This window comes from Streptomyces sp. NPDC006512 (assembly GCF_040611935.1).
Taxonomy (GTDB): domain Bacteria; phylum Actinomycetota; class Actinomycetes; order Streptomycetales; family Streptomycetaceae; genus Streptomyces.
The window spans coordinates 110,221-165,682 of the sequence record NZ_JBEXPG010000007.1 but is presented as its reverse complement, the minus strand read 5'-3'; the positions used below and the strand labels follow the sequence as shown (position 1 = coordinate 165,682).

General features: G+C 74.6%; 54 protein-coding genes (2 of these 54 running past the window's edge). 17 read left to right on the top strand and 37 right to left on the bottom strand.

What is annotated here, in order from left to right:
• Positions 1–496, bottom strand: partial view of an XRE family transcriptional regulator gene (locus ABZZ17_RS07845; RefSeq protein WP_356873177.1) — the 5' portion only. 92 nt of this gene lie to the left of the window's left edge; 496 of the gene's 588 nt are visible here — the first part of the coding sequence; its start codon is at positions 494–496; the stop codon falls past the left edge of the window.
• A 78-nt stretch (positions 497–574) separates the two neighbouring features.
• On the opposite strand from ABZZ17_RS07845, the gene ABZZ17_RS07840 reads away from it, so the two are divergent.
• Positions 575–1,537, top strand: a complete 963-nt coding sequence (locus ABZZ17_RS07840; protein WP_356873175.1) for a methyltransferase — start codon at positions 575–577, stop codon at positions 1,535–1,537.
• Positions 1,538–1,541: 4 nt separating this feature from the next.
• Here ABZZ17_RS07840 and ABZZ17_RS07835 read toward each other — a convergent pair whose 3' ends face one another.
• From ABZZ17_RS07835 to ABZZ17_RS07820, 4 genes are all read right to left on the bottom strand, one after another.
• Positions 1,542–3,626 (bottom strand): SpoIIE family protein phosphatase, encoded by a 2,085-nt coding sequence (locus tag ABZZ17_RS07835; RefSeq protein WP_356873173.1) that lies wholly within the window; start codon positions 3,624–3,626, stop codon positions 1,542–1,544.
• A gap of 169 nt (positions 3,627–3,795) precedes the next feature.
• Positions 3,796–4,353, bottom strand: coding sequence for a YceI family protein (locus tag ABZZ17_RS07830; RefSeq protein ID WP_356873171.1), 558 nt, complete (start codon positions 4,351–4,353; stop codon positions 3,796–3,798).
• A gap of 43 nt (positions 4,354–4,396) precedes the next feature.
• On the bottom strand, positions 4,397–5,461 hold the full coding sequence (locus ABZZ17_RS07825) for an amidohydrolase family protein (protein ID WP_356873169.1): 1,065 nt from the start codon (positions 5,459–5,461) through the stop codon (positions 4,397–4,399).
• A 27-nt stretch (positions 5,462–5,488) separates the two neighbouring features.
• Positions 5,489–6,841 carry a cytochrome P450 gene (locus ABZZ17_RS07820; protein WP_356873167.1) on the bottom strand — a complete coding sequence of 451 codons (1,353 nt, stop codon included), beginning with the start codon at positions 6,839–6,841 and terminating at the stop codon, positions 5,489–5,491.
• Between the two features lie 351 nt (positions 6,842–7,192).
• On the opposite strand from ABZZ17_RS07820, the gene ABZZ17_RS07815 reads away from it, so the two are divergent.
• A complete protein-coding gene (locus tag ABZZ17_RS07815) occupies positions 7,193–7,750 on the top strand; it encodes a hypothetical protein (RefSeq protein ID WP_356873165.1) in 558 nt (185 codons plus the stop codon).
• A 14-nt stretch (positions 7,751–7,764) separates the two neighbouring features.
• Here the strand turns inward: ABZZ17_RS07815 and ABZZ17_RS07810 are convergent, their stop codons facing one another.
• The 4 genes from ABZZ17_RS07810 to ABZZ17_RS07795 form a co-directional block, all read right to left on the bottom strand.
• Positions 7,765–8,004: a hypothetical protein gene (locus tag ABZZ17_RS07810; RefSeq protein ID WP_356873163.1), complete on the bottom strand. Its 240-nt coding sequence runs from the start codon at positions 8,002–8,004 to the stop codon at positions 7,765–7,767.
• On the bottom strand, positions 8,001–8,648 hold the full coding sequence (locus ABZZ17_RS07805; protein ID WP_356873259.1) for a TNT domain-containing protein: 648 nt from the start codon (positions 8,646–8,648) through the stop codon (positions 8,001–8,003). Before ABZZ17_RS07805 ends, ABZZ17_RS07810 begins: the two co-directional genes overlap by 4 nt.
• A gap of 274 nt (positions 8,649–8,922) precedes the next feature.
• Positions 8,923–9,552, bottom strand: coding sequence for a thiol:disulfide interchange protein DsbA/DsbL (locus tag ABZZ17_RS07800; protein WP_356873161.1), 630 nt, complete (start codon positions 9,550–9,552; stop codon positions 8,923–8,925).
• A gap of 304 nt (positions 9,553–9,856) precedes the next feature.
• Entirely contained in the window at positions 9,857–10,600 is a 744-nt protein-coding gene (locus ABZZ17_RS07795; protein ID WP_356873159.1) for a nucleotidyltransferase domain-containing protein, read from the bottom strand.
• Positions 10,601–10,696: 96 nt separating this feature from the next.
• On the opposite strand from ABZZ17_RS07795, the gene ABZZ17_RS07790 reads away from it, so the two are divergent.
• The gene (locus ABZZ17_RS07790; RefSeq protein WP_356873157.1) at positions 10,697–11,662 is read left to right on the top strand and encodes a TAXI family TRAP transporter solute-binding subunit; all 966 of its coding nucleotides are present in this window, start codon (positions 10,697–10,699) and stop codon (positions 11,660–11,662) included.
• Positions 11,663–11,677: 15 nt separating this feature from the next.
• On the opposite strand, the gene ABZZ17_RS07785 is transcribed toward ABZZ17_RS07790, so the two are convergent.
• The 3 genes from ABZZ17_RS07785 to ABZZ17_RS07775 all read right to left on the bottom strand — a co-directional run bounded on the left by ABZZ17_RS07785 (position 11,678) and on the right by ABZZ17_RS07775 (position 15,314).
• A complete protein-coding gene (locus tag ABZZ17_RS07785) occupies positions 11,678–13,060 on the bottom strand; it encodes a HAMP domain-containing sensor histidine kinase (protein WP_356873155.1) in 1,383 nt (460 codons plus the stop codon).
• Entirely contained in the window at positions 13,057–13,824 is a 768-nt protein-coding gene (locus ABZZ17_RS07780) for a response regulator transcription factor (protein WP_356873153.1), read from the bottom strand. Before ABZZ17_RS07780 ends, ABZZ17_RS07785 begins: the two co-directional genes overlap by 4 nt.
• A 77-nt stretch (positions 13,825–13,901) precedes the next feature.
• Positions 13,902–15,314 carry an MFS transporter gene (locus ABZZ17_RS07775; RefSeq protein ID WP_356873151.1) on the bottom strand — a complete coding sequence of 471 codons (1,413 nt, stop codon included), beginning with the start codon at positions 15,312–15,314 and terminating at the stop codon, positions 13,902–13,904.
• Between the two features lie 308 nt (positions 15,315–15,622).
• On the opposite strand from ABZZ17_RS07775, the gene ABZZ17_RS07770 reads away from it, so the two are divergent.
• Positions 15,623–16,567, top strand: coding sequence for a nucleoside hydrolase (locus ABZZ17_RS07770; RefSeq protein ID WP_356873149.1), 945 nt, complete (start codon positions 15,623–15,625; stop codon positions 16,565–16,567).
• Between the two features lie 40 nt (positions 16,568–16,607).
• Here ABZZ17_RS07770 and ABZZ17_RS07765 read toward each other — a convergent pair whose 3' ends face one another.
• Positions 16,608–17,429 (bottom strand): helix-turn-helix transcriptional regulator, encoded by an 822-nt coding sequence (locus ABZZ17_RS07765; RefSeq protein ID WP_356873257.1) that lies wholly within the window; start codon positions 17,427–17,429, stop codon positions 16,608–16,610.
• Between the two features lie 140 nt (positions 17,430–17,569).
• Between ABZZ17_RS07765 and ABZZ17_RS07760 the strand changes: the two genes are divergently transcribed.
• On the top strand, positions 17,570–19,006 hold the full coding sequence (locus tag ABZZ17_RS07760; protein WP_356873147.1) for an MFS transporter: 1,437 nt from the start codon (positions 17,570–17,572) through the stop codon (positions 19,004–19,006).
• 33 nt (positions 19,007–19,039) lie between these two features.
• Here ABZZ17_RS07760 and ABZZ17_RS07755 read toward each other — a convergent pair whose 3' ends face one another.
• From ABZZ17_RS07755 to ABZZ17_RS07745, 3 genes are all read right to left on the bottom strand, one after another.
• Complete coding sequence (locus ABZZ17_RS07755) at positions 19,040–20,548, bottom strand: glutamate synthase subunit beta (protein ID WP_356873145.1); 1,509 nt, start codon at positions 20,546–20,548, stop codon at positions 19,040–19,042.
• Positions 20,549–20,712: 164 nt separating this feature from the next.
• Positions 20,713–21,285 (bottom strand): hydrolase, encoded by a 573-nt coding sequence (locus tag ABZZ17_RS07750; RefSeq protein WP_356873143.1) that lies wholly within the window; start codon positions 21,283–21,285, stop codon positions 20,713–20,715.
• A gap of 60 nt (positions 21,286–21,345) precedes the next feature.
• A complete protein-coding gene (locus ABZZ17_RS07745; protein ID WP_356873141.1) occupies positions 21,346–21,852 on the bottom strand; it encodes a MarR family transcriptional regulator in 507 nt (168 codons plus the stop codon).
• A 165-nt stretch (positions 21,853–22,017) separates the two neighbouring features.
• Here ABZZ17_RS07745 and mraY point away from each other — a divergent pair, with 165 nt between their 5' ends.
• Positions 22,018–23,088, top strand: coding sequence for a phospho-N-acetylmuramoyl-pentapeptide-transferase (mraY, locus tag ABZZ17_RS07740; protein WP_356873139.1), 1,071 nt, complete (start codon positions 22,018–22,020; stop codon positions 23,086–23,088).
• Here the strand turns inward: mraY and ABZZ17_RS07735 are convergent.
• The 10 genes from ABZZ17_RS07735 to ABZZ17_RS07690 form a co-directional block, all read right to left on the bottom strand.
• The gene (locus ABZZ17_RS07735; RefSeq protein WP_356873137.1) at positions 23,085–23,534 is read right to left on the bottom strand and encodes a hydrolase; all 450 of its coding nucleotides are present in this window, start codon (positions 23,532–23,534) and stop codon (positions 23,085–23,087) included. The two genes, mraY and ABZZ17_RS07735, sit on opposite strands and share 4 nt — an antisense overlap.
• A 100-nt stretch (positions 23,535–23,634) precedes the next feature.
• A complete protein-coding gene (locus ABZZ17_RS07730; protein ID WP_356873135.1) occupies positions 23,635–23,889 on the bottom strand; it encodes a hypothetical protein in 255 nt (84 codons plus the stop codon).
• Positions 23,876–24,175: a DUF6400 family protein gene (locus tag ABZZ17_RS07725; RefSeq protein ID WP_356873133.1), complete on the bottom strand. Its 300-nt coding sequence runs from the start codon at positions 24,173–24,175 to the stop codon at positions 23,876–23,878. Before ABZZ17_RS07725 ends, ABZZ17_RS07730 begins: the two co-directional genes overlap by 14 nt.
• Positions 24,176–24,299: 124 nt before the next feature.
• Positions 24,300–25,205 (bottom strand): aminoglycoside phosphotransferase family protein, encoded by a 906-nt coding sequence (locus tag ABZZ17_RS07720; protein WP_356873131.1) that lies wholly within the window; start codon positions 25,203–25,205, stop codon positions 24,300–24,302.
• A 149-nt stretch (positions 25,206–25,354) separates the two neighbouring features.
• Positions 25,355–25,897 (bottom strand): CAP domain-containing protein, encoded by a 543-nt coding sequence (locus ABZZ17_RS07715; RefSeq protein ID WP_356873129.1) that lies wholly within the window; start codon positions 25,895–25,897, stop codon positions 25,355–25,357.
• Between the two features lie 59 nt (positions 25,898–25,956).
• Positions 25,957–26,541: a DUF4232 domain-containing protein gene (locus ABZZ17_RS07710; protein WP_356873127.1), complete on the bottom strand. Its 585-nt coding sequence runs from the start codon at positions 26,539–26,541 to the stop codon at positions 25,957–25,959.
• 138 nt (positions 26,542–26,679) lie between these two features.
• Entirely contained in the window at positions 26,680–27,510 is an 831-nt protein-coding gene (gene nadE, locus ABZZ17_RS07705; RefSeq protein ID WP_356873125.1) for an ammonia-dependent NAD(+) synthetase, read from the bottom strand.
• Positions 27,511–27,634: 124 nt separating this feature from the next.
• Positions 27,635–29,281, bottom strand: a complete 1,647-nt coding sequence (locus tag ABZZ17_RS07700; RefSeq protein WP_356873123.1) for a phospholipase D family protein — start codon at positions 29,279–29,281, stop codon at positions 27,635–27,637.
• A 255-nt stretch (positions 29,282–29,536) separates the two neighbouring features.
• On the bottom strand, positions 29,537–30,211 hold the full coding sequence (locus ABZZ17_RS07695) for a sigma-70 family RNA polymerase sigma factor (RefSeq protein WP_356873121.1): 675 nt from the start codon (positions 30,209–30,211) through the stop codon (positions 29,537–29,539).
• Between the two features lie 146 nt (positions 30,212–30,357).
• Positions 30,358–31,092 (bottom strand): hypothetical protein, encoded by a 735-nt coding sequence (locus ABZZ17_RS07690; protein WP_356873119.1) that lies wholly within the window; start codon positions 31,090–31,092, stop codon positions 30,358–30,360.
• Between the two features lie 282 nt (positions 31,093–31,374).
• On the opposite strand from ABZZ17_RS07690, the gene ABZZ17_RS07685 reads away from it, so the two are divergent.
• Complete coding sequence (locus ABZZ17_RS07685; RefSeq protein ID WP_356873117.1) at positions 31,375–32,517, top strand: MFS transporter; 1,143 nt, start codon at positions 31,375–31,377, stop codon at positions 32,515–32,517.
• Complete coding sequence (locus tag ABZZ17_RS07680; protein ID WP_356873115.1) at positions 32,514–33,941, top strand: sugar ABC transporter permease; 1,428 nt, start codon at positions 32,514–32,516, stop codon at positions 33,939–33,941. Before ABZZ17_RS07685 ends, ABZZ17_RS07680 begins: the two co-directional genes overlap by 4 nt.
• Positions 33,942–34,188: 247 nt before the next feature.
• Here ABZZ17_RS07680 and ABZZ17_RS07675 read toward each other — a convergent pair whose 3' ends face one another.
• Entirely contained in the window at positions 34,189–35,391 is a 1,203-nt protein-coding gene (locus ABZZ17_RS07675; protein WP_356873113.1) for an acyl-CoA dehydrogenase family protein, read from the bottom strand.
• Positions 35,392–35,544: 153 nt separating this feature from the next.
• Here ABZZ17_RS07675 and ABZZ17_RS07670 point away from each other — a divergent pair, with 153 nt between their 5' ends.
• Positions 35,545–37,434, top strand: a complete 1,890-nt coding sequence (locus ABZZ17_RS07670; protein ID WP_356873111.1) for a CoA transferase — start codon at positions 35,545–35,547, stop codon at positions 37,432–37,434.
• Complete coding sequence (locus ABZZ17_RS07665; protein ID WP_356873109.1) at positions 37,431–39,137, top strand: class I adenylate-forming enzyme family protein; 1,707 nt, start codon at positions 37,431–37,433, stop codon at positions 39,135–39,137. The genes ABZZ17_RS07670 and ABZZ17_RS07665 overlap by 4 nt, the downstream gene beginning before the upstream one ends.
• A 56-nt stretch (positions 39,138–39,193) precedes the next feature.
• Here the strand turns inward: ABZZ17_RS07665 and ABZZ17_RS07660 are convergent, their stop codons facing one another.
• From ABZZ17_RS07660 to ABZZ17_RS07650, 3 genes are read right to left on the bottom strand one after another with little or no spacing between them, the layout of a single operon-like run.
• Positions 39,194–40,015: a zinc ABC transporter substrate-binding protein gene (locus ABZZ17_RS07660; protein WP_356873107.1), complete on the bottom strand. Its 822-nt coding sequence runs from the start codon at positions 40,013–40,015 to the stop codon at positions 39,194–39,196.
• Positions 39,973–40,839 (bottom strand): metal ABC transporter permease, encoded by an 867-nt coding sequence (locus tag ABZZ17_RS07655; RefSeq protein ID WP_356873105.1) that lies wholly within the window; start codon positions 40,837–40,839, stop codon positions 39,973–39,975. The genes ABZZ17_RS07660 and ABZZ17_RS07655 overlap by 43 nt, the downstream gene beginning before the upstream one ends.
• Positions 40,836–41,471, bottom strand: a complete 636-nt coding sequence (locus ABZZ17_RS07650) for an ATP-binding cassette domain-containing protein (RefSeq protein ID WP_356873103.1) — start codon at positions 41,469–41,471, stop codon at positions 40,836–40,838. The genes ABZZ17_RS07655 and ABZZ17_RS07650 overlap by 4 nt, the downstream gene beginning before the upstream one ends.
• Before the next feature lie 218 nt (positions 41,472–41,689).
• Here ABZZ17_RS07650 and ABZZ17_RS07645 point away from each other — a divergent pair, with 218 nt between their 5' ends.
• The 3 genes from ABZZ17_RS07645 (at position 41,690) to ABZZ17_RS07635 (ending at position 44,754) form a co-directional block, all read left to right on the top strand.
• The gene (locus ABZZ17_RS07645; protein ID WP_356873101.1) at positions 41,690–42,274 is read left to right on the top strand and encodes a hypothetical protein; all 585 of its coding nucleotides are present in this window, start codon (positions 41,690–41,692) and stop codon (positions 42,272–42,274) included.
• Positions 42,275–42,367: 93 nt separating this feature from the next.
• Positions 42,368–43,021: a hypothetical protein gene (locus ABZZ17_RS07640; RefSeq protein ID WP_356873099.1), complete on the top strand. Its 654-nt coding sequence runs from the start codon at positions 42,368–42,370 to the stop codon at positions 43,019–43,021.
• A gap of 266 nt (positions 43,022–43,287) precedes the next feature.
• Positions 43,288–44,754 (top strand): amidase, encoded by a 1,467-nt coding sequence (locus tag ABZZ17_RS07635; RefSeq protein WP_356873097.1) that lies wholly within the window; start codon positions 43,288–43,290, stop codon positions 44,752–44,754.
• A 63-nt stretch (positions 44,755–44,817) separates the two neighbouring features.
• On the opposite strand, the gene ABZZ17_RS07630 is transcribed toward ABZZ17_RS07635, so the two are convergent.
• From ABZZ17_RS07630 to ABZZ17_RS07615, 4 genes are all read right to left on the bottom strand, one after another.
• Positions 44,818–45,534: a hypothetical protein gene (locus tag ABZZ17_RS07630; protein ID WP_356873095.1), complete on the bottom strand. Its 717-nt coding sequence runs from the start codon at positions 45,532–45,534 to the stop codon at positions 44,818–44,820.
• A 271-nt stretch (positions 45,535–45,805) separates the two neighbouring features.
• Positions 45,806–47,728, bottom strand: coding sequence for a protein kinase (locus ABZZ17_RS07625; RefSeq protein WP_356873093.1), 1,923 nt, complete (start codon positions 47,726–47,728; stop codon positions 45,806–45,808).
• A 106-nt stretch (positions 47,729–47,834) separates the two neighbouring features.
• Complete coding sequence (locus ABZZ17_RS07620; RefSeq protein WP_356873091.1) at positions 47,835–48,254, bottom strand: GNAT family N-acetyltransferase; 420 nt, start codon at positions 48,252–48,254, stop codon at positions 47,835–47,837.
• Between the two features lie 85 nt (positions 48,255–48,339).
• Positions 48,340–50,748, bottom strand: a complete 2,409-nt coding sequence (locus tag ABZZ17_RS07615; RefSeq protein ID WP_356873089.1) for an excinuclease ABC subunit UvrA — start codon at positions 50,746–50,748, stop codon at positions 48,340–48,342.
• Positions 50,749–50,971: 223 nt separating this feature from the next.
• On the opposite strand from ABZZ17_RS07615, the gene ABZZ17_RS07610 reads away from it, so the two are divergent.
• Positions 50,972–51,544, top strand: coding sequence for a GNAT family N-acetyltransferase (locus ABZZ17_RS07610; RefSeq protein ID WP_356873087.1), 573 nt, complete (start codon positions 50,972–50,974; stop codon positions 51,542–51,544).
• A 235-nt stretch (positions 51,545–51,779) separates the two neighbouring features.
• Here the strand turns inward: ABZZ17_RS07610 and ABZZ17_RS07605 are convergent, their stop codons facing one another.
• The 3 genes from ABZZ17_RS07605 to ABZZ17_RS07595 form a co-directional block, all read right to left on the bottom strand.
• The gene (locus ABZZ17_RS07605; protein ID WP_356873085.1) at positions 51,780–52,145 is read right to left on the bottom strand and encodes a PRC-barrel domain-containing protein; all 366 of its coding nucleotides are present in this window, start codon (positions 52,143–52,145) and stop codon (positions 51,780–51,782) included.
• A gap of 127 nt (positions 52,146–52,272) precedes the next feature.
• The gene (locus ABZZ17_RS07600) at positions 52,273–52,596 is read right to left on the bottom strand and encodes a putative quinol monooxygenase (protein WP_356873083.1); all 324 of its coding nucleotides are present in this window, start codon (positions 52,594–52,596) and stop codon (positions 52,273–52,275) included.
• A gap of 22 nt (positions 52,597–52,618) precedes the next feature.
• Positions 52,619–53,302 carry a TetR/AcrR family transcriptional regulator gene (locus ABZZ17_RS07595; protein ID WP_356873081.1) on the bottom strand — a complete coding sequence of 228 codons (684 nt, stop codon included), beginning with the start codon at positions 53,300–53,302 and terminating at the stop codon, positions 52,619–52,621.
• Positions 53,303–53,493: 191 nt separating this feature from the next.
• Between ABZZ17_RS07595 and ABZZ17_RS07590 the strand changes: the two genes are divergently transcribed.
• The 3 genes from ABZZ17_RS07590 to ABZZ17_RS07580 all read left to right on the top strand — a co-directional run.
• The gene (locus ABZZ17_RS07590; RefSeq protein WP_356873079.1) at positions 53,494–54,525 is read left to right on the top strand and encodes a medium chain dehydrogenase/reductase family protein; all 1,032 of its coding nucleotides are present in this window, start codon (positions 53,494–53,496) and stop codon (positions 54,523–54,525) included.
• A gap of 66 nt (positions 54,526–54,591) precedes the next feature.
• Positions 54,592–55,113, top strand: coding sequence for an SRPBCC family protein (locus tag ABZZ17_RS07585; protein ID WP_356873077.1), 522 nt, complete (start codon positions 54,592–54,594; stop codon positions 55,111–55,113).
• A 139-nt stretch (positions 55,114–55,252) separates the two neighbouring features.
• Positions 55,253–55,462, top strand: the start of a protein-coding gene (locus ABZZ17_RS07580) for a hypothetical protein (protein ID WP_356873075.1). 1,023 nt of this gene lie beyond the right edge of the window; the window shows 210 of its 1,233 coding nt (coding positions 1–210); its start codon is at positions 55,253–55,255; the stop codon falls past the right edge of the window.

The following is a 55,462-nucleotide window of genomic DNA, read 5'->3' as shown; positions in this document are numbered from 1 at the left end:
TGAACCAGTGGGGGAGCCGGGTGTCGAACTCCGCTGCCTCACCGGGGCCGAGGACCAGATCGTGCTCGGCGAGGACGAGCCGCAGCCGCCCGTCCAGCACGTACAGCCACTCGTAGCCCTCGTGCGTCCGCAGATCCGGCTCGCTGCCCCGGTCCAGGATGAGCATCTTGTACGCCTGGAGGGGGCCCGGGGTCCGGGTCAGCGGAACGACCGTCCCGCCGTTCGGCATCGTGCGCGGCGTCAGGCGCACCCGGGGGTCACCCACCTCCGGGGCGCCGACCAGGTCGTCCAGCGGCACGTGGTACGCGGCGGCGAGCGGCAGCAGCAACTCCAGACTGGGGCGGCGCTGCCCGGACTCCAGCCGGGACAGGGTGCTCTTGGAGATGCCGGTCTCCTCGGACAGCGCGGCCAGGGTGAGACCGCGCTGGGTGCGCAGCCGTCGCAGCCGGGGGGCGACCTCGTCGAGGACCTTGCGGTGGGGATCTGGTGTGTCCATGAGGGCATTCCACTCCGCCGTCCCGGAAACGGCAACAATATTTGCCGCCGGGATCCGGCCGGGTGCACGCTGCCGTGCATGAGCCCACACAGCGCTTCCGGAAACGGCCACCAGCACGGACACGGTCACGGACAGGCCCCCGGCCACGGCTCCGGCCCCGGCCACGTGCACGGCCACGACCACGGCACCGACATCGACTGGGCGGCCATGACCGCCCAGCTGGAGACCAACGGCGAGCTCCAGCTGCCCCTCCTGCGCCGCACCGCCGCCCGCCTCGGGGAACTGCTCGGCCCGCGGACCCCGGTCCGGCGCGTCCTCGACATCGGCAGCGGGCCCGGCGTGATGACCTGCGTCCTCGCCGAGGCCTTCCCGCAGGCCGAGGTCGTCGCCGTGGACGGCACCCCGGCCCTCCTCGACCACACCCTGGCCCGCGCCGAACGACTCGGCCTCCACGGCCGGATCACCACCTCGCACGCGGAGCTGCCCGAGGGCCTCGCCGGGCTCGGAGCCGCCGACCTGATCTGGAGCAGCAAGGCCGTCCACCACCTCGGCGACCAGCAGGCGGCACTCGACGGACTCGCCGCCCTGCTACGGCCCGGCGGCGTGCTCGCCGTCGCGGAGGCCGGTCTGCCGATGCGCTTCCTGCCCCGCGACATCGGCATCGGCGCCCCGGGCCTCCAGGCCCGCCTCGACGCCACCCTGGAACACTGGTTCGCGGCCATGCGGGCGGAACTCCCCGGCAGCACCTCCGTGACGGAGGACTGGCCCGCGATGCTCGGCCGCGCCGGCCTCGGCCCCGTGGGCGCCTTCACCGACCTCCTCGACCTGCCGGCCCCCCTCGGCGAACCCGCCCGCGCCTTCCTCCACGGCCACCTGACCCGGCTGAGGGACAACACCGACGACGAGTACCTGGACGCCGAGGACCGCAAGACCCTCGACGCCCTGGTCGACCCCGAGTCCGCGGAGGGCATCCTGCGCCGCCCCGACGCCTTCCTCCTGTCCGCCGCCACCGTGTTCACCGGAGTACGCCCCGCCCGCTGACCCCTCAGCCCGGCGTCGACCGCCGGACCGTGCCGATGCGGGCGGCGAGGAGGGCGATGTCGTCGTCCGCGGAGGCCGGGACCAGGTGCGTGATGAGCGTGTCGCACAGGTGGTCCAGCGGCTGCTCCGGCTCGGTGAGCAGCCGCGTGAGCTCGCCCAGCCGCTCGTCGATGTCATGGTTGCGGGCCTCGACCAGGCCGTCGGTGTAGAGCACGAGGAGACTGCCCGGCGGCACGGTGAAGTCGGTGGTGGTGAAGCCGACGCCGCCGACACCCAGGGGGACACCGGGCGGGGTGTCGACCAGGTAGACCGTGCCGTCGGGCTCCGCCACCGCGGGCGGCGGGTGCCCGGCCCGGGTCACGGTGCAGCGGCCGGTGGCCGGATCGCAGACCAGGTACAGGAAGGTGGCCAGCATCGGCTCGGCGAGATCCGCGAGGGTCGCCTCCAACTGGTGCAGCAGCGCCGTCGGCGGCATGTCGAGCCGGGCCAGCGCGCGGACCGTGGCCGACAGCCGCCCCATGACCGCCGCGGCCGCGATGCCGTGCCCCATGACGTCCCCGATGAGGAGGGCGGCCCTGCCGCCGCTCAGCGGAAGGACGTCGTACCAGTCCCCGCCGACCTCGTTGACGTCGCTGGCCGCCAGGTAGCGGTGCGCCGTCTCGATGCCCACCGGCGGGGAGACGTGCTGCGGGAGCATGCTCCGCTGGAGGACCACCGCCGTCTCGTGCTCGTGGCGGTACAGGCGCGCGTTGTCGATGCTGATGGCGGTGCGCGCGGCGAGTTCCCCGGCCAGGGTGACGTCGTCGGAGCCGAACGGCCCGACCGGCCGGGTGCGGTAGAAGGTGGCGACGCCCAGGACCACGTCCCTCGCCGTCAGCGGAACCATCATGAAGGAGTGCACGCCCGCCTTGAACAGCTGCTCCGGCTTGGGCGAGTGGCGGGCCGCCGGGGCGATCGCCTGCTCGTCGAAGCGGGCCACCAGGAACGGCTGCCGCGCCCCGAGGGCCTGGGTGTACGGGGCCGCCGCCGGGAAGGTGAGGGTCCTGCCGAGCGGTGCCAGGACGTCCGTCACCGCCGAGCTGGTCAGCGGTGCCTTGCCCAGACGCCGCAGGGCGACGCCGCCGGCCAGGCCCATGCCCGGCTCGTCGCCCCGCGCCAGCACGTCCAGGACGTCGACGGTGACCGCGTCGGCCAGGTGCGGGACCGCCAGGTCGGCCAGCTCCTGACTGGTGCGCTCCAGGTCCAGGCTCGCCCCGATGCGGGCGCTGGCCTCGCTGAGCAGCGCGAGCCGGCGACGCCCCGCCTCGGCCTCCATGTGGTCGCGCTGCTGCTCGGTGATGTCCAGGAGCGAGGCGATCACCCCGATCGGCCGGCCCCCGGGATCCTCCACGCGCACGTACGAGCACGACCACACGCGGTCGTGCTCCGGGTCGGCCGGGGTGCGCCCCGTGCGGCGCCGGTCCAGTACGGGCTCGCCCGTCGCCAGGACCCGGCGCATCGCCTCCTCCATCTCGCCCGCGTTCACCTCCGGCAGCACCTCGGCCAGGCGCCGGCCCACGTGCGCGGACTCCGCCAGCCCGTTCATCGCCTCCAGGGCCGGGTTGACCTGGAGGAACCGCAGCTGGGTGTCGAGGACGCCGATGCCGACCGGCGAGCGGGCGAACAGCCCGTCCCACACCGCCGACGAGCCCCGGATGCGACGGGCGGCGTGCGCGTCGGCCGCGAACACGAGCACCGCCGAGGCCCCGTCGCGCCGGTCGGGCACGGGACAGGCCCAGATCTCCAGCTCCAGCGGATGACCGTCGCGGTGCCACGCGGTGACCGTCCCCATCACCCCGTGCCCGCCCGCGGCCGTCTCCCACAGGGAACGGCCCAGGCTGCGGTCCGCGCCCGGATGCAGCAAGTCGGCGATGTGCCGCCCCAGCACCTGCGGCGGGGCGTACCCCAGCAGGTGCTGCGCCCCCTGGTTCCAGCGCACGATCGTCCCGTCGCCGCTGGTGGCGAGCAGGGCCACCGGCAGGGCGCCGAGCCACCCGCCCGCGTCCTGCGCGGCGTGGCTGATCAGATCCGCCAGTGGCTCGTCGTACATTCCGTACCCGCCCTCTTGGGCAGCCTCAGCCCCGTGTCGCACCGACCCCCTTCAGGGCGCGCGCTCGCGCACGGCCCGGCCCGCCGGCCCCGTCCCGTCCACACTCCCCATCGTCGCCCTCCCGGCCCGGGAGCGCCCCCCGGCCGCCGGGGGCGCTCCGGACCGCAGGTCAGGGAGTGCGGACGGCGGCCACCTCGAACTCCAGCACCACCTTGTCGCCGACGAGGACGCCGCCGCCCTCCAGCGCCGCGTTCCAGGTGATGCCGTAGTCCTTGCGGCTGATCGGTACGGCGCCCTCCAGGCCGACACGCAGGTTGCCCTGCGGGTCCGTGACACTGCCCTGGAACTCGAAGTCGATGTCGATCGACCGGGTGACGTCCTTGATGGTGAGGTCCCCCGTCACGCGGAAGGTGGCCTCGTCGAGCTGCCTGACCGCGGTGGACACGAAGGTGATGTCCGGATAGGCGGGCGCGTCCAGGAAGTCGTTGGTGCGCAGGTGGCCGTCCCGCTGCTCGTTGCGGGTGTCGACGCTCGCGGTCTTGACGGTGACGGACACCGAGGACTTGGAGGGGTCGGCCCCGTCGAGGTGGGCGGAGCCCTCGAACTCGTCGAAGGAGCCGCGCACCTTGGTGACCATGGCGTGCCGGGCGACGAATCCGATCCGGGTGTGGGCCGGGTCGATCGTGTAGTCGCCCGTCAGCGTGGCGAGCGGGGTGGAGGTGGTCATGAACCTGCTCCGTGGGGATCGGGGGCGGGGTGCGGGCCGGACTTCAGACGGTGGCGAGCTGCGGGATCAGCCGCAGCGCGTTGTCGTGGTAGATCCCCTGGAGCTGCTCCGCAGTGAAGGCCGGATCGGAGTCGAGGGCGGGGAACGCCAGCTCCGTGACCGTGTCGCCCGGGGCGGCCGGCCAGTCGGTGCCGAAGAGGATCCGCTCGGCGGGCACGTGCGCGAGGAGGGTCGCCGCGCTCGCCATGGGTCCCGCGGTGTCGTAGTGGAAACGCCCCAGGTAGTCGCGGACGGCGGCCGGTTCCACCGGCGGATCGCAGAACCGTCCGAGGGCCTGGAGGCGCGTCGCGATGTACGGCAGGAAGCCGCCGGCGTGCGGCAGGATCACCGAGATGTCCGGGAACCGGTCCAGCGTCCGCTTGCTGATCATGTTGACGGCCGCCCTGGTGGTGTCCAGCAGGAAGTCGCACATGAAGTTGGGGATGCCGGGGACCGTGGAGGGTCCGGGTGGGCCGTCGGGCAGGTTGTGCGGGTGGGTGTCGACCACCGCGGAGAACTCGTTCAGCTCGGCGAACACGCCGTCGTAGGACGGGTCCCCGAGGTAGACGCCCCCGTAGTTGGCCGTCACGTTCACGCCGACGGCGCCGAGCTGCCCGAGTCCCCGCCGGATGGCCCAGGAGGACGCGTCGGGGTCGTCGAGGAAGAGGGGGACGTAGAAGGAGAACCGTCCGGGATGGGAGGTCGCCACCTCGATCATCGACTGGAGCGTGATGTTGACGGCCTCGCGCAGTTGCGCCGACGAGTGGTAGCGGGCCGGCAGCATGGGCTTGAGGACGGCCGTCACGATGCCCGCGCGGTCCATGAAGGCGATCGCGGCCTCGATGTCGAGCCGGGTCCACGGGGGCAGCCGCTTCGGGTCGATCAGTTCGTGCCGCACGGCCCACTCGCGCCACTCGGGCGCGCAGTAGTGGTGGTGCATGTCGATCTTCGACCGGGCCGAGTGGGCCGCTCCCGCGGCCGGCGCCGCGGCCGCGTCGGCGAGGCCGCGGAGTGCGTCCGGCTCCGTACCCAGGAGTCCCAGACCGGTGGTGCTCGGAGATTCAGGCATGCCAGTTCACCGTCCGTAGGGGGCTGGTCAGTTACCGGGGCCGACGGGGGCCGCGGAGGCCGGCCCGGCCGGCGACGCGACGGCCCGGGGCGAGGGCTCCGGGGCGAGGTCCGTGCGGGGGAGCACCGGCTCCAGGGTGAGCAGGAGGCGCTCCAGGCCGCGGAACGCCGCCACCGGGCCCTTCAGCCAGGCCCCCTGGCTCTCCCGCGGGTCGGCCAGTTCCATCTCCGGGAACTCCCGCAGCAGACAGGAGAGCGCGATGTCGAGTTCGAGCCGGGCCAGCGGCGCCCCGAGGCAGTAGTGCGTGCCGTGCCCGAAGCCCAGGTGCGTGCTCTGGATGCCCTCGCGCGTCACGTCCAGCACGTCGGGGGAGTCGAACTGGCCGGGGTCCCGGTTCGCCGAGGAGATGGCGATCTGCACGAGCGCGCCCTTCGGGACGACCGTGCCCCGGACCTCCGCGTCCTCGGCCGCGTACCGGAAGGTGGAGGTCTCCACCGAACCCTCGAAGCGTACGAGTTCCTCCACCGCCCGCGGGATCAGCGAGGGGTCCAGCCGGAGCTTCTCCAGCTGGTCGGGGCGGAGCAGCAGGTCGAGGACGGAGTTCCCGATCTGGAAGGCGGTGGTCTTGTGTCCGGCGAAGAACAGCACCCACAGGGAGGAGACCAGTTCCGCGTCGTCCAGGCCCTCTTCCGACCGGATGAGGTCACTGAGGAAACAGTCCGAGGGGTGGGCGCGCGTGTACGCGATGAGCCGGTTCAGCCGGGCCTGCAGCCATTCCTCGGCCGCCCTCAGCTCCGCCTTCATCCGGGGGTCGAACCGGGCCCGCGTCACCACCGAGAACTGTCCGAGGATCTCCGGGCGGTCCTCCTCCGGGATGCCCATCAGCTCGCACAGGACCGTGATGGGGAAGGGGAACGCGAACGCCGACATCAGGTCGACCGGCTCGGTCTTCGGGCAGTCCCGCAGGAGGCCCTCCGCGATCTCGGTGATCCTGGGCCGCATCCCCTCCACCCGCCGCGGGGTGAAGGCGCTGCGCAGGGTGCGGCGCAGCCGCGTGTGCCGGGGCGGGTCCGAGTTGAGGACGTTGTCGTCGAGGGCGTCGAAGAAGCTGCCGTACACGGCGTGGTAGGTGTCGAGCGCGCCGCGCATGTTCTTGCTGAAGCGGGGGTCGGACAGCGCGTCGCGGGCGTCGTCGTACCGGGTGATCAGGTACGTGTCGACCCCGTGCGCGGGCGTCAGCCGGCACACGGGGTCCTGCTCGCGCAGGGCCGCGTAGACGGGGTGCGGGCACGTCCGGAACTCCGGCGCGCCCCTGGACACGGACGACACGATGTCCCGCAGCGCTTCGCCGCCGTTCGGTGCCGCATTCTCCTGCGCCATGTGTGCGTACCCTCCGTGGTGTTCGCGTCCGGCGACTCACGGGTTCCCTGCGGCGCCGGACCGTGAAACGGGCCGCTGCTCGTTCGAGTGAGCCGGACGCCCGCGTGCGCGGGGCCGCAACGACCCGGGCCCGCCCCGGCCGGCGGCGGTGGCAGGGCCGGCCCGGGGGGTACGGAGGCACCCGGAGCGTCCGCCGACCGGCCGTCAGCCGTCCGAACGGACCCGGTGGCGGCGGCCCGGAGCGGGGAAGGGCTGCTGGTGCGGCCGGCCCGCCGCGACGGGGCCCGCGCCGTGCCGTCACGGCCCCCGCCCGGCCGGCTTCCCCCGGACGACGCCCCCCAGGAGCCCCCCATGGCCCGAACCCTGACCTTCACCCTCGCCGCGGCCGCCTCGCTCGCCACCCTGGCGGCCGTCGCCGCCCCCGCCGCCACCGGCGTGGACACCGCCAAGGCCGCCGCCGACCGCGCGGCGGTCTACCGGGCGACCGCGCCGTTCCAGCTGCACGCCGCCGCGGTGAAGGCCGGCTACGTACCGGACAAGTACTGCGTGGAGCGGGCGGGAGCCGGAGCGCTCGGCTACCCGCACTTCAACCACGGCTACGACAACTCCGTCGACCCGGCGAAGCCCGCCGCCCTCTTCTACGAGGACGACGGGCGCGGGGGCAAGCGCCTCACCGGGGTCCAGTGGGTCGTGTACGACCGGGACCAGGACACGGCGACGGCCGACGACCGTCCCACGATGTTCGGCATCCCCTTCAAGGGACCGCAGCGCGGGAACTTCCCCGGCCAGCCGGTGCACTACGCCCTGCACCTGTGGCTGTGGAAGAAGAACCCGGCCGGCGCGTTCGAGACCTTCAACCGGGCGGTCACCTGCCTGCCCGGCACCACCCGCCCCAAGCCCGCCGCCTGACCCGGCGGACCGGCTCAGACACCGAGCAGGCCGCGCAGGTGGGCGCAGGCCCCGGCCTCCGTGGCGTGCTCGGCGACGGGCTCGTACGCACCCCGCTCGTACACCCCGGTCTCCCAGCCCCCGCCCGGCCGCGCGCGCAGGTACGCGAAGTCGGGCGGGGTGGGAGCGGGTTCGTGCACGCCCTCGATCCAGTAGTGCCCGGCGGGCACCCCGGCCTCCGCGAGGGCCCGGCCGAGTGCCCGCCGGTCGCTCACGGGGCGACCCGGACCAGGTAGCCCTGGTCGAGCAGCCACTTGACGTTCAGCCGCTGTCCCGCGCCCGGGTCGAGGAACGCCGGGTCCAGCTTGATCTGCCGTCCCCCGCCCGGCTGCTCGAACCAGGGGGCGATGGAGCCCTCCCAGACGACGAACCGCTTGGTGACCCGGTAGACGTGGTAGTCGCAGGGGAACTCCGCCTCGCGGGTGTTGAGGTTCTGCGGGGGCAGTGCCCGCTTGGCGTACGCGTCCCCGGCCGGGGCGAGGTACGAGCCGAACTCGGAGCCGAAGCGGTCCAGGACCTCCCCCTCCAGCAGCAGCTCGGGGGCCTTGTCGACGTTGCCGTTGACCTCGGCGAAGCCGTCGTTCGGCGGGTACTTCCAGCCGCCGGTGTCGGCCGGGCCCTCCCAGTACTTCTTGAGGAACTCGGAGGAGGAGAGCCGCCCCGTGCGGTGGTAGTGGGACAGCAGCGGACCGACCGGCGGCTGCCACTTGTGCGGCAGGCGCTTGGGGCCGAGCCGCTTGTCGCCCTTGAACTCGCCGGTGCACGGGGCGGCCGCGGCGGAGACGGCCGCCGGGCCGGCGGGCTCGGCCGGGGCCGCCTGGGCGGCGGGGGCGGTCGCGAGGGCGGCGGTGACGCCCATCGCGGCGAGGACGGCACGGATCCTCAGGTCGGTACGGCTGCGCTCCACGCGGGACTCCTTCGGTGCGGGCTGGCGGTCGCCGCACACAGTAATGAATCACCGGCGGAGGGTGACCGAGGTCCGGCGTGAACCGGCCACCCGTGTCGCGGGCCGTACGCACCCGCGCCGCCGGTCCGGGCACGTGCCGCCGCACGGCCTGCCCGGCGCGTCCGCTTGCCCGGGACGCCCGGCCCGGCCGGTGGCCCGGGAGGTACGCCGCCGCCGAACGGCCAGTTCAGAACCCCGCGCGGCGCCCGACCGGGTGAGCCCCCGCCGCCCGCCCGGACAGCACCTCGGCCACCAGCCCGTCGAGGACGGCCAGCGTCCCCGGGAAGCCGGGCGAGGTCTCCCGGACGAGCCCCGGCCCGGTCAGGAACCGCCCGTCGACCACCAGGGCCGGCACCCCCTGGATGCCGTACGCCTGGAGCAGGGCGTCGGCCCGCCGGGCCCCGGCGTCCACCTCGGGCGAGGCGAAGGCGGCGGCGAAGGCGGCCGGGTCCAGGCCCTGTTCGGCGGCCCAGGCGAGGATCGCCCCATCGGTGTTGAGGTACGTGCGGCCCCGGTGGATCGCACTGAAGGCCCGCTCGTGGAAGCCGACGGCTCCCAGGGCCTCCAGCGCGAAGTGCAGCCGCTGCTGCGGCTTGAAGTTCTGGCGGCTCCCCGGCTTGCGGTCGAAGTCGGCGGGGAGCCACCGGAGCGCGACCCGCTCGCCCTGGCCGCTCCGCCACGCGTCCAGGACCGGCTGGAGCTCGAAGGAGTGCGAGTCGGAGTACCAGAAGAAGGCCTCCACCGTGACCGGTCCGGTTCCCGTGTCGGACGGAGCGGAGCCGTTCACGCGGGTGTAGTCCTGGCCTTCGACAGCCATGGGGCGGCTCCTCCGTCTTGTCTGTGCCGGACCCCGGGCCCGCGCGACGTCGGTGTCGCGCGTCCCGCCGGTCCTCGGGAACACACGCCCCGCGGGCTGGTTCCGTACCCGTGCCGGGAGCGCACACGACGGAACGTACGTGTCCGGCAAGCGGTCACGGAACGATGATCCCGGCCACCCCGGGGCCGGAAACCGACCACGGGCCGACGGAGGTTGTGCGGATTCGTCGTAGGCCGTCCCCCCTTGGCGGGGGTCCTGCCGCCGGCGAGGACGCCGCCCCGGGCCCCGGGGCCCGGGGCGGACGTCACCGCCCAGGCGCGGGGAGCGGTCCGGCGACACCCCGCCAGGTCCGGCGGTAGCCCTCGCGCAGGGGCCCGCCGGTCAGGGCGAGGACCTCCGACGCCGCGGCCGCCAGCGGCGCCGGGTCGCCCGACTCGCACATCCGCAGGTGCCCGTCGAGCAGCGCGCCCCCGCGGGACGCGTCCGCCTCCAGGAGACGCCGCGGCAGCCACTTGCCGCCGCCCGTCCACGCCCGGTGGTGGTCGCAGAGCAGCTCGGCCGCGGCGCCCAGCACGTACCCGGCCACGGCCAGCCCCTCGAAGCGGTCCCGGGCGTCGGCGAGGTCGTCCAGCGCGTCCGTCAGCGAGTACCGCCGGGTCTCCACGGTCTGCGGGTCCAGCGCGGGCGGACCCTGCCGCAGGTCCGCCTCGGCCAGGGCGCGGGCCCGGACGGCGTCGCCCCGCGGATCGGCCAGCACCAGACCCGAGGCGTACATGTGCTGGAGGACCGCGCGACGCGAGGCGCGGTCCGCGGCGAAGAGCTCGGCGAGACCCGTGCGGGTGTGCACGAACAGTTCCACGACGCGCCCTTCGGAGCGGACCGTCTCCCGGGCCGTCCCGGCCCCGTCCGCGACGAGTACCGCGATGTCCAGATCGCTGCTCGCCGTGGCCCGCCCGGAGGCCGTGGACCCGGCCAGGATCACGGAGAGGGCATCGGGGAAGCGGTCACGGGCGATGCGGCGTGCCTGCTCGACGGGTTCGTTGCGCATACCCGCCATGATCACGGGAAGCGGGCCCGGCAGCGACGGGTTTTCGGCAGCCGGGGCCCGTACCGGACCCGGCCGGGCAGCCCCTACGCTGGCGGCGTGACCAGAGCAGAGCCCAGCCGCCGACGGGTGATGGGAGCCGGGTTCGGGGCGGTCGCGGCCGCGCTGACCGGGTGCTCCGCCGGCTCCGGACCGGTGCGGCGGCTGCGGCTCGCCACCGGCCCGGAGGGCGGCCCGTACAACGCGTTCGGCCGGGCCCTGGCCCGGGCCGTAGCCGCGAGCGGCCACGGCCTGGAGATCGTCCCGGTCGCCACCGCCGCCAGCGTGGACAACCTGCGGCAGCTGGAGGACGGATCCGTCGACCTGGCCCTGGCCATGGCCGACGCGGCCGAGGACGCGGTCCTGGGGCGGGAACCGTTCGCACGGCCCGCCCCGGTGACGGCCCTGGCCCGGATCTACGTGAACTACACCCACCTCCTCGTCCCGCGCGACGGGCCCGTCCGCGCGGTGGAGCAGCTCGCGGGACGCCCCGTCGCGGCCGGCGCGGCCGGGTCGGGGGTGCGGGTGGTGGCGGGCCGCGTGCTGCGGGCCGCCGGAGTCGACGGCGGCGCCGCCGCGCGGGAGCGGGAACTGGGCCTCGCCGAGTCGGTGTCGGCGCTGCGCGAGGGCGCGGTCGACGCGCTGTTCTGGTCCGGGGGCGTCCCCACCCCCGCCCTGGCCGAGCTGACCGGGCAGCGCCCCGTACGGTTCCTGCCGCTCGACGGCCACGTGAGCGCGCTGCGCGAGCGGTACGGCCCCGTCTACACGGCGGTCACGCTCCCGGCCGGGGTGTACGGGCTGACCGCACCGGTGGCGACCATAGGCGTCGGCAACTACCTCCTGGCCCGCCGGGGCGTACCGGACGGCGCGGTGCGCGACCTGCTCCGGGTGGTCTTCGACCGGTGGCGCGACCTGCTGCGGGAGGTGACCGCCGGGGCCCGGCTGGAGCCCCGCTTCGCCATCTCGACCGGCGCGGTCCCCCTCCACCCCGGCGCGGTCGCGCACTACCGGGAGGTGTACGGCTGAGCGGCCACGGGCCGCTCACGCGGGAGCCGGGGGCGGCAGCCGGAGCTCCACGACCAAACCGTGCGGCACGTTGCCGCTCACACCGAGCCGGCCCCCGCTGACGCGGGCGATCTCCTCGGCGATGGCCAGCCCCAGCCCGCTGCCGTGCACGTTCTGGTGCGCGGGGGAGCGGGCGAAACGCCGCAGCAGCAGATCCCGCTGCCCCTCGGGCACGCCCGGCCCGTCGTCGGCGACCCGTACGACGGCCTCCCCGTCCGCGCCGAGCAGCGCGCTCACCTCCACGCGGCCGCCGGGCGGCACGAACTTGACCGCGTTGTCGAGGACCGCGTCCAGGACCCGGCCCGCCGCGTCGGGCAGGCCGCGCGCACGCAGCCCTTCCGCGGGGCACGCGCACGTCAGTTCCAGCCCGGCCCCGGCGAACACGGGGGTCCACGCCCGCACCCGGGCGCGCACCGCCCCCGACACGTCCTGGTCGTGCAGCTCGGCCGTGCCGGACTCCACGCGGGCCAGGGCCAGCAGGCCGTCGAGCAGTTCCTCCAGGCGCTCCGCCTCGTCCAGGGCCCGGGCGTGCTCGGCCAGGCCGGGCCCGGCGGCGACGTACGGCTCGACGTTCTCCAGTTGCAGGACGAGCGTGGCCAGCGGGTTGCGCAGCTGGTGGGAGGCGTCGGCGACGAAGTCGCGCTGGCGGCCGATGGAGTCGGCCATGGCCTGCGCCATGGCGTTGAAGTGGAGCCGCAGCCGGCGCAGCTCGGGCGGCCCGGTGCCGGACACGGCCCGCGCCCGGAGGCTTCCGGCGGCCAGTTTCTCCACCGCCCGGTCCAGGTCGAGGAGCGGCCGCAGCAGCCAGCGCGCGATGCCCGCGGCGACCAGCGCCGCCGCCGCGAAGGCGGCGACCGCCCCGGCCGCGATGAGCGCCCAGCGCAGCGTCACGTCCCGCCGGGCCGCGTCCGTGGGCAGGGACATCAGGACGGCTCCGCTGACCCGCTCGTCCCGGCCCACCGGCTCCGCGAGCACGACCGTGTCCGGACCCCAGGGGCGCAGGGTCGGCAGCCGGTCGGTGGACCGGCCGGTGAGGGCGCGGCCCCGGGCGTCCGCGGCCGCCCCCTCACCGGAGCGCCACGTTCCGGCCCGTGCGACCGTGGCGCCCCCGGTGTCGACCACGACGACCCCGGCCCCGTACAGCTCGGCGTACCGGCGGATCTCCGAGGACAGCTCGGACCGGTCGGCGTCGGTGCGCATCCGCTCGGCGAGGTCGGCGAACCGTACGGCCTCCGAACGCCGTTGCAGGAGCAGGTGCTCGGTCCGGCCCCGGGCGTAGGCGTCGGCCAGGGGGACGCTGAGCAGCAGCGCGGCGACTCCCATGAGCACCGTCAGGACCGCGAGGAGCCGGCGCCTCACGGCCCGCCGTCCCGCCCGCTCGCCGTGCCGCGCCCGTCGTCCGGCCCGTCCGGCCCGTCGTCCGGTCCGTCCGGGGCGGCCGGCGCACCGAGCTGGTACCCGTAGCCGCGGACGGTGCGCACCAGCCCGGGGCGGCCGGTCTTCGAGCGGATGCCCGCCACGTGCACGTCCAGGGAGCGGGACGCGCCGAGGAAGGCGTCTCCCCAGATCCGGTCCAGGATCTCCTCCCGGGAGTGCACCTCGTGGGGCCGGCCGGCCAGGAAGGCCAGTACGTCGAACTCCCGGCGGGTCAGCCGGACGGGGCGGCCCGCCGCCGTCACGGTCCGCCCGGCCAGGTCCACCTCGACGTCCCCGCTCCGCACCGTCCGCCCGGCGGCCTCCGCCGGCTCGGCGCCCGCGGGACCCGGGCGGGCGCCCGTCCGGCGGCGGACGGTGTCGATGCGGGCCATCAGCTCGGCCATCCGGAACGGTTTGACCACGTAGTCGTCGGCGCCGGCCCGCAGCCCCTGCACGATGTCCCGCTCCCCGCAGCGCGCCGTCACCACGATCAGCGGGGCGTCGCAGACGGTCCGCAGCCGGCGCAGCAGCTCCAGTCCGTCGAGGTCGGGCAGCCCCAGGTCGAGCAGCACGAACTCGGCCTCGTGCACGTGCCGCAGGGCGTCCAGGGCCCGGCCGACCCTGCGGACGCTGTGGCCGCGCTGGGCGAGCGCGGTCGCGAGGGCGTGCGCCATGCGGTCGTCGTCCTCGACGAGCAGCGCGTGCATAGACGGTTCCCTCGTGTGACGCGTGACCTGGGAGGCAGCAGCCTACGGGAGCCGTCGCCCCCGGTCACCGGGGCGGGTCAGCGCGCGGCCTCCGCCGGGGCCGTCGGCTCCGGCCGGGCCGCCCCGCCGTCGGCGGCAGCCGCCCGCGCGGTCGCGTCGGCCTCCTCCTCGGCACGGCTCAGCGCCGCGTTGCGGGTGTCCGGCATCAGCACGTAGGTGACGAGGGAGATCAGCGCGCACCCGGAGACGTACCAGAAGAACATGCTCTCGTGGCCGCTCTTCTTGAACCACAGCGCCACGTACTCCGCCGTCCCGCCGAAGAGGGCGTTGGCGATCGCGTACGGCAGGGCCACGCCCAGGGCCCGCACCCGGGTGGGGAACAGCTCGGCCTTGACCGCCGCGTTGATGGAGGTGTAGCCGGTGACGATCACCAGGGCGAGCAGGGACAGCCCCAGCGCGGACCAGTACGAGGACGCCGAGCCGAGCGCGGTCATGATCGGGTACGTGCCGACCGTGCAGCCCACCGCGAAGGTGATCAGCAGCGGGCGGCGGCCGATCCGGTCGGACAGCATCCCGGCGAAGGGCTGGAGCACCGCGAAGAGCGCCAGCGCGGTGAAGCTGACCAGGGTGGCCGTGGTTTTCGGCAGGCCCGCGCTGCCGACCAGGTACTTGGTCAGGTAGGTGGTGTACGTGTAGTAGGCCACGGTGCCGCCGAGGGTGAGCGCCATGACCAGTCCGGCCTGCCGCCGGTGCTGCCACAGGACCTTCAGCGTGCCGCGCGTGCTGTCGTCGTGGGCGGCGTCGCCCGACGACTGTTCCTTGAACGCGTCGGTCTCCTGGAGCCGTCGCCGCAGCCAGAAGACGACCACCGCGAACAGGGCCCCGAGGACGAACGGGATCCGCCAGCCCCAGCTCTCCAGCTGGGCCGTGGTGAGCGTGTGCTGCATCGTGATGAGGATGCCCAGGCCGAGGAGCTGGCCGCAGGTCATCGACACGTACTGGAACGACGAGCCCAGCCCGCGCCGGTTGCGGGCCGACGCCTCGGTGAGGTAGGTGGCACTGGCCGCGTACTCGCCGCCGATGCTCATCCCCTGGAGCAGCCGCGCGAGCAGCAGCACCAGGGCGCCGAAGTAGCCGGCCTGGCCGTACGTCGGGGCGACGGCGATGAGCAGGGCCGCCACCGACATCATCGTCACGGTGAGCGTGAGCGCGCTCTTGCGGCCGTGCCGGTCGGCCGCCCGGCCGAGGATCCACCCGCCGACGGGGCGCATCAGGAAGCCGACGGCGAAGATCCCCGCCGTGTTCATCAGCTGCGTGGTCGGATTGTCGCCGGGGAAGAACGAGTCCGCGAAGTAGATCGCGAAGCTGGCGTAGACGAACCAGTCGTACCACTCGACGAGATTGCCCAGCGACCCGCCGATCAGGGCGAGGCGGCGCTTCCGGCGTTCGTCCGCGGGTGGCGGCGCGGGCACGGCGACGGACGAGGACATGGCGGCTCCAGAGGGAAGTCCCTGATGGGAGAGGGGAAACGCCCCGGCGGTGGGGGAGTGCCCAGAGCATGCGGGGGGCCGCCGCCACCGGACAAGGTCCGCCGCACAGATCTAACGTTCCGCTAAGAAAGCCGCACCCGAGCGGCCCGCACCGGGCCGCGCCTCCCCGCCGGACCGGGGCGGCGGGCGGGGGCGGGATCCGGACAGGTACCGGGCGACGCGCGCCCCGGCGCGCCGGAACGGGCGGCCCGCACGGCCCGGCGCGGGCACACTGGGCCCGTCCGGCAAACCGACGCGGAGGACCGCCCGTGCCCGTACCGATGATCATCGACTGCGACCCCGGCCACGACGACGCCCTCGCCATCATGCTCGCGGCCGCCGACCCCGCGGTCGACCTCCTGGCCATCACCACCGTCGCGGGCAACCAGACCCTGGACAAGACCACCCTCAACGCCCGCCGCGTGTGCACCCTCGCCGGGATCACCGACGTGCCCCTCGCCGCCGGGTGCGACCGCCCGCTGCTCCAGCCGCTGGCCGTCGCCGCCGACGTGCACGGCGAGTCCGGGCTCGACGGACCCCGCTTCCCGCCCCCCGAGGTCGACGTGGTCCCCGGGCACGCCGTGGACGTCATCCACCGGATCCTGAGCGAACACCCCGAGCCCGTCACGCTCGTGCCGACCGCCCCGCTGACGAACATCGCCCTGCTGCTGACCCGCTATCCCGAATGCGCCTCCCGGATCCGGGAGATCGTGCTGATGGGAGGGTCCACCGAGCGGGGCAACCGCACCCCGGCCGCCGAGTTCAACGTCTACACCGACCCGGAGGCCGCGGCCGTCGTCTTCGGCAGCGGAGTGCCCCTCACCATGTGCGGGCTCAACGTCACCCACCAGGCCCTGGCCACCCCCGACGTCCTGGCCCGCTTCGAAGGCCTCGGCACCGAACTCGGCCGCACCTGCGCCGAACTGCTCGCCTACTTCGCCTCCGCCTACCACCGCCTGTGGGGCATGCCCCACCCGCCGCTGCACGACCCGGTCGCGGTGGCCCGGGTCATCGACCCGACGATCGTGGGCTGCGTGGACGCGCACGTCGCGGTGGAACTGCACGGCACCCACACCCGCGGGGCCACGGTCGTGGACCTCCACCGCTACCTGGGCCGCCCCGTCAACGCGAAGGTCGCCGTGACCCTGGACACCGAACGGTTCTGGGACCGCATGGTCGGCGCCGTCGAGACCCTCGGCTCCCGCCGGGCCTGAACCACGGCCGCCGGCCCAGCCCGTACCGGAAACCGGCGCTTCAGCCGGCGACGGGGTACATCAGCCCGCGCCGCCCCTCCGGGGACGTCAGCCACTCCAGCTTCTCGGCGGTGTCCGTGCCCGGCAGCGGGGTGTGCAGCACGATCGACAGGTCGGGCCGGGCCGGCACCCGCAACTGGGTCGACTCGACGTACAGCGCACCGGCCAGCGGGTGTTCCATCTGCTTCTCCAGCTGCCCGCCGGGACGCACGTCCCGCCGCGACCACAACGCGGCGAACTCCGGGCTCAACTCCCGCGCCTGCGCCACGACCTGCTGGAACCCCTCGTCCTCCGGATGTTCCGAGCAGGCCGCCCGGAACTGGGCCACGACCTCGCCGGCCACCCGCTCCCAATGCGTCGCCCGACTGCGGTAGATGGGGTCGGTGAAGAAGTCGATCAGACAGTTCTGCACGATCTCGGGACGCATCCCGAAGACCAGCGCGGCCGACTCGTTGTACATCACCGTGTTCCAGTACGCGTCCATGATGTGCGCCGGGAACGGCATCCAGGCGTCGATCAGTCGCTTCATGCCGTGGCACATGTCCCGGTCACCCGGGGCGACTTCGAGCGCGGGCGGATTGAGTCCGGCCAGCACGTACAGGTGCCGGCGCTCGGCGCTCGTCAGCTTCAGCACCCGGCTCACCGCGTCCAGGACCTGAGCGGACACCGTGATGTCGCGGCCCTGCTCCAGCCACTGGTACCAGGACACCCCGACCCCGGCCAGCACGGCGACCTCCTCCCGGCGCAGGCCCGGTGTCCGCCGGCGGGCCCCTCCGTCGGGGAGGCCCGCCTCCGCCGGAGTGATCCTCGCGCGCCTGCTCATCAGGAACCCGCGCAGTTCCGTCCGGCGGTGCTGGTCGATCGGTATGGCCACGGAATCCCCCCAGTCGGCTCCCTGGTGGTGCCGCCAACAGGATAAGTTCCCACTCTGCACGGGCATTCCCCGGCCGTGATGGTGTGACCATGGCGATCGACACACCGACCACGACCACCGCACCCGATACGACGTCCCCCGCCGCCACGAGCCCCGAGCAGCCCGGCGGCGACCGGCTCTCCGGCCGGGCCCGGCTCGTCCTCTTCGTGCTCTGCGCCGCCCAGTTCATGGTGGCGCTCGACTTCTCCGTACTGAACGTGGCGCTGCCCGTCCTCGGCAAGGACCTCGGCCTCGGCCAGTCGGCCCTCCAATGGGCCGTCACCGCCTTCGCCCTGCCCTCCGGCGGCTTCCTGCTCCTCTTCGGCCGGATCGCCGATCTGTACGGCCGCAAGCGGCTGTTCCTGACCGGCCTCGCGGTCTTCGGCGCGGCATCGGTCCTCGCCACCCTCGCCTGGGGACCGGCGTCCTTCCTCACCGGCCGCGCCCTCCAGGGCCTCGGCGCGGCGGCCATCGTCCCGACCGGCATGGCCCTGCTCACCACCACCTTCCCCGAAGGCCCCCTGCGCGACCGGGCGCTGGGCATCTCCGGCACCCTGCTGTCCCTCGGCTTCACCGTCGGCATGGTGCTCGGCGGCGTCATGACCGACACCCTCGGCTGGCGCTCCACGATGGGCCTGCTCGCCCTCGCCGCCCTGATCGTGCTGTGCCTGGCACCCCGACTGCTGCCCGAGTCCCGCACCCCGCAGCGGCCCCGGCTGGACGTACCGGGCGCCGTCACCGTCACCGGCGGCCTGCTCGCCCTGATCTACGCCCTGTCGACGGCGGCCCAGCGCGGCTTCGGCGGCCCCGACGTGTGGGGCACCCTGGCCGCCGGGCTCGTCCTGCTCGCCGCCTTCGTGGTGGTCGAGTCGAAGTCCCCGGCGCCGCTGGTCTCGCTGCCCATGCTCAAGCGGCGCACCGTCGCCTGGGGCAACATCGGCGGCCTGGTGACCTTCTCGATGATGTCCACGGTCGTCTTCGTCCTGACCCTCTACCTCCAGGAGACCCTGAGCCTCTCCCCCTTCCGCACGGGACTGGTCTTCGGAGTCCAGGGCATCGCCTCCGTCCTCGCCGGCACGTACGCCCCCCGGATCATCGGCCGCTTCGGCGCCCGCCGCACGCTGGCCGGCGGGCTGCTGGGCCAGGGCCTGTTCACCGCCGCGCTGCTCGGCGTGGGCACGCAGTCCGGCGCACTGCTCGCGACCGTCGCCGTATCGCTGGCCAGCATGTGCCACCTCGGCGCGATCATCTCGTACGGGGTGACCGTCACCAGCGGCGTGCCCGACGATGAGCAGGGCCTGGCCACCGGCCTCGTCACCACCACCCAGCAGGTCGGCATCACCATCGGCATCCCGCTGCTCGGTGTCCTGGCCACCACCGGCGACTCCCTCTTCGGCGGGGTACGGACGGTCCTGGCGGTCGACGCGGCCCTCGTGATCGTCACCGCCCTCCTGGTGGCGGCCGGCCTCGCCCGCCGCAAGGCCTGAGCCCGCCGGGAGGGTCCCGGGCCGCCCGCCGCGCTATTGCGTTCCGTAGCGCATGCGGCCCAGGGCCGTCATCGGCCGGTCGTGGGCGGCTATCGGCGCCGGAAGACAGGTGGAGCCGGTCAGGTAGCGGTCGACCGCGGCCGCCGCCGCCCGGCCCTCCGCGATGGCCCACACCACGAGCGACTGCCCCCGGCCGGCGTCGCCCGCGACGAACACCCCGGGCGCCCGCCCTCCGCAGGCCGCGAAACCGTCGTCGCGGGCCAGGTTCCCGCGGCCGTCGAGCTCCAGCCCCAGCTGCCGGCGCAGCCCGCCCGCCCGCTCCGGGCCGCCGAAGCCCAGCGCCAGCAGGACCAGGCCGGCGGGCAGTACCCGCTCGGTGCCGGTCAGGGGCCTGCGGGCGGCCGGCTCGACGGCGCTCAGGTGCAGCGCCCGCACCCGGCCCGCAGGGTCCCCCTCGAAGCACAGGGTGGCGCTGGAGAACAGCCGGGGGTCGCGGCCCGCGCGGCCGCGGGCCTCGGCGTGCGCGTGGGAGATCCGGTACACCTTCGGGTACACCGGCCAGGGCTCGCCGTCCTCCCGGCCGGGCCCGGGCTCCGGGTTGATGTCCAGCTGGATCACGGAGAGGGCGCCCTGCCGCAGGGCCGTGCCCAGACAGTCCGAGGCGGTGTCACCGCCTCCGACGATCACCACGTGCCGCCCCTCGGCCGTGACAGGCGCCACGGCGAGGTCGCCCTCCCGGACCCGGTTGGCGAAGGTCAGGTAGTCCATCGCCTGATGGATGCCGTCCAGCTCCCGCCCCGGCACCGGCAGCTCCCGGCGCTCCCCGGCTCCGATCGCGACGACGAGCGCCTCGCAGCGGTCCCGCAGGCCGTCGGCGCCGACCGCGCCGCCGATGTCCGAGTCCGTCACGAAGAGCGTGCCCTCGGCCCGCATCTGCTCGATCCGGCGGTCGAGGTGCCGTTTCTCCATCTTGAACTCGGGGATGCCGTAGCGCAGCAGGCCGCCGATCCGGTCGGCCCGTTCGTGGACGACGACCGTGTGCCCGGCCCGCGTCAGCTGCTGCGCGGCGGCCAGTCCGGCCGGCCCGGAGCCGATGACGGCCACCGTCCTGCCGCTGCGCCGCTCCGGCGGCCGCGCCGCCATGTAGCCGCGGAGCAGCCCCTCGTCCGCGATGGCCTGTTCGACGTTCTTGATGGTCACCGGATCCGCGTTGATGGTGAGGACGCAGGCGTCCTCGCACGGCGCCGGGCAGAGCCGGCCGGTGAACTCCGGGAAGTTGTTGGTGGCGTGCAGGCGCTCGTACGCGGCGAGCCAGTCGCCCTGTGCGGCGTACGCGTTCCACTCGGGTATGAGGTTCCCGAGCGGGCAGCCGACGTGGCAGAACGGGATCCCGCAGTCCATGCAGCGGCCGGCCTGCCGGGAGACGAGCGGGAGCAGCGTCTGCCCCGCGTGGACCTCGCGCCAGTCGCGCAGCCGCTCCCCGACGGGGCGGGCCGGGACGGGCTCGCGGGGGATCCTGAGGAAGCCGAACGGATCGGTCACGCGCCGCCTCCCTGGATCGTGCGCGGCGAGCGTGCACCTCATGGGGTACGGGCTGCCCGGCGCGGGCGCCCCGGAGGCGCGAGGTGCGGCGTTCCATCCAGCGTACGCCGCCGGAGGCAGGGCTTCCGGGCGGCCCCGGCCCAGCAAGATCCGGAAGGGACGGCCTAGGCGCCGAGGGCGTCGACGATCTCGTCCGTGGTGCTCACCTTGCCGATCCGGGGGAAGATCCGGCCGAAGCTGTGGGCGTGCGCCTCGGGGTCGGTGTCGGCGGTGGCGTCCTCGGCGAACACCAGCCGGTAGCTGTGTTCCCAGGCCGTGCGGGCGGTGGATTCGACGCCGATGCTGGTGGAGATGCCGGCCAGGACGATGCGGTGGACGCCGCGGCGGCGGAGCTGGAGGTCGAGCTCGGTCCCCGTGAAGGCGCCCCAGTGCCGCTTGGTGACCACGACGTCGCCCAGGGCGGCGAGCTCGGCGGGGATCTCGGAGAACGCGGCGGGCGGTGCGGAGGCGGGGCCGGGGCGGTCGACTTCGAGGGTGGGCAGGTCGCCGCCGTCGGGGGACCAGGCGACCTTGACCAGGACCACGGGGAGCTTGCGGGCGCGGAAGGCCTCCGCGAGCCGGACGCCCCGGCGCAGGACCTCGTCGGCGGGCCGGGTGGTGGGCAGGGCCAGGATGCCGTTCTGCAGGTCGATGAGGACCAGCGCGGTGTCGTCGTCGATGGTCAGGGCGTCGCTCATGGGGGGTGCTTCCTCCGTCGGTGGGACCCGGGCGGAGCGGGATGCCCGCCCGGGTGGGCGTCAGGCTTCGGCGAGCCGTCGCAGGAGCGGGACCGCCTCGGCCACGGTCCGCTGCTCGGCGGGGGTGAGGCGGCGGCCCATCAGGTCGGCCAGCCGGCCGCGGCCCGCCTCCTGGCGCCGGGCCACGAGGCGGCGGCCCCGGTCCGTCACGGCGATGACCTTGCGGCGGCCGTCCGTGGGGTGCGGGGTGCGCTCGACGTAGCCGCCGGCCCGGAGGGCGGCGACCGTGGCGTTGAGGGACTGGGGGCGGATCTTCTCGGCCCGGGCCAGGTCGGTGACCGTCCGGGGACCGTCACGGTCGAGGCGCTTGAGGACCGATACCTGCGAGAGCGTCACCCCGCTCCCGGCGGAGGCCATGCGCATGTGCCGCACCATCAGGCCCACGACCAGCTGGAGCTCCTCGGCGGTCTCCCGGAGCCGCTGCCCCGCGTCGTCGGGGTCCGTCGGTTCCGTCGGCTCCGTCGGCTCCGGAGTGTCCACCGAGTCCACTGGGTCCACCACGTCCATGAAACCGACGATAACGGTCATACAGGATGACTGCAAAGGCGACCTTGGTACTTCCTCCGCGCTTTCACGGCCGGCGCCGTCGTCGCGGCCGGCGCCCCGGCCCCGCACGGGCCTGACGGCCGACCACCCGCCGGGCCCGCGGACCCCGGAAGGGATGATGGGGCGGTGAACCAGATACTTTTCGCAGGGGTCTTGGGCCTTCTCCTCACCCTGACCGGCACCCCGCTGCTGATCAAGGTCCTGGCCCGCAAGGGATACGGACAGTTCATCCGCGACGACGGCCCGCGCGGACACGCGGGGAAGAAGGGCACGCCCACCATGGGCGGCATCTCCTTCATCGCGGCCACGCTCGTGGCGTACGCGCTCACCAAGCTGCTCACCGGCGAGCCCCCCACCTACCCGGGCGTACTGGTCCTGTTCCTGATGGCCGGCATGGGACTCGTCGGGTTCGTCGACGACTACATCAAGATCGTCAAGCGGCGTTCGCTGGGCCTGCGGGCCAAGGCGAAGATGTCCGGACAGCTGACCGTCGGCATCGCCTTCGCCGTCCTGTCCCTCCAGTTCGCCGACGGACGCGGGCAGACGCCGGCCTCCATGCGGATCTCGTTCGTCACGGACTTCGGCTGGTCGCTCGGCCCCGTGCTGTTCGTCGTCTGGGCCCTGTTCATGATCCTTGCGATGTCCAACGGCGTGAACCTCACCGACGGCCTCGACGGACTGGCCACCGGCGCCGCGGTGATGGTCTTCGGCGGGTACACCTTCATCGGCGTCTGGCAGTTCCAGAAGTCGTGCGCCGACGCCCTGGCCCTGGTCGAGCCCTCCGGCTGCTTCGAGGTGCGCGACCCCCTCGACCTGGCCGTCGTCGCCTCGGCCCTGATGGGTGCCTGCTTCGGCTTCCTGTGGTGGAACACCTCACCCGCGAAGATCTTCATGGGCGACACCGGTTCCCTCGCGCTCGGCGGCGCGCTCGCGGGCCTCGCCATCTGCTCGCGGACCGAACTGCTGCTCGCCCTGCTCGGCGGCCTCTTCGTACTCATCACGATGTCGGTCGTCATCCAGGTCGGTTCCTTCAAACTGACCGGGAAGCGCGTCTTCCGCATGGCCCCGCTCCAGCACCACTTCGAACTCAAGGGCTGGTCCGAAGTCCTCGTCGTGGTCCGGTTCTGGATCATCCAGGGCATGTGCGTGATCGTCGGCCTCGGCATCTTCTACGTGGTGGGGGCCGGCGCGTTCTAGTGCCGTGACCGGGTCTCCGGATCGCCGGACGGGCCCGCCCGTTTGGCGCCGAGCAGGACGCGGTATCGGGACCGGGCGGTGAAGTCCGCGAGGCTCCACAGGGCCGGGCGGCCCACTTCCGCGCAGAGGTGGAGGACCGCGTCGTCACCGGCCCACACACCGACGTGCGCGCCGAACGGCTCCGGATCCGCGTTGAAGAAGAGCAGGTCGAGCACCCCGGGCTCCGTGACCCGCGTGGTGTGCCGGGTGTCGTCCCACAGTTCGCTGGAGCGCAGCGGGGGCACGTACCTGCCGAAGTGCCGCAGCACCTCGTAGGCGAAGAGCTGGCAGTTGGCGCCCGGGGCGAGGCCGGGGAGCCGGCTCACCGCGGGCGATCCGGGGTAGCGGGAGGCGGCGTAGCGGACGGTCCGGAACGCGTCGGGCAGGGAGGCGAGCAGGGGTTCCATGCCGTCATCCTGCACCGGGAAGGGCAACGGGGCGCCCGCGGGGCCCGGTTGCCGGGGCGGCCCGGGCGGCGTCGGGTTCCGGCCCCGGCCGCCGGCCGGGTCAGCGGGTCAGGCCGCTGGTGATGCGGCTCCACAGGGAGCGGGTCGCGCCGAAGCCGGTTTCGTGGGACCAGATGTGCGTGCAGCCCGGGCACTGGAGGTGGAGCAGGCTGCCGGAGTTGGAGAGCATGTAGCGCCAGTGCAGGGAGCACGTACGCCCCTCCCCGCACGGCTCGCACGACCGGGTGTCGTCGCAGTTGGGGCAGGCCACCCACGCCCGGCGGCCGATGTCCGCCTGGGGGTCAAGCGGCAGCATGGCCACCCCCGCGCCGGGGGAGGACCCCGGCCGCGACCAGGTCCTCGTACACGCGCTGCTGCTCGTCGTCCAGGCCGGAGTACAACAGGTCGTACGCCGCCTCCTCGCCGCGCAGCACCTCCAGTGGGTCCCAGTCCGAACCGAGGGCGGCCATCACCTGGGTCCTCCGGAGCATTTCCTGGGAGGTGAGGTCGACGGTGAATGCGACCGGCGGGACGCCGTCCGGCCGGTCGGCGGGGCCGTCCTGGCCGGGGGGAGGGGTGGGGTGGTGCGGGCTCATGCCCATGAACTTAGGTAACCCTTCCTTCGTGGGTCAAGTGCGGGTGGGCGGAGTCACAGCGCCCGGGCCGCGACGGACGCCCGGCGACGGGCGGTCCGGGGCGGTGCCCGGGCCGGCGGCCGGGGCCGGCTCAGGCCGCCCGGCGGAAGTCGGCGAGGGCCTCGGACACCGCGCGCCCGCCGATGCCGGCGAGCACCGGGTTCGTCACCCGGTAGTAGCGGTGGGCCGTGAGCCCGAAGCACAGGGCCCAGCCGCGCCCGCGCGCCCAGGTCCCGTCGTCGGCCCCCGCGGCGTCGCGGAACCGGTCGCGGTTGGCGGACGTGAGCAGGGTCCAGGCGGGCAGCATGTCACAGGCGGGGTCGCCGACCCCGACGGTGCCGAAGTCGATGACGGCGCTGATCCTTCCGCCGCGGACCAGCAGGTTTCCCGGCAGCAGGTCGCCGTGCACCCAGACCGGTGCGTCCTCCCACTGGGGGAGTCCCAGGGCCTCCTCCCAGGCGGCGGTGGCGGTGTCGGCGTCCACGGTGCCGTCCGCGCCCAGCTCGCGGATCGCCGCGCGCACGTCGTCGTCACGGCCGGCGAGCGGCCCGCCCCGGAACGACCGGGGCCCACCGGTGGCGTCGACCCGCCGCAGGGCCGCCACGAAGCGGCCCAGACCGGTCGCCGCGTCCGCCGGGTCCGCCGGGGGCTCGTCATGGGCGTCTCCGCCTTCGAGCCAGCGGTACACCGACCAGGGCATGCCGAAGCCCTCGCCCGGCACGCCCTCGCCGAGGGGCACGGGCAGGTCCAGCGGCAGGTGGGGAGCGAGGAGCGGCAGCCACCGCTGCTCCTTGGCCACCTGGCCCGCGGCGCCGGGGACCCTGGGCAGGCGCACGACCATGTCCTCGCCCAGCCGGTACATGGCATTGTCGGTACCCGCGGAGCGCACCGGGGTGACGGGCAGCGCCGCCCACTGGGGGAACTGCGCGGCGACCAGGCGCCCGACCAGTGCCGCGTCGATGTCGACCTCGTCGGCGTGCATCTTCCCGTGGGACACGGATCTCCTTGCTGCGCGGGGGAATAAGGCGGCCGGCTGTGCGGCGGCCCGGGGCGCTGGGGAGCGTAACGGCCCGGTCCGTGGCGTCGCCACGGGTTTTCGACCGGGCAGCGGCAATACCCGTCGGCGGCACGGTGTCTGACGGCAGGTCAGTTGTAGCGGCACACGGTGACCCAGCCCTCGCCGGGGACGGGAACGCCGCTCTTCGCCCCGCAACCCATCTTCGTGTACGAGCCGTCGGTCATGTTGGCGTAGTGCCCCCAGGCGGCGTAGCCGGCGGCGTTGGTCTCCGGGTCGTGGTCGGAGTCGGCGTCGTAGGCGGCCTTCTCGCCGGCCCATTGGGCGGTGGCTCCGCTCGGCGGGGCTCCCGACATGTTCTCGGCGCCGGCGGCGGAGTCGTCGTGCCGGAGCCCGCCGCCCGCGGTGGACCGGGGGTCGTCGGCCCACGCCTGCGAGGCGGAGGCCAGCCCGGTGTCCCACGTCAGGGGCGGCTGACCGGCCTGCCGGCGAACGCCGTTGGTCTCCGCGAGGATGGCCTGCTGATCGGCCGGGCTCACTTCGGCGGGGATCCCCACCGGGGAGACGGCGACGGCCGTTGCGGCGCCCGAGGTCCCCAGCAGGACGCCGCCCGTCATCAGCGCCGCCGCCGCGACGGCGGTGACGCGGTGTCGTATCAGGGGCAGATCCTTCATGTGCGGCTCCCGTCACGGTCGCGGGCGGACCGGCCCCGGCCGGGGCCGGTCGAGGGTCCTCAGCGGAACGCGGTGGCGCGCACCCCGTTGCCGCACAGGGCGAAGTCGCCGCCGTCCTCCGGAGCCACCTGGAGGCCTCCTCCGCCGACGCCCACGACGAGCGAGGGCGCGACGGTCGGCGCGGCGCCGGACTTGCAGTACCCGTCGGCCTCGCCGAGCACCGGCGAGAAGGTGATCTGTGTCGAGGCCCGTCCGCCGACCGGCAGCGTCACCGCCCGTGCCTGGCCTTCGCGGACGACACGGAGCGGCCTGTTCTTGTCCGGTGAACCCTGGCCCGCCAGGGCCACGGTGGGGAAGCCCCGGAGCACGCACGGCTTCGGGCCTTCGTTGATCACGGTGATGCGGACCGCCGACGCCCCCACCCGCTGGGCGCTGTTGACCACGAGCTGGGTGTTCGGGCAGGGCGCGGCCGGAGCCCGTCGCCCATCCGCCGTGGTCGTACCCGGCGCCGTCGTACCCGGCGCGCCCGTATCCGTCGCCGATGCCATCGGACCGGCGCCCGCCAGCACGCCGCCCGCCAGTACGGCGGTCGCGAGCAGCCGGGACGCGACGGTGGCCGCGCGGCTCTTCGTCGTGCCCTTCATCCGGGTTCCTCTCCCCGCCCCGGCGGGCCGCCGCGAAACCGCGGCCGCCCCGTCCCGGGCCGGTTCCGTCCCCCCTGCGCCTCCCCCTCCACCATCCCACGGGGCCCGGCGCGTGTCCCGTGGGACCCCGCGCACGTCCTACGGCGCGATCGGCAGCTGCCGCTTGTGCTCGGTGAGGCGGTAGCGGCGGGCGATCGTCTCGAACGCCTGCTCACCGACCGGCTTGCCCTCCAGGAAGTCGTCGATGTCGTCGTACGTGACACCGAGCGCGTCCTCGTCGGCCTTGCCCGGGTCGAGGGTCTCCAGGTCCGCCGTGGGCGTCTTCCACACCAGCTGCGCGGGGGCACCCAGGGCGTCCGCGACGGCGCGCACCCGACGCTTGGTCAGGCCGGTCAGCGGGACGAGGTCCGCGGCGCCGTCGCCGAACTTGGTGAAGAAGCCGGAGACCGCCTCCGCGGCGTGGTCCGTGCCGACGACCAGGCCGTCGTGCGCACCCGCCACCGTGTACTGGGCGATCATGCGCTGGCGGGCCTTGATGTTGCCCTGGACGAAGTCCTGGTGGCGGGCGTCCCGGAAGACGGTGCCCCCGGCCACGGAGGCCTCCAGGGCGGCGTCGCTCGCGGGCTTGACGTCCACGGTCAGCACCCGGTCGGCGTTGATGAACCCGAGGGCGAGCTGGGCGTCCTTCTCGTCGGCCTGCACGCCGTAGGGCAGCCGCATGGCGAAGAAGGCCGCGTCGTGCCCGGCCGCGCGGGCGCGCTCGACGGCGAGCTGGCACAGCCGGCCGGCGGTGGTGGAGTCCACACCGCCGCTGATCCCGAGCACCAGGGAGCGCAGGCCGGTGGAGGTGAGCCGCTCGGTGAGGAAGGCGACCCGGCGCTCGATCTCCTGCTGGGCGTCGAAGGTCTGCGACACCTGCAGTTCCCGGGCGATCTCCTGCTGCAGGGCGGTGGACGCCGGCTGGCTCACGGCTGCTCCTCGTGGTCGTTCGTCGTACGGTGCGTGGTCCGCTGTCCCGTCGACCCTAGTCGACACGACGGCCCCCGGATCCGCCGGTGGCGCCCCGTTCCGTCACACCGGCCGGCCGGGCTCCTCAGAACGCGTCGCGGTGCCGTACCCGCAGCGGGCGGCCGTCCGGATCCACGAGCAGCCGGTACAGAGGCAGGGACCACGCCCTGGTCGCCCGGGACAGCTCGGGCGGGCGGTACGCGCGCAGCCGGCCCGGCGGCCGCGGCCCCCGTCGGCCCCCGTCGTACCAGGCGTCGAGCGCCGCGGCCGACTCCGCGAACAGGCCGAAGGCGCGCACCGGATCGCAGAGCGGGTCCGGCGGCGGGCCGGACGAGGACGGGACCGGGTCCGGCCCGGGCTCCGGGGGCGGCTCGGCGTCGAGGTGTTCGCGGGAGAGCTCCAGCCGCAGCTCCCTGGCGAAGCGCCGCGCGCCGTCCCCCAGCCCGGCGGGGTCGCGGGGTTCGCGCGGGTCCTCGGCGGAGTCCAGTACGGCACAGTTGAGTTCCGAATCGTGGGTCCAGGACCGCAGGTTGATGTTGTCGGAGCCCACCGACGCCCACACGTCGTCGATCACGCACACCTTGGCGTGGACGTACACGGGTGTGCCCGCGTGGTTCTCCAGCCCGTACACCGCGACCCGGTCCCCGCCGTCGCGGCGCAGCCGCTCCAGGGCGGTGACCCGTCCGACCAGGTTCATCGGCAGGGAGACGGGCCCGTCCTGTTCCGGGACGGTGGGGATGACCGCGATCAGGTGCAGCCCCGGCTGGGCGGCCAGCGCGCGGGCGAAGTGCTCGACGACCTGCGGGGACCAGAGGTACTGGTCCTCCAGGTAGATCAGGGTCCGGGCCCGGTGGACGGCCTTGAGGTAGCTGCGCGCGATGCTGCGCTCGCCGTCTGGGGCGAAGGGGTAACCGCGGAACAGGCGGTTCGGATAGGTGCGCAGCACCTGCACGGTGTGGGTGCCGCAGGGCTCGGGGTCGGGCGCCTGCGGCGGCAGGGTGTCGGCGTGCTCGTCCTCGCCGTGGACGAGCTGTCGCAGCCGGACCAGGGGGCTGCGGGTCAGCGGCGCCGGATCCTCCCACCGCTCGCGGAAGCCGGCCTCCAGGTCGCCGACCGCCGGACCGCGCACCTCCAGCTGTACGTCGTGCCACGGAGGCCGGGGCCCGTAGGCGTCGGCGAACGGCACGGACTGCGGATCGCCGTGGTGCGCGGCGTCGTCGTTGCGGGTGTGGCACAGGTCGATGCCTCCGACGTACGCGACGTCGCGCTCGGGGCGGCCGGGGTGGCGCAGGACCACCAGCTTCTGGTGGTGGGACCCCCCGGGGCGGACCCGCATGTCGAGGAGGTACTCGCCGCCGCCCGCCTCGACCTCTTCGCCGAGGTGGCGGTTCTCCGCCTCGCTGAACTGGAGGCCGTCCAGGTGGGAGCGCCACACCAGCCCCTTGACGATCACACCCCGTGCGGCCGCCTCGCGCAGCACCCCGCCGACCTCCGTCCCCTCGCCGTCGAGGCGTTCGTCGGGGTCGCCCCGCCAGTCGGTGAACAGCAGCAGGTCCCCGCTCCGCTGGGCACGGATGGCGGCGAGCAGCTCCCGGAAGTAGGTGCTGCCGTGGACCAGGGGCCGTACGTGATTGCCGTGCGCCCATGCCGTCCCGCCCGGACGGCGGCGGTCCAGGCGGGTCGCCGGATTGCCGCGGTCGCGGGTGGTCAGCAGCCAGTCGGATAGCTCCAAAGCACGGTCCTCCCTTTCCCCTGCGGCTACCCGCAGGGTGCCCGCGCATGCGACCCCGCGCCGCGCCGGGTTTGCGGCCCGCGCCGGTCGTGTCGTCCGGCCCGCGACGTGCGGTCCCGGTCCGCGCCGGTGCGGGCCCGCGCCGACCGGGATGCCGGGGGCGCGGCTGCGCGCGGCAGGTGGCCGAGCTGGGTGACGACCTCGTCGCGGCGCACGGCCCGCCGCCCCCCCCCCGGGGCGCGGGCCGTCCGGGCGTCAGGCCGCCTTCGGCCGCGCCCCCGCGCGCCCGCCCGGCCCGTGGAGGGCGTGCGGCGGGGCGGCGGGGCCCGGCTGGGGGTCGGTCAGGAGCGCGGTCAGCGCCAGGCGGGCGCGGGCCACGCGGGAGCGGACGGTACCGACCGGGCAGCCGATGGCCGCGGCCGCGTCGGCGTACGGCATCCCGAGGAGCTGGGTGAGGACGAACGCCTCGCGGCGCTCGGCCGGGATGCCGGCCAGCAGCTCCGCCAGGGCTATGCCGTCGTCGAAGCCCGGCACGCCCCTCGGCTGGGCCTGCTCGGCGGCCGCCTGCCAGTCGGCGCGGTCCGCGGTCCGGGGCCGGGCCGCGGCGTGCCGGACGCTGTCCACCACCGTGCGGCGGGCGATCGACAGCAGCCAGGTGCGGGCGGAGGAACGGCCCTCGAACCGGGGGAGGGCGCCGAGGGCCCGCAGGAACACGTCCTGCGTCAGGTCGTCGGCCGCCTGGGAGTCGGAGCTCAGGTAGGCCACGTACCGCCACACGTCACGGTGGAGCGCGCGCACGAACCGGTCCGTCTTGACGGGGTCGCCGTCACGGGCCGCGAGGGCCAGCCGGGTCACCGCCGCGTCGGAATCGGGAGTGTGCCGGGGCCGCGCGCCGACGGGACGGGAAACGGTGTGCAGGGCAGGGGTCATCGCCACGGGTCCTTAGGGCAAGGGCCGGCGCCGCCTGGAGCGGTACCGGTGAAGGGGTGCGGCCGGCCGGACGGCACGGCCGATGCCCGAGGCACGGCGCGGGGGCGCGCGGGGCGGCCGCGGCCGCGTGCTCGGGGAACCGGCTGTCAGAGGACAGCGGTTCCCGCCGGAGGACCCCGCGAGGTGATGACGTGGACGAGGAACAGCCTCCGCGGCGCCCGGAACCGGTGCCGGCGGCGCACGAGGACGGGCGGCCGGTACGAGGGCGCCGCCGTGCGCAGCAGCAGGCGCAGTGGGGTCCGCAGCCACGCGGCGACGCACCGCGCGATGCGGAAGGCGGCCCGCTCGCCGTGGGCTAGCCACAATCCGCACAACACGGCGGCCAGCAGGTGGGCCGTCAGCATCCCGGCGGGCGACATCGCGGCCATCTCGTGCCCCACGGCACCCGCCCGCCCGCCCATGGGGGCGTACACCGGCCCCGCCGCGTCGTGAAGGGCGTGGTGAACGTGGGAGGCGGCGTGCGCGCCGGCGCCGCCCGGGGACGGGGCGGCGGACCCCGCGCCGCAGGTCAGGTACTCCGCCCACTGCCGGGCGAGCGGAGTCCCCGCCGGGAGGACGGGCTGGACGAGGGCCTGTGCCAGCGAGAACACCGCGTGCAGGCCGCCCTGTACGGCCACGGCCGCCACGGTCACCCGGAGCGGCCCGCGCTCCCGGGCGGACAGGAACCAGCCGGCCACCGACGCGGCGGCCGTCGCGGCACACAGCGCCCACCACGGCGCGGCCGCCCCCGACATCAGGAGGTGACCCGTGGCGGCGAGCAGCACGCACAGGGCCGCGAACAACGCGGCCCGGAACGCTCGGTGACAGTGGCCCGGCTTCATGGCGGGCTCATCCTCACACCAGCCTTCCGAGTCACGCAGCGAGCTGCGCACTTCCCGACAAGTTCCCGTGCAAGGCCGCTGCGGCCGTTATGACGCACCGCTGTGGCGCACCGCTGTGGAGCATGGAGCACCGCTCACGCGCCGGGAACCGATCCGCCGCCGCACCCGACTGCCTACCCGGTCGGGCGAGGCGTTCAACATCCGGAGATCGGGGATTTCGTGGCCGTGGAGGAAGCGAAGGGCGGGCCCCCGCCGGTACAAGTAGGGGGAAAGGAGCGGAAGTTGACGGCACTCCTCACCTGTGCCATGGGCTTCTCGATGCTCCAGCTGTTCCTCCTCGGAGCCCTGGGCCCACGTCTGGTGGGGGAGTCGGGCATGTCGCCCGCCGTGCTGGGACTGACGACCACCATCGGCTTCGGGACGGCCGCGGCGCTGTCCCCGGCCGGCGGCCGGATCGTGGACCGGATCGGCCCGCGCCGTTCACTGGCCGCCCTGCTGCTGGTCTCCGCCGCCGCCCTCGCGCTGATCGCCGCCGCCCCCGGCACCGGGCTGCTGCTGGCCGCCGTCGCGCTGGGCGGCGTACCGCAGGCGCTGGCCAACCCGGCCACCAACAAGGCGATCCTGCACGCCGTGCCGCCCGCCCGGCGCGCTGCCGTGACGGGGCTCAAGCAGTCCGGCGTCCAACTGGGCGCCTTCGCCGCCGGGCTGCCGCTGACGCTGCTCGCTGGCGGGATCGGCTGGCGGGGCTCCGTGTGGACCGGCGCCGGCGCGGCCCTGCTCGCCGGCCTGTGGACCCTGCGCACCCTGCCCGCCGATCCGCCGCCGCTTCCCGCGGGCCCGCGTACCGCGCTCGTACCGCGCGCGATGGTGGCCTGGCTGGCGGTCTTCTCACTGTTCCTGGGCGCCGCGATCGCCTCCGTCAACACCTACCTGTCCCTCTTCGGGGCGCAGCGCCTCGGGATGGGCCCGACCGCGGCCGGCGCGCTCGTCGCCGTCCTGGGGGCGGCGGGCATCGCCGGACGGATCGGGTGGTCGAAGGCGGCCCGGCCCGGGCGCGCCGAGTGGCTGCCGGGCTGGCTCGCGTGCGGAGCCCTCGGGGCGGCCGCGCTGCTCGGTGCCGCCCTCGTCGCGGGTCCGCTCGTGTGGGCCGGCGCGGTGGCCGTCGGGGTGTTCGCCGTGTCCGGCAACGCCGTGTCGATGGTGCTCGTGATGCAGCGGGCCGCGCCCGGCCGGGCCGGCCAGGACTCGGCGCTCGTCGCGGCCGGGTTCTTCGCCGGATTCGCGGTGGGGCCGCCCCTGTTCGGGCTGCTCGCGCAGAGCGGCCGCTACGGGGCCGGCTGGCTGCTGGTGGGCGCGGAGTTCGCGGCGGCGGCAGCGGTCGCCTTCGCCTGGGCCCTGCGCGACCGTGCCGGGCGTACGGCGTGAACGCCACGGGAGGCCCGGACTGGGCCTGCCTCGCACTGGAGGCGGTCATGGAGCGGGTGGCGGTCACCGAGGCGGCCGTGGGAGACCGCTTCCCCCTGTACGCCGAGCCGGCGGACGGCCGGTGGAAGACGACCGGCAACGGCTCCTGGGCGGGCGGCTTCTGGGCCGGCCTGCTGTGGCTCCGCGCCAGGTACACCGGCTCCGCGTCCGACCACCGGGCCGCGTCCCTGCGGACCGCCCGGCTCGCACCGTGGGCAGAGGCCGACACCGCGACGCGGGGCCTGATCCTCTGGTACGGGACCAGCCTCGCGCAGGGCGACCCGGACGCCGCCGCGCTCCGGGCCCGAGCCGCCCGGGCCTGCCTGTCCTCGTTCGACCCCGCGCTCGGGATCGTGCCCTGGGGCGCCGCGTTCGGCGGGCCGCGCCTGGTGGCCCGGGCGGACGGGGTACCCGGCACCGTGCCCCTCCTGGCAGGGGCCGGCCCGGCCGGAGCGGCCGCGGCGGCGGCCCACCTCCACCGGCACCTGGACCTCTGCGTCGGCGCGGGTGCCGGTGCCGATGGCATCGGGTCCCGGGCAGGTGCGGGCGGCAGTGCCGTGCACGGGGGGCCGGCCGAGGGCGAAGGCGCCGGGGACGGTGTCGGCGTGGGCACCCCGGGAGGGGGGCGCGCGAGCGGGGGCCGGGGCGCCCGTGCGGCTGCGGCCGGCCCCACCGGCAGGGCGCCGGATCCGCGCTCTCCCGCCTGGAGTTTCGACGGGGCGGCGGGCTGGCGGCCCTGCGCGGATCCCGAGCCCGGGTGGAGCCGGGGCGACGCCTGGCTGCTCCTGGCGGTGGCCGACGCCCTCCTGATCCCGGACGTCGCGGCCCACCACCCCGCCCGCCTCGAAGCAACGGCCACCCTCCTCTCACCGCCCCCACCCAAAGCCCCCACCCCACCCGGCGCCCCCACCCCGCCCTGCCCGCCCGGCCCGGCAGAGCTGCCTGGCGTACCCGGCCTTACCGAGGCGCCCGGCGTGCCGGGGCGGCCAGGATCGACCGGCATGCACGGGCCGCCGGGAGCATCCGGGGTGCCCGGGCCGCTTGCTGTGCTCGGACGGCTCGTACCGCCCGCGCTTGCCGGATGGCCGGGTGGGCCCCTCGACACCTCGGCGGCGGCCATCACCGCGGTCGCCCTCCTGAAGCTGGCCCGGCTGCCCGGGCCCCGGGCGGCCTGGTACGCGTACCGGGCGGAAGAGATCCTGGGCCACCTGGTGCGGGAGCACGTCACCGGCCCGGGACCCGGCCGCCCGGCAGGCATGCTGCTGGACGGCTGCTACGACGCCGGCCGGGACCTGGCCGTGCGGCACGAACTCATCTGGGGCGACTTCTTCCTGGCCCTCGGCCTGGCCGCCCTGTGCGGCCTCGTCGACCTCACCCACGTCTAGGCGTGCCGTCGAAGTCCCGTCTGCCCGGAGGGCTTCGCTCCGCACGGCCGTCGCCGATGCTCCGCATGACCTCCCTCCTCCGCCTACCCCGTCGCCCCGCCCTCCGGGCGAACGGCACGCCTTCGATGACACTCCCCAGCGACCGGCGGGGTCCGGAAGAGACGGCCTTGCCGATCAGGCCGGATCGGAGACCCCGGCCCGTCTCCGGTACCCCGCCCGCACACCGCCCGGGGCCTCGGCGGCACGGCTATGCGGCCGCGTCCGGGCCGTAGTCGCGCAGGACGTGCCGGGCCACGGACGTGACGTGCAGTTCGTCCGGGCCGTCGAGGATGCGGGCGGCCCGCCCGGTGCGGAACAGGGCCGGCAGCGGGGTGTCCGGGCCGAGCCCGGCGGCGCCGTGGACCTGGATCGCGGAGTCCGTCACCTGCTGGAGCATGCGCGCGGCGGCGACCTTGGCCAGCCCCACCTCCGTACGGGCGTCCCGCCCGGCGGCGATCAGCGCCACCGCCTCGTGGGCCAGCAGGCGGGCGCCGCGCAGGGCGAGCAGTGCCTCGAACACGTGCTGCTGCACCAGCTGGTGCCCGGCGAGAGGCCCGCCCGGCCCGCCGCGCGCGGCGGCCCGCGCACACATCAGGTCGAACGCGCGCCCGGCCTGCCCGATCCAGCGCAGGCAGCGCAGCGTACGGCCGAGCTGGAGCCGCTCACCGGCGATGGACAGCGCGTCGCCGCCCTCGCCGAGGAGGTGGTCGGCAGGCACCCGGACCCGGTCGAGGCCGATCTCGTACTGGCCGCCCGCACCGAACACGGGCAGTTCCCGCAGCACCCGGAAGCCGGGGGAGCCGGTGGGCACCAGCAGCAGGGACAGCCCCTCACGGTCCCCGGGCAGGCCCTCGGTGCGGGCCAGGACGGTCACCAGAGCGGCCCGTCCGGCGCCGGAGGTGAACCACTTGCGCCCGCTGACCACCCAGCCGCCGTCCGGCGCGCGTTCGGCCCGGGTGGCGGTCAGCGTCGGGTCGCTGCCCGGTACGTCCGGTTCGGTCATGGCGTAGCAGGCCCGGATCCCTCCCGCGACGAGGGGTTCGAGGTACTCCTCGCGGACCCGCGGCGCTCCGTGCCGGGCCAGCATCGTGACGTCGAGCAGGGGCGCGGAGCCCAGCACGGCGGGGCCGTGGTCGCTGGCGCCCTCCGCCTCGGCCAGTGCGGCGTACTCCCCGAAGGACAGGCCCCCACCGCCGAGTTCCGCCGGCAGCGGCAGGGCCCACAGCCCCTCTTCCCGCGCCCGCGCGCGCAGTTCGTCCCGCGCGGCGTCCGCCGCCGGTCCGCCGGCGTCCAGTACCTCCTCGTACGGGACCACCCGGGTGCCGACGAACCGGGCCACCCTCTCCCTCAACTCGGCCACCCGCACATCGGGTCGCACCGTCTCCCCGGCAGGGGACTCCGGATCCGTCACTGCATTCCTCCTCGATCCCGGGAACCCGTGCGAACGGCTGTCCGACTCTCTGCCCGTGGAACTGGTCGGGCGTACGCGCCCCCGGGTTCCCGCATCCCGCTTCCCGCCAGGACCCGGGCGCCGGCCACCGCCGCGCGCCGGGAGAGGAGAGGCATGGCGTCACCAGCAACCGCGCGGACGGTCAGGCCGCTCGCCGCACTGCGCTTCGACACCTCGGGGCCCCCGCAGCTCATGGGCCCCGTCACCGACCACCTGCGCGCCCTCGGCGCGCGCCCCCGCTCCGCCGGCGAGAACCCGTCCGGGAACCCGTCCGAGGGCCCGGGCCGCTGCTCCCTCGCGGGAGACGGCTTCCCGGAGGTCCGCGCGGTCTCCGCCTGGGCTTCCGCCAACAGCGGTATCGCCAACAGCGGCGTAGCCACCGGGGGCATCGCCAACAGCGGTATCCCCGACAGCGGCATCGTCGACGAGGCCACGGCGCAGGCCGCCACCGGGGTCATGTCCGTCCACGGCCGCCGGGACGGCGGCCCGCGCGGGCTGGCCGCCGACTACGTCGCGACGGCCACCGCCGTCCTCACCGTCCAGGGACTCCTCGCCGGTCTGCTGGGCCGGGCCCGCGGCGGCGGAGCCGCCGAGGTCACCACCACCGCGGACCGGGCCGGTCTCCTCACCGTGTCCCAGTACCTCGCCGCCGCCGGAGCGGACGAGGCCGAGGCCGCCGAACTCGCCCCCGGGGGACCCCCCTTCACCTCCGCCGACGGGATCCTCTTCGAGCTGGAGACCCTCGACCCGGGCGCCTGGGCGGCGTTCTGGCGGGACCTGGACGCGCCCGCCGACGCCCTGCGGGCCGGCTGGCGCCCCTTCCAGTTCCGCTACGCCACGGCCTGCGCCCCCTTCCCGCCCGCCCTCCACGCGGTGACCCGGGCTCACCCGATGCGCCGGATCACCAGCGCGGCCGTCCTCTCCGGCGCCCAGGTGTGCCCCCTGCGCACCCTCGGCGAACGCGCCGCGGAACACGACGGGGCCCCGCCCTGGTCACTGCGTCCCCTGGACACCGCCCGCGCGGAGTTCCCCGACCGGACCCTCCCGGCCGGCCGCAGCACGGGCCCGGGGCCCGCCCCCGGCCGGCCGCTCGCCGGGCTGACGGTCCTGGAGGCGGGCCGCCGCATCCAGGCACCGCTCGCCGCGCACCTGCTGGGACTGCTCGGCGCCGACGTGATCCGCATCGAGCCGCCCGGCGGGGACCCGCTGCGCGGCATGCCCCCCGCCTGCTCGGGCGTTTCCGCGCGCTGGCTCGCCCTCAACCGGGGCAAACGGGCCGTGGAGATCGACATCAAGGCAGCCGCCGGCCGCAGCCGGCTGCGGGAACTGGCCGCCGGAGCCGACGTCTTCCTGCACAACTGGGCGCCGGGCAAGGCCGCCGCCCTCGGCCTGGACTCCGACGACCTCGCACGGGTCAACCCCGCGCTCGTCCACGCCTACACCGGCGGCTGGGCCGGCCGGATCGACGACGCCCCCATGGGCACCGACTTCATGGTCCAGGCCCGCACCGGCGTCGGCGAGGCCGTCCGCCCCGAGGACGAGCCCCCCGCCCCCTCCCTGATGACCCTGCTCGACGTACTCGGCGGGCTGCTCGGCACCGAAGCCGTACTCGCCGGCCTCCTGCTGCGCGAACGCACCGGCTGCGGCGTCCGCGTGGACTCCTCCCTCCTCGGCGCCGCCGACACCCTGACCGCCCCGGCACTGCGGCGAGCCGCCCGTGGCGAGAACCCCCGCCGGCCCGCCGGATTCCGCCGCCCGCTGCGCACCGCCGACGGCTGGATCGCCCCCGCCGACGACAGCGCCCCCGCCGCGGCCGCGTACGCCGCGGACCTGCGCGGCCGCACCACGGCCGACGCCCTCGGCCGCCTGCGCGCCGACGGGCTCGCCGCCACCGCCGTCACCACCGACCTGTCCGCCCTGCACCGCGATGCGCGCCTCAGCGGCCCGATCGGCCGCGACCCGTACGGCGCCCCGACCGTCCCCGACCCCTGGAGCTTCGCGTGACCGCCAACGGACCCGCCCTGCACGACCTGCTGCCCGCCGAACTGCGCCGCTCCTGGGTGGTCGACGGCACCTGCCCCGACCTCGACCTGTACAGCCTCTTCCGGGCCCACCAGATCGCCGATCTGCACCGCACCGCCGTGCTCGACGCCAAGGGGGCCCTGTGCTACACCGCCCTCGACCGCAAGGTGCGATGTCTCGCGGCCGGCCTCAGAGCGCTCGGCATCCGCCCCGGTGAGGTGGTCGCCGTACAGCTCCCGAACGACCGCGGCGCCGTCATCGCCGACCTGGCGCTCGCCGCCCTCGGCGCGATCGCCCTGCCCTTCCCCGTGGGCCGGGGCGTGCTGGAGGCCGAGTGCCTGCTGCGCCGCGCCGAAGCCGTGGCCGTCATCGCCGCCACCGACCACCGCGGCACCCCGCACGCCGCCGAACTGCTCACCCTGTCCGCCGCCCTGCCCGCCCTGCGGCACGTCATCGCCGCCGGTCCCGGAAGCACCCCCGAGGGAGCCGTCCCGCTCAGGGCGCTCCTCCGGTCGGACCCCAGCGGCTTCGCGCCCGCCCGGCCCGACCCCGACAGCGCGGCCCGGATCCTCGTGTCCTCCGGTTCGGAGGCCGAGCCGAAGATGGTCGCGTACTCGCACAACGCGCTGGCCGGTGGCCGCGGCAACTTCCTCGCCTCGCTCATCCCGGACCGGACCCCGCCGCGCTGCCTCTTCCTCGTGCCGCTGGCCTCGGCGTTCGGCTCCAACGGAACCGCCGTCACCCTGGCCCGGCACGGCGGCACCCTCGTCCTGCTCGACCACTTCACGCCGGACGCCGCGATCGAGGCGGTGCGCGCACACGAACCGACGCACGTCCTGGGCGTCCCCACGATGGTCCGCATGATCCTCGAACGCCTCGACGCTCCCGAACGCTCCGACGGGCGCGGGGAGTTGCCCGCTCCCACCGCCCTGGTCCTCGGCGGGGCACCCCTGGACGAGACCACGGCCGCGGCCGCCGCGAAGGCGTTCGGATGTCCCGTGGTGAACCTCTACGGGTCCGCGGACGGGGTCAACTGCCACACGGGGCTCGGACACACCGTTCCGCCCACCGACGGCGAGGGCCTCATCGCGGGCCGCCCCGACCCCCGGGTCGCCGACATCCGCATCGCCGACCCCGTCACCCACGCCCCGCTGCCCGAAGGCCAGTTGGGGGAGATCGTCTCGCGAGGCCCGATGACCCCGCTGTGCTACGTCGCCGCTCCCGAGCTCGACGCCCGCTACCGCACCCCCGACGGCTGGGTCCGCACCGGAGACCTCGGCTTCCTGGACACCGACGGGGCCCTGCACGTCGTGGGCCGGCTCAAGGACATCGTCATCCGCGGCGGTGCCAACATCAGCCCGGCCGAGGTGGAACGCGAGCTGACCTCGCACCCCGACGTCCGGGACGTGGTCTGCGTCGGCGTCCCCGACCCGCTGATGGGCGAGCGGCTGGCCGCCTGCGTGGTGCCACGCGGTACGGGCAGGCCCACCCTCGCCTCGCTCTCCGCCCACCTGTCCGGCCGGGGCCTGGAACGCTGCAAGCACCCCGAGCGGCTCCTGACCGTCGAAGCACTCCCGCTGACCGCGGCCGGCAAACCCGACCGGGCCGCGCTCCGCGAACTCGTGACCCGTGCTCGGGCAGGGGACGACGGCACGGCGGTGGCCCCGCTCGCCCAGGCCGGATGACACGAGGGGGCCCGGCGGCCGATGCGGCCGCCGGGCCCCCTCGTCCCGCCGGCGGTTCAGGAACCGGCCATGGCCTTCTTCAGCCCGGCCGCCGCCTCCCGGTAGACCGGCAGCAGGTCGAGGTCCTCCCCCGGGTAGTTCACGATCTTCACCTGCCGGGCCCCCGAGTCGGGCAGCACCGTACCGGTGGACATGTGCGCGTTGTCCAGGACGAGCGCCGGCTTCTTCGCGGAGAGCTCGGCGAGCTGCGCCGGGGTCACCGCCTCCGGCCCGTAGGTGCCGACCGTCGTGGCCCCCGCCAGCTTCGCCGACCACGCGGTGAACACCTGCGTCACCACCGAGGGGCTCCTGCCCCCGGGCCAGGCCGCCCGCACCTCCGCGTTCAGCTGGGCGTACGTGGTGTCGAACCCGGCCTTCCAGCGCGCGGCCGCGTCCTGCGTGCCGAACAGCCGGCCCAGCTCGGTCACCTCGGCGCGCACCGCGTCCGGGTCGTTGTCGAGGTTGACCTCGATCAGCTTCGCCTTCGACCCCGCCGCCTCCTTGATCTTCGCGGCGTACGGTTCGAACGGCGCATACAGCACGAAATCCGCCCGGGCCACGGCCGCGAGGTCCGAGGGCTTGGGGTCGTAGTCGGGGGCGTGGTGCACCGACTGCGGCACGATCACCTTGATGTCCTCCGCGCCGGCCGCCTTGGCGAAGGCCCCCTCCCAGCTCGTTGTGACGACCACGACCGGCTTCCCGCCGCGCGACGGACCGGCGGCGTCGGAGGCCGCCCCGGGGGAGGCGGTAGGGGAGGCGCCGCTCCCGCAGCCGGCGCAGAGCAGGAGGGCCGAGCTCAGTGCGAGGAGGGAAGGGACTCGGACGAGGTGGGGCGCCATGAGGTGGTTCTCCGTTCGGGGACGAGATGGACGGCGAGGACCACGGCCCCCGCCGTCAGGACGAGGACGGGGCCGGGAGGCCAGTCCAGCCACAGGGCCAGCAGGAACCCGGTCAGGTTCACCACGAGGCCGATGCCGACCGCCCACAGGGTGATCGACGTCAGGGAGCGGCCCAGGCGGCGCGCGGCCAGCGCCGGCAGCAGCGTCAGGGCGTCGACGAGCAGGGCGCCGGTGAGTTTGATCGCCCCCGCCACGGCGACGGCCACCAGGACCAGCAGCGCCGCGGTCAGGGCCCGTACGGCCACACCGGAGCACTCGGCGAGTTCGCGGTCGTACAGCAACAGCCCGATGTCGCGCCGCCGCCACCAGAACAGGCCCGGCACCGCCACGGCCAGCACCCCCAGGACGACGAGGTCGGCGGCACCCACGGACAGGACCGACCCCCACAACAGGGCGAACGCACCGGAGGCGTTGACCCCCGACACGGCCAGGACGAGCAGCGCGGCCGCGATGGCCAGACTCATCAGCAACCCCATCGCACCCGACAGGCCGTCGGGCGTACGGGCCAGCGGGGCCACGCCCGCACCGGCGAGGGCGCAGGCGACCAGCGCGCACAGCATGGGGTCCAGGCCCGTCAGCAGCCCGACCGCGATGCCGAGGAGCGCGACGTGCATCATGGCGAACCGCACGGGCATGATGTCGAGGCCCACGATGACCACACCGATCACCGGCAGCCCGACCGCGGCCAGCAGCAGGGCCAGGCCGGCCCGTTGTACGGCCAACAGCCCCAGCAGGTCACCGAGGTCCGCGGTGGCGAGGGTCACCGGACCTCCCGCAGCCGGCCCGCGGCCATCTCCAGCACCCGGTCGCACCGCTGGGCCATCGCCCGGTCGTGCGTCACCACGATCAGCGTCACCGGCAGCGCGGTGAGCACGTCCGCCGCCCGGGACTGCCCGTCGAAGTCGAGGGCGGCGGTCGGCTCGTCGGCCAGGACCACCTGGGCGCCGGCGGCCACGCAGCCGATCGCCCGGGCGAGGTACATGCGCTGCAACTGGCCGCCGGAGAGCGTGTGCAGGGGCCGCCCGGTGAGGGCGCCCACCCCGAGCCGGTCGGCGGCTTCGGCGGCCTCGGCCGCGGCGGCGCCGGCGGCGAGGAGCTCCGAGCCGAGCAGCGGGAACCGGCCGGCCGCCGGCTTCTGCGGGATCCAGGCGCAGGCCCGCCGCCGCCAGGCCCACTCGGCGGCCGACCCGGTACCCCGGCCGCCGACCAGGATCGATCCCGTCACCTGCCGGTGCAGCCCGAGGACGGCGCGCAGCAGCGTGGTCTTGCCCGAACCGTTCGTCCCGGTGAGCGCCACCCGTTCGCCCGCGGCGATCTCCAGGTCCACGTCGGCGACGGCCTCGACCCGCCCGTGCCGGCAGGCCACTTCCCGCATGCGTACGTCCAGCCCGCCCATCTCACGCCCCTCGATCCTCCGTAGCAGGAGTGGGCCGGGCCGGATGTCCGCCCTCCCACGCCACAGGAGTCGGACGCCGGGCGCTCCGGGTTCCCGACCGACACCACCTACGCTGTGCGGGTGACACCCACCGACCACCGCAGTGATCCCGCCCGGCCCGCAGCCACCAGCCCCGAGGGCTCCGTCCTCTTCCTCCGCGGCTGAGACGGGAACGGCAAGTGACCCCGTACTCCCTCGCGTTCTACACCGACGTCGTCACCACCGGCACCGTGCTCGGACTGCGTCCCACCGACCCTCCCGAGCGCGTCGCCGAAGTCCTGGGGCCGGACTTCGCCGAGAACGTCCTCGGCGCCGGCGCCATGTTCCGCGACTACGGCCTCGCCGAGTTCTCCTGGCACCGGGCCGACGCGGGACGGCCCTGGTCCGGCCACCACTTCACCCTCCAGGTGCACCGGCTCGCCCGCCGCGACCGCACCCTCCCGGGCCCGGAACTCCGCGCCCGCTACGGGCGTTTCACCCCCCGGCTGCGCTTCGCGAAGCTCCGCGGGCTGCTGGAACGGCGCGGCGTCCCCCTGATCGAAGTACCGGAGAGCGCGGGGAACACACCGTACTTCCGGACGTTCTGGCAGCCCGGCTCCCGGGTGTCCGTGTCCGTCATCGGCACCTACGGCGAGTACAGCACCCCGGACAGCCTCCGCGTCGGCGACGTCTACGCCGTCCAGGCACCGCTGACCCGCGAGGAAGTGGAATGGCGCCGGGCGCGCGCGTCCGCGGGGCCGCCGGCCTCCCCGGCGGCGCGGTAGATCGGTTCGCCGGGGGTACCGGAGCCCTGCCGGGGCCCGCGCGGGTGCGGCAGTATGCTCCTGCACGCCCCTACCCGAGACCGGAGCACGGTGATGTTGGCCCACGAGTACGGCTACCAGGTGTTGCCCGGTCCGGCCCTGGAGACGCCCGGAGTCGAGGCGGTACTCCGGCGCCGTGAACGGGGCCTGAAGCGGGGCGCCCTGCTCCTCGCGGCGGAGGCCGTCGCGCTGGTCGCCGTCCTCGTGGCCGTCGGGGCCACCTCCACGGCGGGCGTCGTGACCGCCGCCGGGTTCGCCCCCGTGATCGCGGTGACGGCGGGCCTGCTGCTCCTGTGGCGCAGGGCCCGGCGCAAGGAGCGGCTCGTCATGACCACCTACGGCTGGCAGGTGTGGCCCTGCCGCGCCCAGGACGTACGGGTGGTGTCCGCGGAAGGCGAGCGCGCGGGCGGCCGGCGGTGGGGGACCGACGGCCGGATCGTGCTGCTGCAACCGGACGGCCAGAGCCACTGCTCGTTCCCGCCGCCCTGGGACGGCTGGGACGGCCCCCGGGTTCCCCGGCAGCAGGCGGGCGACCAGATGTGGTTCGCGGGCGACACCCGCTTCGGGGGCATGCTCGCCGCCCCCGGCGGTCTCCCGTTCCGCTACGTGGTCCGCACCAAGCCGGGCCGGCGCGGGGGCTCGGCGGCGGAGGACGAGTCGGCCCGCCGCACCGGCCTCATGCCGCGGAACTGGAAGCCCCGCTCCTGACGCCCGTCCTCCAGGCCGCGCAGGACACGGGTGTCCGAGTGTCCCCCTACCCCCGGTCCCCAAGGACCCCGGTCCGTACGCCCCTTGACGTCACCGGGCCGCCGACCCGGTCCCGGGAGCACCCGACTACAGTGGCGCCCGATGACGGGCGGCGGAACGCGGCGACGGAACCGGCACCACCTCCACGCCCGAACCCGCCCTACCCCGCACGCACCCGGGAGCCGTGACCCCTCCGCCTCCCGCGGCACCACCCCAGGAGCCCGCCCGTGACCCTCCGCCGCCCCCTGCACCTGGCGCCCGCCCACGAGCAGCTCTCCGCCCTGCGCGAGCGGACGGTCACCAGCCGCGCCCTGCTGGAGCGGTACCTGGAACACCTCTCCCGGACCGGACCCGGGCTCAACGCCGTCGTCACCCTCGACGCCGGGGGAGCCCGCGCGGCCGCCGATGCGGCCGACCGCCACCTGGCCGCGACGGGCGAACCCCTCGGCCCGCTCCACGGCCTGCCCATGACCGTCAAGGACGCACTGGAGACGAAGGGGCTGCGCACCACCTGCGGTTCCCCCGGCCTCGCGGAGCACGTCCCGGAACAGGACGCCGACGCCGTCGCGCTCCTGCGGGCCGCCGGCGCCGTCATCATCGGCAAGACGAACGTCCCCGTCATGTGCCAGGACATCCAGACGTCGAACCCGCTGTTCGGCAGCACCCGGAACCCGTACGACGACACGAAGACCGCCGGCGGATCCTCCGGCGGGGCCGCCGCGGCCGTCGCCGCGGGCCTCACCAGCCTCGAAGTGGGCTCCGACCTCGCGGGCTCGCTGCGCCTCCCGGCCGCCTACTGCGGCGTGTACGCACTGCGCCCCAGCGGCGGCGCCGTCCCCACCCGCGGCCACGTACCCCGCCCGCCCGGCTGGCTCACCGGCTCCGACATGCTCGCCGTCGGCCCGATCGCCCGCACCGCCGAGGACCTCGGCCTCCTCCTCGACGTGCTCGCCGCACCGTCCCCGGCCGATGCCGCCGCCTGGACGCTCACCCTGCCGGCGCCCGCGCACCGCAACCTCGCGGACTACCGCGTCGGCCTCTGGCAGGACGACCCCCACTGCCCCGTCGACGGGGCCACCCGCGCACTCCTGGACCGGGTCGCCGGGCTGCTGCGCTCGGCCGGCGCCACCGTCGACGCGGACGGCCGGCCCGTGGAACTCGCCGACAGCGACCGGCTGTTCCAGCGGCTCATGTACGCCACGACGAGCGCCACCGCCACCGACACCGGCTTCGCCGACGAGGTCGCGGCCGCCGACGCGATCCCCGCCGACGACCCGCGGGGCCTCTTCCCGCGCTCCCGCACCATGCGGCACCGGGACTGGCTGCTGGCGAACGAGGAGCGGGAGCGGCTGCGCGCCCGGTGGGCCGCCTACTTCGCCACCCACGACGTCCTCGTCACCCCGGCCGCCCCGACCGCCGCCGTCGACGACCAGACCGCCGTCCCGGTCCCGCAGCGGTACGTCACCGTCGACGGCGAGAAGCGCCCGTACTTCGACCAGACGGCCTGGCTGAACCTCGCCGGGCACGTCAGGCTCCCGGCCCTCGTCATGGCCGCCGGGCGGACCCCCGACGGCCTGCCCCTGGCCGTCCAGATCATCGGCCCGTACCTCGCGGACCGCACGGTCGTCGCCGTGGCCGGGCACCTGGCCCGCCACCTCCCCGACCCGGTGCGGCCGCCCGCGTTCACCGCGTGACGGCCACGGCTCCGGCGGCCCGCCCCGGCGTCGTCGTGCGCCGCACGGCCCGCGCCGGAGGGGTCAGGAGATCGCGTACCACTGGCTGGCCCAGCCGGTGTTGATGGTGCTGGTGGACTGGTCGGCGAGGTTCACGGACGCCGGCAGGGAGGTCTGGCCCGTCAGGAGGGTGCTGTAGCGCAGCTGCGGCGGCGTCAGGCCGGCGTTGACCGAGATGCCGGCGCCCGTCGCCTTCAGGGTGAGGGCGTTGGTGGCCCAGCTGCCGTTCAGCAGGAGCGCGATGAAGTACGTCCCGGGTGCGGCGGTGAACGGCTTGGCCAGGGGGAACGGCTTGGCGATCGCGTCCGTCATCAGCTGCGGCGAGACGTCCGCCGTGGACCCGACCAGGGTGCCGCGGGCGTCGTACACGCCGAGGTAGCAGTTGGACAGCTGGGCGTTCGGGTCCACCCCGGCGAGGCCCAGCCAGATGTTCGACCAGGTGATCTGCTCGCGCAGGACGATCCGCACCAGGGTGACCCGGCCGCCGACCCCCGCGGACGACTGGGCCGTCACGTGCCCCGCGTCGTTGGGGTCACCCGTCCACGCCAGCAGGTTCTGGTCCTGGGGCAGGGGCCCGTCGAACCCCGGACCGCCGCCGCTGCGCACGGGAGCGGGCGACGGAGCCGCGGAACTCGCGGCCCCGCGCGGACGGTCGTCCTGGGCCGTGCAGCCCGTCAGGACGAGGATCGCCGCGAGGAAGGCGGCGAAGCCGGTCGTGACGGTGGTGGTGCGGGTGCGCATGGTCCCCCCATGAGGTGCGTGTGTGCCGAGGGGACATGGTCACACGGTCCCGCGGCGGCCGGCCGGCCGGATCCGCGCGGGTGCGGGTGGCCGGTTCCATGGGCTATATTGGATCTTGAGCTCGCGGCCGCGACACGCGGTGGTGGGCCCCGCGTTGGTGGTCCAAGGAAAGACGCCCCACTTCCCGTGGGGAAATTGCAGGTGCAAGGCCTGCCCAGCGCTCGGACGAAGGCCCCGGTCTCCGCAGGGAGACCGGGGCCTTCTCGTACGCTCAGGCCTTCGTCCAGCGCTGCGACGCGGACCCGGAGCACGACGACGTGACGAGGCCACTGCCCATCCCGGTGTCCAGGCAGCCGCCCGAGAACTCGCTCCGCAGGCTGCCGCCCGCACCGGAACGCCACAGCCGGCCGATGTCCTGGGCGCAGTCGCCGACGAACACCGCCTGGCCGAGCATGTTGGCGTACAGGCACTGGCCGCTCTGCTGGTTGACGAGCTTGAAGGTGCCGTCCTGCCGTCCCTGTACGGTCCACCGCGCGCTGGAATCCGAGCAGTCGCCGTGGTCCGAGGCGCCGAAGACCTGGGTGACGCAGCTGCCGTCGTTGCCGTTGCGGTAGCGCTGGGTCCCGGACGGGGGCGGCTGGGGCGGCCGCGGGGGAGTCGGAGCCGTGGACGTCTTGCCGCCCGAGGGGGGTGTGACCCCGCCGCCGCCGGAGTTCGCGGAGCCCCCGGCCGCGCCCGCCCCGCCCGCCCCGTTGGGGGTGCCGGGGTCGCCGCCGCCCGGGCCCGGACCGGGGCCGGGGACGGATCCGGGATTCCCGGGGAGCGTCCCCGGGGGACTGCCCGCCGCCCCGCCCTGCCCGTTCGCCTGGCCGTCGCCCACGGGCTGGTCCTGGGGCGGCGACTGCCCGGGCGAGGGCGATCCGGACGGGCTGCCGCTCACCGGGCCGGAGGGCGTCGCCGTCGCACCCGCCGCGGGCGGCGCGGCCGGGGCGAGCGGGGTGGACTGCGCCTTGGCCTCCGGGGTGGTCGTGTACGGCAGGTTCTGGACGAGGAGGGTCGTGCCGCCCGCGACCACGACGACGGGGACGACGGCGAGCAGGACGCGGGTGCGACGGCTCCTGCCACGGGGCTTGGGCCGCCCCTCGGGACGGGCCCCGGTCGCGGGGTCCGGCTCGGGGCCCTTCTCCGGCGCGGCCGGTTCCGGCGCTCCGGGTCCGGCCGCCGGTTCCGCTCCGGGCTTCCGGCCCGCGAGCGGGAGCGTGGGCACGTCGACGTCCTGTACGTCGGCGGCGAACGCGGCCCGCTCGGTCAGGTGCTCGGTGATCGCGGCCGGCCAGAGCGGGGCGGTGAACGGCCCGTGGCGGGAGGCGCGTTCGAGGAGCTCGGCGGCGGTGGGCCGCCCCTCGGGGTCCTTGTCCAGGCAGGCCGCCACGAGCTCGGCGAGCTCCGGGTCGAGCTCCCGCAGGGGCTCCAGGTCGGGCTCTTCGTGCACGATGCGGTACAGCACGCCGTGTCCCGACTCCTCGCCGAAGGGCGGCCGGCCGGAGGCGGCGTACGCGAGGACCGATCCCAGGGCGAACACGTCGGTCGCGCCGCTCACCGCGCGCTTGCCCGAGGCCTGTTCGGGCGCCATGTAGGCGGGCGTGCCCACGACCATTCCGGTCCTGGTCAGCTGGCTCTGTTCGGCGGCCCGGGCGACTCCGAAGTCGATGAGGGTGAGGCCGTCGAGGGTCAGCATGGCGTTGGACGGCTTCAGGTCCCGGTGGACCATCCCCAGGGCGTGCACCGCTTCCAGGCCCGCGGCGGCCTCCCGCAGGAGCAGCCACAGGGCCCGCGCGGACAGCGGGCCGCCGTTCAGGTCGACGGCCTCCCTCAGCGTGAGCCCGGGGACGTACGCGGTGGCGAACCACGGCGGCCGCGCGGTGCGGTCGCTCGCCAGCAGCGGGGCGGTGGCCCCCGCGGGCAGCCTGGACAGGTTGTCCAGCTCGTGCCCGAAACGGCGCAGGAAGTCCTCGTCCTCACCGACCACGGACGACAGCAGCTGCTTGACCGCGACGTACCGGCCCTCGTGGACCCCGAGGTAGACCCGGCCCATCCCGCCCGCCCCGAGCCGGCCCGCCAGCGGGATCTCCCCGATCCGCCGCGGGTCCTCGTCCTCCAGCGGCTTGGCTCCGCTCCCCCTCAGCTCTAACACGTCAGCCCCATCGAATTGGAAACATTTCCAGAAACCTACCCGATGGGCCGGGAACGGCAACGCCCGGACCCCGTAACGGATTTGCCCGCCGGACGGTCCGCGGGCCTCAGACCGTGCGGTGCATGCCGACCGACGCGGGCGCCGTGGGGCTGAACCCGAACTTCTCGTACAGGAACCGGGCGTCGCCGTCGGCGATCAGCGAGACGTACGCGCCGTCCGGTGCCCGCCGCTCCAGCTCCCCGACCAGCTCCTCCATGATGCGCCGGCCCAGCCCCCGCCCTTGGTGCCCGGGCAGGACGCACATGTCGACGATCTGGAAGAAGCAGCCGCCGTCGCCGATGACGCGCCCCATCCCCACCGGTTCGCCGTCGTGCAGCACGGTCACCCCGTGCCAGGTCCCCGGCAGCCCGGCCCGCGCCATCTCGGGTGTTTTGGGGCTCAGTCCCGAGCCGGACCGCAGTCGGAGGTAGACCTCCACCGAGGGGGTCCCGGCGCACATCACGTAAGAGTCACTCGTCGTGGTCACTCGCTACATGCTACGGACGGCAGGCGCGGGAGGCCAGGAAGCCAGGAAGCCAGGAGGCCAGGAGTCGGAGGCCGGCGGGGCCCGGTCAGGCCCCCACGTAGGCCGCGAGGTGCTGTCCGGTGAGGGTGGAGCGGTCGTCCACGAGGGCGGCCGGGGTGCCCTCGAAGACGATCCGGCCCCCGTCGTGACCGGCGCCCGGCCCCAGGTCGACGATCCAGTCGGCGTGCGCCATCACCGCCTGGTGGTGCTCGACGACGATGACGGACTTCCCGGAGTCGACCAGCCGGTCCAGCAGCCCGAGCAGTTGCTCGACGTCGGCGAGGTGCAGGCCGGCGGTCGGCTCGTCCAGGATGTACACCCCGCCCTTCTCCGCCATGTGGGTGGCCAGCTTGAGCCGCTGCCGCTCGCCGCCGGACAGCGTCGTGAGCGGCTGCCCGAGGCTGAGGTAGCCGAGCCCGACGTCCGCGAGCCGCTCCAGGATCTTGTGCGCCGCCGGCGTGCGGGCCTCGCCGTCGCCGAAGAACTCCACCGCCTCGGACACCGACATCGCCAGCACCTCGCTGATGTCCCGGCCGCCGAGCCGGTACTCCAGCACCGACGCCTCGAACCGCTTGCCCTCGCACTCCTCGCACGTGGTCGCCACGCCGGCCATCATCGCCAGGTCGGTGTAGATGACCCCGGCTCCGTTGCAGTTCGGGCAGGCGCCCTCGGAGTTCGCGCTGAAGAGCGCCGGCTTCACGCCGTTGACCTTCGCGAACGCCTTGCGGATCGGATCGAGCAGCCCCGTGTACGTCGCCGGGTTGCTCCGGCGCGAGCCGCGGATCGCACCCTGGTCGATCGACACGATCCCCTCGCCGGCGCCGCCGGACTGCCGGGACAGTGATCCGTGCACGAGCGAGCTCTTGCCGGAACCGGCGACTCCGGTGACGACGACGAGGACCCCGAGGGGGATGTCGACGTCGACGTCGCGCAGGTTGTGCGTGGCGGCGCCCCGGATCTCCAGCGCGCCGGTGGGCTTGCGCACCGTCTCCTTGAGGGAGGCCCGGTCGTCGAAGTGGCGGCCCGTGATGGTGCCACCGGACCGCAGCCCCTCGACGGTGCCCTCGAAGCAGACGGTGCCGCCCCCGCTGCCGGCCCCGGGGCCGAGGTCGACGACGTGGTCCGCGATCGCGATCGTCTCCGGCTTGTGCTCCACGACGAGCACCGTGTTGCCCTTGTCCCGCAGCCGCAGCAGCAGCCCGTTCATCCGCTGGATGTCATGCGGGTGCAGCCCGGTGGTGGGCTCGTCGAAGACGTAGGTGGTGTCGGTGAGGGAGGAACCGAGGTGGCGGATCATCTTGACGCGCTGCGCCTCGCCGCCCGACAGCGTGCCCGACGCCCGGTCGAGCGAGAGGTAGCCCAGCCCGATCTCCACGAACGAGTCCAGGGTCTGCCGCAGCGTCGTGAGCAGGGGCGCCACCGACGGCTCGTCGAGGCCGCGGACCCAGGCGGCGAGGTCGCTGATCTGCATGGCGCAGGCCTCGGCGATGTTGATCTTCTTGATCTTCGAGGACCGGGCCGCTTCGCTGAGCCGGGTGCCCCCGCATTCGGGGCAGGCGGTGAAGGTGACCGCCCGGTCCACGAACGCCCGGATGTGCGGCTGCATCGCCTCGCGGTCCTTGGACAGGAACGACTTCTGGATCTTCGGGATCAGTCCCTCGTAGGTGAGGTTCACGCCCTCGACCTTCACCTTGGTCGGCTCCCGGTAGAGGAAGTCCTGCATCTCCTTCTTCGTGAACTTCCGGATCGGCTTGTCCGGGTCGAGGAAGCCCGATTCCGCGTACAGCCGGACCGTCCACCAGCTGTCCGACTTCCAGCCGGGAATGGTGAAGGCGCCCTCGGAGATCGACTTCGAGTCGTCGTACAGCTGGGTGAGGTCGATGTCGGAGACCGCGCCGCGGCCCTCGCAGCGCGGACACATGCCGCCGGTCCGGGTGAAGGTCTTCTTCACGGTCTTGCTGCCGGCTCCCCGCTCCACCGTGATCGCCCCGCTCGCCCGGACCGAGGGGACGTTGAAGGAGTAGGCGTTGGGGGAGCCGATGTGCGGGCGCCCGAGCCGGCTGAAGAGGATGCGCAGCATCGCGTTCGCGTCGGTGGCGGTGCCCACCGTGGAGCGGGGGTCGGCCCCCATCCGCTGCTGGTCGACGATGATCGCGGTGGTCAGGCCCTCGAGCACGTCGACCTCGGGCCGTGCCAGCGTCGGCATGAACCCCTGCACGAACGCGCTGTACGTCTCGTTGATCAGCCGCTGGGACTCGGCGGCGATCGTGCCGAACACCAGCGAGCTCTTGCCCGAGCCGGAGACGCCGGTGAACACCGTGAGGCGGCGCTTGGGGAGCTCGACGCTGACGTCCTTGAGGTTGTTCACCCGTGCGCCGTGCACGCGGATCAGATCGTGGACGTCGGCGACGTGCGACGCGGACGACGTGGCGTCCGCCCTCTTGGCCTTGCTCATCGTGGTGTCTCCCTGCTGATTCGTGCGGGCCGCCCGGGCGGTCTCCGTCGGCGTCGCCCGGTGCGAGCGAGCGGCTCCGCCGGTGTCCATGACGGTTACGTTAGCCGTGGCGGGCCGAAGGGGGCTTCTCGATTCGTGACCGGTTCGCCCGGGCCGCCCGTCCGCCCGTCCGCCCGTTCCGCGACGCGTGACGGCCCCGCGCGCGCCGTGCGAGGGTGGTGCCATGACCATCGAGGTTCGTCCGGCCGCGGTCTTCGGGGACGTCCGTACGCTGCTCGGGCCGAAATCACCGGCCGCCAACGTCTGCTGGTGCCTCAGCTACCGGATCCCCTCCAAGCTCAACAACGAGCTGCGCGGGCCGGCCCGCGGTGACCACGTCGCCGCGCTGTGCCGGGCGGAGCCCCCGCCCGGGGTGCTCGCCTACGACGGTGACGAGCCGGTCGGCTGGGCCGCGGTCGCACCGCGCGCGGACACCTCCTTCGCGCGCAGCCGCAGGATCCCGTACGTCGACGACCTGCCGGTCTGGTCCCTGTGGTGCGTCCGGGTCCGCCCCGGCCACCGCAAGCAGGGGATCTCGCACGCCCTCATCGCCGGCGCGGTCGAATTCGCCCGGGCCCACGGGGCACCGGCGATCGAGGCCTACCCCCTCGACAACGGAGACGCCCGCGTCGACATGACGATGGCGTACGCCGGGATCCGGAAGAACTTCGAACGCGCGGGGTTCGTCCGTGCCGCCGACACCACCTCGGTGCTGGCCGGGCATCCCCGGGTCCTGATGCGCCTCGACCTGCGATGACGCGCCTTCGATCGACCCCGAATGACCGGTATGCCCGGGTTGTGTCACTCTGGGAGTGGCGGCCGGTGAGCGGTAGCGGCCTCCTGGCTGCCGGGCCCGGCCCGGGGCACACACCCCTCCCCGTTTTCCGTGTCCCGTGCGCCGGGTTTCCCCGTGCCTGACGCCCTGTGCCTGACATGCGAGCGGGCCCCGACTCGACGAGTCGGGGCCCGCTCCGGACCTGTGTGCCGGGCGCCTACAGGGGGCGGCCGAACGGGCCGCCGATGCCGTAGTAGATGCCGATCTCCTCGCGGTACTGCGGGTCGGCCAGGTGCTTGTCCCGGTGGAACTCGGGGGCGTCCTTGACCTGTGCCCGCGTCCGGTCCACGTAGATCTTCTGCTCGTCCGCGCTGATGCTGATGACCGTGCTCGCGGGGAGCAGCACTTCCTTGCCGAAGATCCACACACCGGTGTCGACGACCAGGTAGGCGTCACCGGCCTCGTCGTTGTGCTTGTCGACCTTGCCGATGCTTCCGTCCGTGGCCTCGACCTTGTAGCCGGTCAGGTCGGCGCCCGTCAGATGGCCCGAAGTCGACCGGTAGTTCCACATGTTCTCAGTCACGCGAACAACAACTCCTCCGGTTGCAGGGCGCCGCCCGAGGTGCGGCCGCGCCCGTTTCCGTGCACTTGCGGGACGGATCCGATCCGCTCCCAGCGCTCGTGTGCCCAGAGGTCCCGGCCCTACACGCTCAGTCGACCTGGAGCTCGCCCATCCGGCTCCAGCCGTCGGCGCCCTCGATGGTGGTGCTGACGATGGAGGGCGTACGGGTGACCAGGGGGCGCATCGTCTCCAGGGCGGCACGGAAGTGCTCGGACGTGACGTGTGCCTCCGCCGCGTCGTCCTGGAAGGCCTCGACCAGGACGTAGGTGTCGGGCTCCTCCAGGCTGCGGGACCACTCGAACCACAGGTTGCCGGGTTCGGCGCGGGTCGCGTGCGTGAAGTCCGCGACCAGCTCGGGCCAGCGGTCGACGTAGGCGGGTTTGACGGAGAATTTCACCACAATGAAGATCATTTGGTCATTGTAGGCACGGACGTCACGCCGGGCCCGTCAGGGCGTCCACCTCCGCCGCGAACAGCCGGGCGGGGTCCAGCCCCATGCCCGTGAAGTGGCCCGCCAGCTCCAGGGAGAGCACGCCGTGCAGGCGGGTCCAGAAGGACAGGGCCGTGCGCAGGGCCCGCGGCGGTGCGTCGGGGTGGCCGGCGGCCCACTCCCGGTGGTCCGTCAGGTGCTCCTCCAGGGCCTGCGGCCCGGACCCGTCGGCCGAGGGGGCTGGAGTGGCCGCGGTGGCCGCGACGCACGCGTCGAGCAGGACGGACATCATCTCCGAGGCGATCGCGGTCACGTCCTGCGGTGCGTGGTAGCCGGGGACCGGGGTCCCGTAGACGAGGAAGTAGCGGTGCGGGTCCTCCAGTGCCCAGCGGCGCAGTGTCCGCGCCAGCCCGGCGAGGTGCTGGGGGCCGGGCCCGTCGGCGGCGACCGCGGCGAAGGCGTCGGCGAGGCTGCGGTAGGCGTCCGTGACGAGCTCCGTGATCAGCTCGTCGCGGTTGGCGAAGTACCGGTAGAGCGCGGGCCCGCTCATGCCCATCTGCTTGGCGATGGCGTTCAGGGACAGGGCGGAGGCGCCGGAGCCGGCGATCTGCTGCCAGGCCTTCTCCTTCACCTCGGCCCGCACCTGCCTGCGGTAGCGCTCGCGGGGGGTCGTCGCGCTCCCGGTCATGGCGGTCACCTCTCTCACTGGTCTCGTCTCTCACTGGTCTCGGCCGGTTGGCAGCCGTTGGTTAGAAGCTATCACCAACGGCATGCCTCATCGCGATCGATCGAGCTACTCGCTTGACAGTGCCGCGATTGCCCTTCACTCTGGTTACAGGTTCTAACGAACACGAGACATCGAAACAAGCGGAGGTCTGCATGAACACCGTCGAGCGCGTCGAGATCGTTCTCCCGGGCAAGGTCGAGCCGGAAGGGCTGGAGCTGCACCGCGGACCGGTGCCCGTGCCGGCGGCCGGACAGCTGCTGATCGGCATGGAGGCCACGGGCGTGTCCTTCGCCGAGCAGCAGATGCGCCGCGGCCGGTACTACGACCAGCCCGCCTTCCCCTTCGTCCCCGGCTACGACCTGGTCGGCACCGTGCTGGCCGCCGGAGAGGGCGCCGGAACCGGCCTGCTCGGCAAGCGGGTGGCCGCCATGACGAAGACCGGGGGCTGGGCGAGCCACGTCGTCGTCGACGCGGCCGACGTGGTGGAGGTCCCCGAGGGCGTCTCGGCGGCGGACGCCGAAACCGCGGTCGTCAACGGCATCACCGCCTGGCAGATGCTCCACCGCAAGGCCGGGGTCCGCCCCGGCGGCACCGTCCTCGTCCACGGAGCCAACGGCGGGGTCGGCTCGGTCCTGGTCCAGCTGGCGCTCGCCGCCGGCGCCCGCGTGATCGGCACCGCGTCCCCCCGCCACCACGACGCGCTGCGCGCGCTCGGGGTGGCCCCGGTCGACTACCGCACGGGCGACGTTCCCGCCCGCGTACGGGAGCTCGCACCCGGCGGAGTGGACGCCGTCTTCGACCACGTCGGCGGTGACGGGATCCTCGGCTCCTGGCGGCTCCTGGCCCCCGGCGGCACGCTCGTCTCCTACGGCAGCGCCGCCACCCGTGACGACGAGGGCTCCGGCGCCTGGCCCGTACTGCGGCTCCTGGGCCGGGTGTGGCTGTGGAACCTGCTGCCCAACGGCCGCAGCGCCTACTTCTTCAACGTGTGGGCCGGCCGCGCCTACGCCAAGAACCGTTTCCGGACCCGCCTGCGCTCCGACCTCACCCAGGTCTTCGCCGCCCTCCAGCGCGGCGACATCACCGCGAAGGTGGCCGCCGAGATCCCCCTCGCCCGCGCCGCCGAGGCGATGCGCCTGGCCGAGTCGGGCAGCGTCGCCGGCAAGGTCGTCCTCGTCCCCTGACGACGCACGCCCCCGCTCCGTACTCCCGTACCCCCGCTCGCTTCCGCCGATCCAGGAGAACCCGCCGTGCTGACCACCTTCCTCGCCAAGGCCGCCGCCCTGCCCGCCGCACTCGCCGTCGCCGTCTGCGGCAGCCCCCACCACCCGGTGGAGATCGACCGCGACGCTCCCGTCATCACCCGTGACGACATCGTCATCCACGCCCCCCTCCACAAGATCTGGAAGATCCAGACCGATGTCGAAGGCTGGCCGTCCTGGCAGCCCGAAGTGACGGAGGCGACCAAGCGGACGCCGGGCCCCCTGCGGACCGGCTCGGTGTTCAGCTGGTCCGTCCACGGCCTCAGCGGAATCGACTCCACCGTCCGGGAGGTCGTCCCGCAACGCCGCATCGTGTGGGGCGGCCCCGCCCAGGGCATCACGGCCGTCCACGTGTGGACCTTCACCCCGCGCGCGGACGGAGTCCACGTCCACACCGAGGAGTCCTGGGCCGGGGCACCCGTGGACGCCGACGCCCCCGCGGCCCAGCAGGCGCTCGATGCCTCCCTCGACACCTGGCTCCACCGCCTGAAGGCTAAGGCCGAAGGGTGAACGGACCCCGCCGGGCGGACGGGACCTCGACGGCACGGCCTCAGGGATTTCCCCGAGTTTGTGGCCTGCCCGTGCGGATAGGTACAAGCCCGTACCGCCGCACACCGGCGAGTGCCGCACACTCCGTCAGGAGGAACACTTGTCCGACACGGCCTTCAGCCTGGGGATCGGATCGGCAGCCCAGGCCGCCGCCTCGCTCGTCAACACCCACCGCCAGATAGCCGCCGCAGACCGCGCCCGCGCCGACCGGCACGACTTCGAACGCGCCCAGGCCACCACCCGCTTCGGCCGGGACCTCCAGCTGGAGGCCATCCGCCACCAGCGCCAGTTCGAACTCAGACACCTCGAC

Excerpts from the sequence above, each read along its gene's own strand:
- ABZZ17_RS07830 (WP_356873171.1), bottom strand. The coding sequence starts at position 4,353 with ATGACCACCTCCACCCCGCTCGCCACGCTGACGGGCGACTACACGATC.
- ABZZ17_RS07715 (WP_356873129.1), bottom strand. The coding sequence starts at position 25,897 with ATGAAGGATCTGCCCCTGATACGACACCGCGTCACCGCCGTCGCGGCG.
- ABZZ17_RS07800 (WP_356873161.1), bottom strand. The coding sequence starts at position 9,552 with ATGGCTGTCGAAGGCCAGGACTACACCCGCGTGAACGGCTCCGCTCCG.
- ABZZ17_RS07630 (WP_356873095.1), bottom strand. The coding sequence starts at position 45,534 with ATGCGCACCCGCACCACCACCGTCACGACCGGCTTCGCCGCCTTCCTC.
- ABZZ17_RS07825 (WP_356873169.1), bottom strand. The coding sequence starts at position 5,461 with ATGCCTGAATCTCCGAGCACCACCGGTCTGGGACTCCTGGGTACGGAG.
- ABZZ17_RS07820 (WP_356873167.1), bottom strand. The coding sequence starts at position 6,841 with ATGGCGCAGGAGAATGCGGCACCGAACGGCGGCGAAGCGCTGCGGGAC.
- ABZZ17_RS07835 (WP_356873173.1), bottom strand. The coding sequence starts at position 3,626 with ATGTACGACGAGCCACTGGCGGATCTGATCAGCCACGCCGCGCAGGAC.
- ABZZ17_RS07590 (WP_356873079.1), top strand. The coding sequence starts at position 53,494 with ATGAACACCGTCGAGCGCGTCGAGATCGTTCTCCCGGGCAAGGTCGAG.
- ABZZ17_RS07775 (WP_356873151.1), bottom strand. The coding sequence starts at position 15,314 with ATGTCCTCGTCCGTCGCCGTGCCCGCGCCGCCACCCGCGGACGAACGC.
- ABZZ17_RS07840 (WP_356873175.1), top strand. The coding sequence starts at position 575 with ATGAGCCCACACAGCGCTTCCGGAAACGGCCACCAGCACGGACACGGT.
- ABZZ17_RS07745 (WP_356873141.1), bottom strand. The coding sequence starts at position 21,852 with ATGGACGTGGTGGACCCAGTGGACTCGGTGGACACTCCGGAGCCGACG.
- ABZZ17_RS07735 (WP_356873137.1), bottom strand. The coding sequence starts at position 23,534 with ATGGAACCCCTGCTCGCCTCCCTGCCCGACGCGTTCCGGACCGTCCGC.
- ABZZ17_RS07795 (WP_356873159.1), bottom strand. The coding sequence starts at position 10,600 with ATGCGCAACGAACCCGTCGAGCAGGCACGCCGCATCGCCCGTGACCGC.
- ABZZ17_RS07805 (WP_356873259.1), bottom strand. The coding sequence starts at position 8,648 with ATGGGCGTCACCGCCGCCCTCGCGACCGCCCCCGCCGCCCAGGCGGCC.
- ABZZ17_RS07760 (WP_356873147.1), top strand. The coding sequence starts at position 17,570 with ATGGCGATCGACACACCGACCACGACCACCGCACCCGATACGACGTCC.
- ABZZ17_RS07750 (WP_356873143.1), bottom strand. The coding sequence starts at position 21,285 with ATGAGCGACGCCCTGACCATCGACGACGACACCGCGCTGGTCCTCATC.
- ABZZ17_RS07600 (WP_356873083.1), bottom strand. The coding sequence starts at position 52,596 with ATGATCTTCATTGTGGTGAAATTCTCCGTCAAACCCGCCTACGTCGAC.
- ABZZ17_RS07640 (WP_356873099.1), top strand. The coding sequence starts at position 42,368 with ATGTTGGCCCACGAGTACGGCTACCAGGTGTTGCCCGGTCCGGCCCTG.
- ABZZ17_RS07610 (WP_356873087.1), top strand. The coding sequence starts at position 50,972 with ATGACCATCGAGGTTCGTCCGGCCGCGGTCTTCGGGGACGTCCGTACG.
- ABZZ17_RS07725 (WP_356873133.1), bottom strand. The coding sequence starts at position 24,175 with ATGGGCATGAGCCCGCACCACCCCACCCCTCCCCCCGGCCAGGACGGC.
- ABZZ17_RS07765 (WP_356873257.1), bottom strand. The coding sequence starts at position 17,429 with ATGAGCAGGCGCGCGAGGATCACTCCGGCGGAGGCGGGCCTCCCCGAC.
- ABZZ17_RS07710 (WP_356873127.1), bottom strand. The coding sequence starts at position 26,541 with ATGAAGGGCACGACGAAGAGCCGCGCGGCCACCGTCGCGTCCCGGCTG.
- ABZZ17_RS07730 (WP_356873135.1), bottom strand. The coding sequence starts at position 23,889 with ATGCTGCCGCTTGACCCCCAGGCGGACATCGGCCGCCGGGCGTGGGTG.
- ABZZ17_RS07815 (WP_356873165.1), top strand. The coding sequence starts at position 7,193 with ATGGCCCGAACCCTGACCTTCACCCTCGCCGCGGCCGCCTCGCTCGCC.
- ABZZ17_RS07650 (WP_356873103.1), bottom strand. The coding sequence starts at position 41,471 with ATGGGCGGGCTGGACGTACGCATGCGGGAAGTGGCCTGCCGGCACGGG.
- ABZZ17_RS07660 (WP_356873107.1), bottom strand. The coding sequence starts at position 40,015 with ATGGCGCCCCACCTCGTCCGAGTCCCTTCCCTCCTCGCACTGAGCTCG.
- ABZZ17_RS07670 (WP_356873111.1), top strand. The coding sequence starts at position 35,545 with ATGGCGTCACCAGCAACCGCGCGGACGGTCAGGCCGCTCGCCGCACTG.
- ABZZ17_RS07595 (WP_356873081.1), bottom strand. The coding sequence starts at position 53,302 with ATGACCGGGAGCGCGACGACCCCCCGCGAGCGCTACCGCAGGCAGGTG.
- ABZZ17_RS07690 (WP_356873119.1), bottom strand. The coding sequence starts at position 31,092 with ATGAAGCCGGGCCACTGTCACCGAGCGTTCCGGGCCGCGTTGTTCGCG.
- ABZZ17_RS07695 (WP_356873121.1), bottom strand. The coding sequence starts at position 30,211 with ATGACCCCTGCCCTGCACACCGTTTCCCGTCCCGTCGGCGCGCGGCCC.
- ABZZ17_RS07780 (WP_356873153.1), bottom strand. The coding sequence starts at position 13,824 with ATGCACGCGCTGCTCGTCGAGGACGACGACCGCATGGCGCACGCCCTC.
- ABZZ17_RS07615 (WP_356873089.1), bottom strand. The coding sequence starts at position 50,748 with ATGAGCAAGGCCAAGAGGGCGGACGCCACGTCGTCCGCGTCGCACGTC.